Annotated in this window: 60 protein-coding genes and 2 tRNA genes (1 of these 62 running past the window's edge); 24 read left to right on the plus strand and 38 right to left on the minus strand. The window is 69.3% G+C overall.

The annotated features are described in order from the left end of the window. On the minus strand, nucleotides 1-1069 hold a 1069-nt coding region (locus tag QMG73_RS27805; RefSeq protein WP_281900491.1), incomplete at its 3' end, for a hypothetical protein. A 286-nt stretch (nucleotides 1070-1355) separates the two neighbouring features. Between QMG73_RS27805 and QMG73_RS27810 the strand changes: the two genes are divergently transcribed. Further along, nucleotides 1356-1751: a VOC family protein gene (locus QMG73_RS27810; protein WP_281900493.1), complete on the plus strand. Its 396-nt coding sequence runs from the start codon at nucleotides 1356-1358 to the stop codon at nucleotides 1749-1751. On the opposite strand, the gene QMG73_RS27815 is transcribed toward QMG73_RS27810, so the two are convergent. From QMG73_RS27815 to QMG73_RS27830, 4 genes are all read right to left on the minus strand, one after another. Then, nucleotides 1748-3613, minus strand: a complete 1866-nt coding sequence (locus QMG73_RS27815; RefSeq protein WP_281900495.1) for a CocE/NonD family hydrolase — start codon at nucleotides 3611-3613, stop codon at nucleotides 1748-1750. The genes QMG73_RS27810 and QMG73_RS27815 overlap by 4 nt on opposite strands. A gap of 117 nt (nucleotides 3614-3730) precedes the next feature. Next, nucleotides 3731-5131 (minus strand): hypothetical protein, encoded by a 1401-nt coding sequence (locus QMG73_RS27820; protein ID WP_281900496.1) that lies wholly within the window; start codon nucleotides 5129-5131, stop codon nucleotides 3731-3733. Next, the gene (locus QMG73_RS27825; protein ID WP_281900498.1) at nucleotides 5128-5892 is read right to left on the minus strand and encodes a sulfotransferase family protein; all 765 of its coding nucleotides are present in this window, start codon (nucleotides 5890-5892) and stop codon (nucleotides 5128-5130) included. The genes QMG73_RS27820 and QMG73_RS27825 overlap by 4 nt, the downstream gene beginning before the upstream one ends. Then, a complete protein-coding gene (locus QMG73_RS27830) occupies nucleotides 5885-6796 on the minus strand; it encodes a sulfotransferase family protein (RefSeq protein WP_281900500.1) in 912 nt (303 codons plus the stop codon). Before QMG73_RS27830 ends, QMG73_RS27825 begins: the two co-directional genes overlap by 8 nt. A gap of 15 nt (nucleotides 6797-6811) precedes the next feature. Here QMG73_RS27830 and QMG73_RS27835 point away from each other — a divergent pair, with 15 nt between their 5' ends. The 4 genes from QMG73_RS27835 to QMG73_RS27850 all read left to right on the plus strand — a co-directional run bounded on the left by QMG73_RS27835 (nucleotide 6812) and on the right by QMG73_RS27850 (nucleotide 11014). Next, on the plus strand, nucleotides 6812-8041 hold the full coding sequence (locus QMG73_RS27835; protein ID WP_281900502.1) for a glycosyltransferase: 1230 nt from the start codon (nucleotides 6812-6814) through the stop codon (nucleotides 8039-8041). Beyond that, nucleotides 8038-8925 carry a sulfotransferase family protein gene (locus QMG73_RS27840; protein WP_281900504.1) on the plus strand — a complete coding sequence of 296 codons (888 nt, stop codon included), beginning with the start codon at nucleotides 8038-8040 and terminating at the stop codon, nucleotides 8923-8925. The genes QMG73_RS27835 and QMG73_RS27840 overlap by 4 nt, the downstream gene beginning before the upstream one ends. 3 nt (nucleotides 8926-8928) lie before the next feature. Next, complete coding sequence (locus QMG73_RS27845; RefSeq protein WP_281900506.1) at nucleotides 8929-9837, plus strand: sulfotransferase family protein; 909 nt, start codon at nucleotides 8929-8931, stop codon at nucleotides 9835-9837. A gap of 172 nt (nucleotides 9838-10009) precedes the next feature. Beyond that, entirely contained in the window at nucleotides 10010-11014 is a 1005-nt protein-coding gene (locus QMG73_RS27850) for a sugar phosphate isomerase/epimerase family protein (RefSeq protein WP_281900508.1), read from the plus strand. A 234-nt stretch (nucleotides 11015-11248) separates the two neighbouring features. On the opposite strand, the gene QMG73_RS27855 is transcribed toward QMG73_RS27850, so the two are convergent. After that, nucleotides 11249-11662, minus strand: a complete 414-nt coding sequence (locus tag QMG73_RS27855; protein ID WP_281900510.1) for a hypothetical protein — start codon at nucleotides 11660-11662, stop codon at nucleotides 11249-11251. A gap of 156 nt (nucleotides 11663-11818) precedes the next feature. Next, on the minus strand, nucleotides 11819-12706 hold the full coding sequence (locus tag QMG73_RS27860; RefSeq protein ID WP_281900511.1) for a LysR family transcriptional regulator: 888 nt from the start codon (nucleotides 12704-12706) through the stop codon (nucleotides 11819-11821). A 167-nt stretch (nucleotides 12707-12873) separates the two neighbouring features. On the opposite strand from QMG73_RS27860, the gene QMG73_RS27865 reads away from it, so the two are divergent. Beyond that, nucleotides 12874-13737: an SDR family NAD(P)-dependent oxidoreductase gene (locus QMG73_RS27865; protein WP_281900512.1), complete on the plus strand. Its 864-nt coding sequence runs from the start codon at nucleotides 12874-12876 to the stop codon at nucleotides 13735-13737. Between the two features lie 760 nt (nucleotides 13738-14497). Here QMG73_RS27865 and QMG73_RS27870 read toward each other — a convergent pair. Both QMG73_RS27870 and QMG73_RS27875 read right to left on the minus strand, forming a co-directional pair. Beyond that, nucleotides 14498-14830, minus strand: a complete 333-nt coding sequence (locus QMG73_RS27870; protein ID WP_281900513.1) for a helix-turn-helix domain-containing protein — start codon at nucleotides 14828-14830, stop codon at nucleotides 14498-14500. Continuing rightward, a complete protein-coding gene (locus tag QMG73_RS27875; RefSeq protein WP_281900515.1) occupies nucleotides 14827-15198 on the minus strand; it encodes a type II toxin-antitoxin system RelE/ParE family toxin in 372 nt (123 codons plus the stop codon). The genes QMG73_RS27870 and QMG73_RS27875 overlap by 4 nt, the downstream gene beginning before the upstream one ends. 317 nt (nucleotides 15199-15515) lie before the next feature. Between QMG73_RS27875 and QMG73_RS27880 the strand changes: the two genes are divergently transcribed. Continuing rightward, nucleotides 15516-16016 carry a DUF6907 domain-containing protein gene (locus QMG73_RS27880; protein ID WP_281900517.1) on the plus strand — a complete coding sequence of 167 codons (501 nt, stop codon included), beginning with the start codon at nucleotides 15516-15518 and terminating at the stop codon, nucleotides 16014-16016. 29 nt (nucleotides 16017-16045) lie between these two features. Here QMG73_RS27880 and QMG73_RS27885 read toward each other — a convergent pair whose 3' ends face one another. Continuing rightward, nucleotides 16046-16222, minus strand: coding sequence for a hypothetical protein (locus tag QMG73_RS27885; RefSeq protein WP_281900519.1), 177 nt, complete (start codon nucleotides 16220-16222; stop codon nucleotides 16046-16048). A gap of 134 nt (nucleotides 16223-16356) precedes the next feature. Here QMG73_RS27885 and QMG73_RS27890 point away from each other — a divergent pair, with 134 nt between their 5' ends. Continuing rightward, on the plus strand, nucleotides 16357-16545 hold the full coding sequence (locus tag QMG73_RS27890; protein ID WP_281900521.1) for a hypothetical protein: 189 nt from the start codon (nucleotides 16357-16359) through the stop codon (nucleotides 16543-16545). A gap of 278 nt (nucleotides 16546-16823) precedes the next feature. Here QMG73_RS27890 and QMG73_RS27895 read toward each other — a convergent pair whose 3' ends face one another. From QMG73_RS27895 to QMG73_RS27965, 15 genes are all read right to left on the minus strand, one after another. Then, on the minus strand, nucleotides 16824-17054 hold the full coding sequence (locus QMG73_RS27895; protein WP_281900522.1) for a hypothetical protein: 231 nt from the start codon (nucleotides 17052-17054) through the stop codon (nucleotides 16824-16826). Next, nucleotides 17054-17710 (minus strand): hypothetical protein, encoded by a 657-nt coding sequence (locus tag QMG73_RS27900; protein ID WP_281900523.1) that lies wholly within the window; start codon nucleotides 17708-17710, stop codon nucleotides 17054-17056. Before QMG73_RS27900 ends, QMG73_RS27895 begins: the two co-directional genes overlap by 1 nt. Nucleotides 17711-17714: 4 nt before the next feature. Continuing rightward, the gene (locus QMG73_RS27905) at nucleotides 17715-18227 is read right to left on the minus strand and encodes a hypothetical protein (RefSeq protein ID WP_281900524.1); all 513 of its coding nucleotides are present in this window, start codon (nucleotides 18225-18227) and stop codon (nucleotides 17715-17717) included. Nucleotides 18228-18238: 11 nt separating this feature from the next. Then, nucleotides 18239-20341: a hypothetical protein gene (locus tag QMG73_RS27910; RefSeq protein WP_281900525.1), complete on the minus strand. Its 2103-nt coding sequence runs from the start codon at nucleotides 20339-20341 to the stop codon at nucleotides 18239-18241. Continuing rightward, the gene (locus QMG73_RS27915; protein WP_281900526.1) at nucleotides 20334-21413 is read right to left on the minus strand and encodes a hypothetical protein; all 1080 of its coding nucleotides are present in this window, start codon (nucleotides 21411-21413) and stop codon (nucleotides 20334-20336) included. The genes QMG73_RS27910 and QMG73_RS27915 overlap by 8 nt, the downstream gene beginning before the upstream one ends. Further along, nucleotides 21413-21823 carry an HK97 gp10 family phage protein gene (locus QMG73_RS27920; RefSeq protein WP_281900527.1) on the minus strand — a complete coding sequence of 137 codons (411 nt, stop codon included), beginning with the start codon at nucleotides 21821-21823 and terminating at the stop codon, nucleotides 21413-21415. The genes QMG73_RS27915 and QMG73_RS27920 overlap by 1 nt, the downstream gene beginning before the upstream one ends. A gap of 95 nt (nucleotides 21824-21918) precedes the next feature. Next, a complete protein-coding gene (locus QMG73_RS27925) occupies nucleotides 21919-22335 on the minus strand; it encodes a hypothetical protein (RefSeq protein ID WP_281900528.1) in 417 nt (138 codons plus the stop codon). Then, the gene (locus QMG73_RS27930; protein WP_281900530.1) at nucleotides 22332-22835 is read right to left on the minus strand and encodes a hypothetical protein; all 504 of its coding nucleotides are present in this window, start codon (nucleotides 22833-22835) and stop codon (nucleotides 22332-22334) included. The genes QMG73_RS27925 and QMG73_RS27930 overlap by 4 nt, the downstream gene beginning before the upstream one ends. A 9-nt stretch (nucleotides 22836-22844) precedes the next feature. Continuing rightward, nucleotides 22845-23246, minus strand: coding sequence for a hypothetical protein (locus QMG73_RS27935; RefSeq protein WP_281900532.1), 402 nt, complete (start codon nucleotides 23244-23246; stop codon nucleotides 22845-22847). Between the two features lies 1 nt (nucleotide 23247). Continuing rightward, nucleotides 23248-23658 (minus strand): hypothetical protein, encoded by a 411-nt coding sequence (locus QMG73_RS27940; RefSeq protein ID WP_281900534.1) that lies wholly within the window; start codon nucleotides 23656-23658, stop codon nucleotides 23248-23250. Then, nucleotides 23655-24269, minus strand: coding sequence for a head-tail connector protein (locus QMG73_RS27945; RefSeq protein ID WP_281900535.1), 615 nt, complete (start codon nucleotides 24267-24269; stop codon nucleotides 23655-23657). Before QMG73_RS27945 ends, QMG73_RS27940 begins: the two co-directional genes overlap by 4 nt. Nucleotides 24270-24280: 11 nt before the next feature. Next, complete coding sequence (locus QMG73_RS27950) at nucleotides 24281-24715, minus strand: hypothetical protein (RefSeq protein WP_281900536.1); 435 nt, start codon at nucleotides 24713-24715, stop codon at nucleotides 24281-24283. A 15-nt stretch (nucleotides 24716-24730) separates the two neighbouring features. Further along, a complete protein-coding gene (locus QMG73_RS27955; RefSeq protein WP_281900538.1) occupies nucleotides 24731-25927 on the minus strand; it encodes a phage major capsid protein in 1197 nt (398 codons plus the stop codon). After that, the gene (locus QMG73_RS27960; RefSeq protein WP_281900540.1) at nucleotides 25927-26616 is read right to left on the minus strand and encodes a head maturation protease, ClpP-related; all 690 of its coding nucleotides are present in this window, start codon (nucleotides 26614-26616) and stop codon (nucleotides 25927-25929) included. The genes QMG73_RS27955 and QMG73_RS27960 overlap by 1 nt, the downstream gene beginning before the upstream one ends. Next, nucleotides 26613-27854: a phage portal protein gene (locus QMG73_RS27965; protein WP_281900541.1), complete on the minus strand. Its 1242-nt coding sequence runs from the start codon at nucleotides 27852-27854 to the stop codon at nucleotides 26613-26615. The genes QMG73_RS27960 and QMG73_RS27965 overlap by 4 nt, the downstream gene beginning before the upstream one ends. A gap of 36 nt (nucleotides 27855-27890) precedes the next feature. Between QMG73_RS27965 and QMG73_RS27970 the strand changes: the two genes are divergently transcribed. Next, complete coding sequence (locus tag QMG73_RS27970; protein ID WP_281900543.1) at nucleotides 27891-28199, plus strand: terminase small subunit; 309 nt, start codon at nucleotides 27891-27893, stop codon at nucleotides 28197-28199. After that, nucleotides 28111-29697 (plus strand): terminase, encoded by a 1587-nt coding sequence (locus QMG73_RS27975; protein ID WP_281900544.1) that lies wholly within the window; start codon nucleotides 28111-28113, stop codon nucleotides 29695-29697. The genes QMG73_RS27970 and QMG73_RS27975 overlap by 89 nt, the downstream gene beginning before the upstream one ends. Before the next feature lie 372 nt (nucleotides 29698-30069). On the opposite strand, the gene QMG73_RS27980 is transcribed toward QMG73_RS27975, so the two are convergent. The 7 genes from QMG73_RS27980 to QMG73_RS28010 all read right to left on the minus strand — a co-directional run bounded on the left by QMG73_RS27980 (nucleotide 30070) and on the right by QMG73_RS28010 (nucleotide 34061). Beyond that, nucleotides 30070-30300 carry a hypothetical protein gene (locus QMG73_RS27980; RefSeq protein WP_281900546.1) on the minus strand — a complete coding sequence of 77 codons (231 nt, stop codon included), beginning with the start codon at nucleotides 30298-30300 and terminating at the stop codon, nucleotides 30070-30072. 148 nt (nucleotides 30301-30448) lie between these two features. Then, entirely contained in the window at nucleotides 30449-31849 is a 1401-nt protein-coding gene (locus QMG73_RS27985) for an AAA family ATPase (protein ID WP_281900548.1), read from the minus strand. Between the two features lie 5 nt (nucleotides 31850-31854). Beyond that, nucleotides 31855-32151, minus strand: coding sequence for a hypothetical protein (locus QMG73_RS27990; protein ID WP_281900549.1), 297 nt, complete (start codon nucleotides 32149-32151; stop codon nucleotides 31855-31857). After that, nucleotides 32148-32399, minus strand: a complete 252-nt coding sequence (locus QMG73_RS27995) for a hypothetical protein (RefSeq protein ID WP_281900550.1) — start codon at nucleotides 32397-32399, stop codon at nucleotides 32148-32150. Before QMG73_RS27995 ends, QMG73_RS27990 begins: the two co-directional genes overlap by 4 nt. A gap of 426 nt (nucleotides 32400-32825) precedes the next feature. Beyond that, on the minus strand, nucleotides 32826-33752 hold the full coding sequence (locus tag QMG73_RS28000) for a tyrosine-type recombinase/integrase (protein WP_281900552.1): 927 nt from the start codon (nucleotides 33750-33752) through the stop codon (nucleotides 32826-32828). Between the two features lie 77 nt (nucleotides 33753-33829). Continuing rightward, nucleotides 33830-33903 (minus strand) — tRNA-Ile (locus QMG73_RS28005). A gap of 85 nt (nucleotides 33904-33988) precedes the next feature. After that, nucleotides 33989-34061 (minus strand) — tRNA-Asn (locus QMG73_RS28010). A gap of 235 nt (nucleotides 34062-34296) precedes the next feature. On the opposite strand from QMG73_RS28010, the gene QMG73_RS28015 reads away from it, so the two are divergent. Further along, nucleotides 34297-34641 (plus strand): hypothetical protein, encoded by a 345-nt coding sequence (locus QMG73_RS28015; RefSeq protein WP_281900554.1) that lies wholly within the window; start codon nucleotides 34297-34299, stop codon nucleotides 34639-34641. A gap of 179 nt (nucleotides 34642-34820) precedes the next feature. Here QMG73_RS28015 and QMG73_RS28020 read toward each other — a convergent pair whose 3' ends face one another. Then, entirely contained in the window at nucleotides 34821-36446 is a 1626-nt protein-coding gene (locus QMG73_RS28020) for a DHA2 family efflux MFS transporter permease subunit (protein ID WP_281900556.1), read from the minus strand. Next, complete coding sequence (locus QMG73_RS28025; protein WP_281900558.1) at nucleotides 36443-37018, minus strand: PadR family transcriptional regulator; 576 nt, start codon at nucleotides 37016-37018, stop codon at nucleotides 36443-36445. The genes QMG73_RS28020 and QMG73_RS28025 overlap by 4 nt, the downstream gene beginning before the upstream one ends. A gap of 148 nt (nucleotides 37019-37166) precedes the next feature. Between QMG73_RS28025 and QMG73_RS28030 the strand changes: the two genes are divergently transcribed. Next, complete coding sequence (locus QMG73_RS28030) at nucleotides 37167-37613, plus strand: hypothetical protein (protein ID WP_281900560.1); 447 nt, start codon at nucleotides 37167-37169, stop codon at nucleotides 37611-37613. Here the strand turns inward: QMG73_RS28030 and QMG73_RS28035 are convergent. Together QMG73_RS28035 and QMG73_RS28040 are read right to left on the minus strand one after the other, a co-directional pair. Continuing rightward, the gene (locus QMG73_RS28035; protein WP_281900562.1) at nucleotides 37573-39159 is read right to left on the minus strand and encodes a family 43 glycosylhydrolase; all 1587 of its coding nucleotides are present in this window, start codon (nucleotides 39157-39159) and stop codon (nucleotides 37573-37575) included. The genes QMG73_RS28030 and QMG73_RS28035 overlap by 41 nt on opposite strands. A 58-nt stretch (nucleotides 39160-39217) precedes the next feature. Beyond that, on the minus strand, nucleotides 39218-39436 hold the full coding sequence (locus QMG73_RS28040) for a DUF397 domain-containing protein (protein ID WP_281900564.1): 219 nt from the start codon (nucleotides 39434-39436) through the stop codon (nucleotides 39218-39220). Between the two features lie 96 nt (nucleotides 39437-39532). Between QMG73_RS28040 and pepN the strand changes: the two genes are divergently transcribed. From pepN to QMG73_RS28090, 10 genes are all read left to right on the plus strand, one after another. Continuing rightward, a complete protein-coding gene (pepN, locus tag QMG73_RS28045; protein WP_281900566.1) occupies nucleotides 39533-42016 on the plus strand; it encodes an aminopeptidase N in 2484 nt (827 codons plus the stop codon). Between the two features lie 18 nt (nucleotides 42017-42034). Then, nucleotides 42035-42628 (plus strand): nicotinate-nucleotide adenylyltransferase, encoded by a 594-nt coding sequence (nadD, locus tag QMG73_RS28050; protein WP_281900568.1) that lies wholly within the window; start codon nucleotides 42035-42037, stop codon nucleotides 42626-42628. Between the two features lie 53 nt (nucleotides 42629-42681). Beyond that, nucleotides 42682-43065, plus strand: a complete 384-nt coding sequence (gene rsfS, locus QMG73_RS28055; protein WP_281900570.1) for a ribosome silencing factor — start codon at nucleotides 42682-42684, stop codon at nucleotides 43063-43065. Then, entirely contained in the window at nucleotides 43062-43691 is a 630-nt protein-coding gene (locus QMG73_RS28060; RefSeq protein ID WP_281900572.1) for a histidine phosphatase family protein, read from the plus strand. The genes rsfS and QMG73_RS28060 overlap by 4 nt, the downstream gene beginning before the upstream one ends. A 207-nt stretch (nucleotides 43692-43898) precedes the next feature. Beyond that, a complete protein-coding gene (locus QMG73_RS28065; RefSeq protein ID WP_281900574.1) occupies nucleotides 43899-44117 on the plus strand; it encodes a hypothetical protein in 219 nt (72 codons plus the stop codon). A gap of 226 nt (nucleotides 44118-44343) precedes the next feature. After that, nucleotides 44344-45192 (plus strand): DegV family protein, encoded by an 849-nt coding sequence (locus tag QMG73_RS28070; RefSeq protein ID WP_281900576.1) that lies wholly within the window; start codon nucleotides 44344-44346, stop codon nucleotides 45190-45192. 1245 nt (nucleotides 45193-46437) lie between these two features. Continuing rightward, nucleotides 46438-47268 carry a helix-hairpin-helix domain-containing protein gene (locus QMG73_RS28075; RefSeq protein WP_407676869.1) on the plus strand — a complete coding sequence of 277 codons (831 nt, stop codon included), beginning with the start codon at nucleotides 46438-46440 and terminating at the stop codon, nucleotides 47266-47268. Continuing rightward, a complete protein-coding gene (locus QMG73_RS28080; RefSeq protein ID WP_281900577.1) occupies nucleotides 47265-49766 on the plus strand; it encodes a ComEC/Rec2 family competence protein in 2502 nt (833 codons plus the stop codon). The genes QMG73_RS28075 and QMG73_RS28080 overlap by 4 nt, the downstream gene beginning before the upstream one ends. Nucleotides 49767-49857: 91 nt before the next feature. After that, nucleotides 49858-50853, plus strand: a complete 996-nt coding sequence (holA, locus tag QMG73_RS28085) for a DNA polymerase III subunit delta (protein WP_281900578.1) — start codon at nucleotides 49858-49860, stop codon at nucleotides 50851-50853. After that, complete coding sequence (locus QMG73_RS28090; RefSeq protein WP_281900579.1) at nucleotides 50850-51356, plus strand: hypothetical protein; 507 nt, start codon at nucleotides 50850-50852, stop codon at nucleotides 51354-51356. Before holA ends, QMG73_RS28090 begins: the two co-directional genes overlap by 4 nt. A 92-nt stretch (nucleotides 51357-51448) precedes the next feature. On the opposite strand, the gene rpsT is transcribed toward QMG73_RS28090, so the two are convergent. Continuing rightward, nucleotides 51449-51715 carry a 30S ribosomal protein S20 gene (gene rpsT, locus QMG73_RS28095; RefSeq protein WP_281900580.1) on the minus strand — a complete coding sequence of 89 codons (267 nt, stop codon included), beginning with the start codon at nucleotides 51713-51715 and terminating at the stop codon, nucleotides 51449-51451. A gap of 525 nt (nucleotides 51716-52240) precedes the next feature. Then, nucleotides 52241-53227, minus strand: coding sequence for a phosphotransferase (locus tag QMG73_RS28100; protein WP_281900581.1), 987 nt, complete (start codon nucleotides 53225-53227; stop codon nucleotides 52241-52243). A gap of 123 nt (nucleotides 53228-53350) precedes the next feature. On the opposite strand from QMG73_RS28100, the gene QMG73_RS28105 reads away from it, so the two are divergent. Further along, nucleotides 53351-53875: a DUF4240 domain-containing protein gene (locus tag QMG73_RS28105; protein ID WP_281900583.1), complete on the plus strand. Its 525-nt coding sequence runs from the start codon at nucleotides 53351-53353 to the stop codon at nucleotides 53873-53875. Between the two features lie 62 nt (nucleotides 53876-53937). Next, nucleotides 53938-54242 carry the 5' end (the start) of a translation elongation factor 4 gene (lepA, locus tag QMG73_RS28110; RefSeq protein ID WP_281900585.1) on the plus strand. The gene runs 1567 nt beyond the window's last position, so 305 of the gene's 1872 nt are visible here — the first part of the coding sequence; its start codon is at nucleotides 53938-53940; its stop codon lies beyond the right edge, outside the window.

Here is a 54242-nt window from a genome sequence, read left to right on the forward strand (position 1 = left end):
CCCGGATCTCGATGACATCCGGCCGGTCCGAACCACCATTGTCCTCAGTGGCCACGAAGAACGCCGGCGCCGGCTCCGGATCCGGAGCGACCTGGGTACTGTTCAGGATCCGGCAACCGGTGTGGAAGTGACCACGCACCAGATCCTGATCGTTCAGCTCCGAACGCAGCGCGTAGTAGCCACCCTGACCAGCCGGCAGGAAGCTGTCCCGGATCAGGTTCCGCGTCGACACCCGGATCGTGAACGGCTGGTTCACCCGCACGTTGTTCGGGGCTGACGTGATCAGCAGCGTCGGGTTGTCCGCGGCGTTGGCGACCTCACCCATCTCGGTCACCACACACCGCTGACCGTTCTGGAAACCGTCGTGGATCTGCAGGTTGCTGCCTTCGCGGCAGGTGTTCGGCTCCTTGTTCAGCGGCGGCGGCGCGGTCTGGTTGCCTCCGCCGTTGTTGCCACCGTTGTTGTTTCCGTTGCCGCCGTTGTTGTTCCCGCCGTTGTTTCCGCCGTTGTTGTTTCCGTTCCCGGCGCTCAACGTGCAGTTGGCGAGCCCGTTCAGGTTGTTCGGCCGGTCGCCGACCCGGTCGATCGCGATCGCGATCCGGTCGATGGCGGCCGTGCGCTTGCTGGCCAGGGGCCCGAGGATCGCGTTCTGGACGAAGTTCGGGCCACCCTGTCCCTGGCTGGTCGCGAGCCGCTGGTTGGCCTCGGCGATCTGGGTCTCCAGCAGCGCCAGGTTGCGGTCGACCTCCGCGCGGGCGGCGGCGGGCACGTTCTGCAGCTTGTCGGCGACCGACGGGCAGGTGATTGTCTGCGTCGTCGCCGCGTTGACCTGTGCGGTGCCGCAGAACTGGCCGTCACCCCAGTAGTTGCGGACGGTGCGTCCATTCTGGCGGCTGGTGGTCACGCTCTGACCGTTCGGAGCCGCGCCGCCGGGGGCGGTGACACAGCCACGGGACGAAGCCTGCTTCCGCTCGCCGGCGGCGTTGGACACCTGCGTGACAGCGATGATGCCGCCGAACACCGCGAGGGTGGCGACCACGCCGAGGAGTCGCTTTCGATTTCCGGTCATGCGTGTCCCTTTTTCTCTGTTCCGAGATCGAGTGACCTCACTAAAAAGGAACGCGGTATTGGGTGTCAAGTCGCAAATAATGATTTAAGCTTTCCCGGCTTTTCCTAAAGCAAATTTATGCTGGCGTATTCATCGCCGGGTGATCAGCCGAACGGATGATCTCAAGGGTTCATCGATGCGCTGTGACCTGCGTCTCCGTGGACCGGCCGGGCTGGCGCTTGGTTCCGGGCAGCCTACGCCATCAACCTCAAAAAAATTGCTTTGAGAGCCATGAGAGATTGAGGTCATGGCATCGAGAGTGCGATGGATCGACTTTGACTGTACCGATCCGTATCTGGTGGCGAACTTCTGGGCGGAGGCGACTGGCCTGCGCCACCATCCGGACAACAAACCGGACGACGAGGAGTGTGCCCTGCTCTCCGGAGCGGACATCATCGAGGGCGGCATGCTCTTCCAACGGGTACCGGAAGGCAAGGTCGCGAAGAACAGGGTGCACCTGGACCTGCAGCCGACCGACCGGACCCGCGACGAGGAAGTCGAGCGGCTGCTCGGTCTGGGCGCCACGCTAGTGGCCGACCACCGCAACCCGGACGGCACGGGGTGGGCGCTGATGGCCGACCCCGAAGGCAACGAGTTCTGCGTCGAACGCAGCGTGGAAGAGCACGCTCTCGCCGCCGGCTAGAGCCCTGCTGCGTGGGCGGCCGCGGTGCCGCCCACGATCGGCAGGACGATCCGGCTGCTCTTCAGCGCGACCTCGATGGTGGCGCGGGTCTGGTCGACCTGACTGGAGTACTGCGGATAGCTGCCCACGATGACGACGCCGATCCGGTGTCCCGGCTGGAAGACGTAATCCTCCGGCAGCAACGGGAAGTCGAAGTTGTATCGCTCACCCGGCACCAGCGGCGTAGGCGTTCGCAACGACTGGCGGTTCTGCGCGTCCATGATGCCCTTCGTGACAAGCTCCACGTCAGCCGTGTGTACGCGTTTCTGCGTCTGCCGGTAACAGGCGTTGTCGGTGGCGCTGTCTTCGCCCCAGCAGTCCTCGGTCGTCAGCGTCAGGATGCCTTCGCCGCTGGCCCGGTGGTTGACCCGTTCCGCCGTGCCGTAGTCGACCAGGATCGCGCCCAGGTTGGTGTCGACCTGGTCGGCGGCCGCGCGCACCTTCACCACCGCTGTGCCGGACACGTGCAGGGGAGCGGTGAGCGGTGCCGACAGGTACGCGAGACGGTTGGGCTGCACCGTTTCCGGGTTGAGAATCATGGTGTTCTGTGTCTGCGTTGGACTGTCCTGGAAGGACTGAGTGACGGAGTCTGCCGCGGGCACCAGGCCCAGCCCGTCAGGCCGCAGCCACACCTCGGTGCCGACCGTGCCCGGCACCGGCCAGTCGGCGTGCGTCTCCCACACGTCGGCGGCGCGCTCGATGTCGACCCGCGGCTCGTCCACGATGCCGTTGGCTACGCCGTGCAGCCAGTAGTCCATCCACCGGTGCAGGGTCGCGACCCACTCGGCGCGGCGGAAGTCGAACGGGTCGACGTGGCCGGTCTGTGTCAGCCACAGCTTGCGGGGCACGTCGTACCGCGCCAACTCGTACCAGAACTTGCTGAAGTGGTCCGGCCGCACGTTGTCGTCATTGAGCCCGTGTACCAGAAACACGCTCGCCGTGATGTTGCCGACCTTCTTCACGTAGCTGCGCTCGTTCCAGAAGGCGGTGTAGTCGCCGTGCTCGTCACCGTCGTTCGCGGCGAGCGCGTCGCGGACCGGTTTGCAGTAGTCCCGCCGCTCCGGGTTCGTCACCACGTTTGCGAGGAACGACGGATAGTTGTTTCCACGGGTCACCACGCCGTTGCTGCGGGTGTAGTCGTAATACTCCGTTGGGCCGCTGATCGGCACGACCGTGGTCAGCCCTCGCACACCCGTCACGGCCGTCGCCATGGCCAGCGAGCCGTCGTACGACTTGCCGACCATGCCGGACTTGCCGTTGTGCCAGTCCGCGGTGACCTGCTGACCGGCGGCGTTGCGGGCGATGGCCCGGCCGCCCAACCAGTTGATGGCCTGCTTGGCGCTGAGGTTGTCCTGGTTGGCGTTGGTCGTCGGGCAGCCCGTGGAGTTGTTCGTGCCCACCATGTCGAGCAGGATGACCGCGTATCCGCGCGGCACGAAATAGTTGTCGTAGAAGAGCGGCCACCTGTCGAGCAGGCCGTCGCCGTCGAGGTCGGCCTTGCACTCGCCGTCATTGCCCCGGCAGAGGGTCGAGTAGTACGGGCTGGCGTCCATGATGACGGGCACCTTGAGCCCGTCGAGAGTGGCGCGTGGGCGGATCACGTCGAACGCGATGATGTCGCGCAGCCCATCGGCGTCACTGTCGAATGTGGAGTCGATGAAGAGGCGCTCCCGGATCGCGTCGGCGTATCCGAAGACGGGCTGCGTGACACCGTCTTCGATCACGATCGTGGGCGCCTCGCGTGCCTGCGCTGGGGCGGCCGCCCCCAACGCCGCGACGATAGCGACCGGAAGGACACCGAGACCGACCCAGAATCGCCCCATGGGCGGCACTCTATGGACGCCGTACCGGCCAGGCAACGGACAGTTGTCGAAACATCGCCTCCCGTAACTCCGACACGCGACTCGCCGTAGCCGAGGTTAGGCCGTGCGGGGAGGGTGTCAGTTTGAGCGGGCGCTGGCGAGGATCGCGGCGGGGTCCTTCGCGGCGCGGAGGAGGACAGGCGTGGCGGTGACTTTGAGGTCGCCGGTCGACGGTGGCTTGCCGACCTCCGCGCCGCTCACTCCCGAGCCGCCGGGCACGGTCACCGGGGCACCGTCGCTCCACACCACCAGCGTGCTCTCCCCACCCCGACGAAACGCCACCCCGCGCAGCCCCTTGTCGCTCACCGGCTGGGCGACCGCACCCTGGGCAGCCGTCGCCAGTTCAGCCATCATGCGGCCGGCGACGCGCTCGGTGCCGTTCGGGTCCAGCAGGCCGTAACGCACCTCGCTGCCCTGGCGATTGTTCGGGTTGTACGCGAGCGGCAGCCAGATCACCTCGCGCACGCCGGCCGCCGCGAGTTGGGTCACCGCCTTCACCATCTCGCCGGCCCGCGCGTCGTCATCGTCGGTGGGCGTCCGCCAGAACTGGCCGACCTCCCACGCTTCGATCGGGGTGCCAGCGGGGTTTTCGGCCGCCAGGTAGCCCATGAGGTCGGGTACGGCGGTCCAGTGCTCGTAGAAGTGCACCTGGCGCACATTGACCACCTTGCGGTCGAGCAGCGCCTCGGTGGCGGCCAGGAAGTCGAGACTGCGCACGTTTTCGGCCACCGACATGGCGGCGGTCGCGTCGGCGGGGATCTTCTGGCCGCGGGTGCCGATCCGGCGCTGGAAGTACCGCTGGTACGCCTGTTTGGCCTGGTCCTGCTGGCCGGCCTTGAGCAGCCGGTCGGCGATGCCCATGCCGTAGGCGACGCTGCTGATCCCGGAGTCGACCACGAGCGCCTTCGGGTCGGCGGCGCGGATCGCCTCAGCGGCCGTCTCGACCAGCTTCGTGTAGTCGGCTGAGCTCCCTGCCCAGTAGCTCGGCGCGTTGACCTCGTTTTCGATGGCGTACTCGCGCACACCGTACGGCTGGTAGCGGCGCACGACCGCGTCGACGAAACCCTTGTAGACAGCCAGGTCGCGGGGCATCGCCGACTCGGTCTTGTTGGCCTGGCCCCGGGTGTACTGCGCGGTGCCGCCGGTCGCCCAGCACACCCCCACCCGGATCTTCAGGTGCAGGGTGATGCCGAGGTCACGGGTGCGAGTGGCCACCTGATCGACAGCCGCCCAGTCGCGCTGACCCTGCTGTTTCTCGATGTCGCACCAGGTCAGCTCGTGATAGGTGGCCGAGCCGGCGAGCTTGCGCAGATAGGGCTGGAAGGCGTCGTACCGGTTCCAGTCCCAGTGTGCCCCGAATGGCGTGACACCGGTGGGAGCCGGCGACGTGGTGGGCAGCGGGGTCGGTGCCGGTTTCGGCGCGGGCGACGTGCAGGCCGCCAGAAACAGCACCGCCGCGACAGCGAGGAGGCGCTTCATCGGTAGCCCAACTCACGCAGCGTCCGCCGGGAGAACACCCACACCAGCAGCCGGAGGAAGGGGTCCAGCTCCCGCCGGTACGTGCCCACCCGCGAGCCGTAGATCTGCGCGTCGGTGCGCGCCGCGGCCCGACGCCGGTCGGCCTCGGTGGTGTATTTCTGGGCGACGTCATGCTGCTTGTCGCTGTACTCCAGCACTTCCGGCTCCCATGGTTCGCCCAGGAACTCGAACAGTCCACGCAGTGATTTTTCCGGCTCGCGCACCGCGTCTTCGTACCGCAGCTCGTGGTATCGCTCGGGCGCGAGCGCGCGGCCGGCGGCTCGGGCGGTGTGAATGTACCGGGGCCACTTCACCACGCACTTCACCGCAGACCAGTAGCCGAATCGCTTGCGATGCGACACAACCACGTCGCGACCGTCCCGGATCACGTGGACGATCTGCGCGTCGGGGAAGACCTCGGTGACGAACGGGATCGCGAGGGCGTACAGGGGAGTCTTGTCGGCCCAGCGCGCCTTGCCGCGTCCGCTCGCGTAATCAGAGTGAATCCCGCCGAAGAAGTCCGCGATCCGTCGCAGCCAGTCTTCGCGCTCGAAGCCAAAGCGGGCCAGGCGCTCCCAGTCCCGCCCGACGATGCGTTCCATGTCGGTGAGGAAGCGGGTCTCGGGCCCGCAGCTGATCCGCGAGTGCGAATCGAGCACCAGGCGCAGCATCGTGGTGCCGGAGCGCTGGCACCCGACCAGGAAGATGGGCGCGTCAGCCATGGTGTGCCACCAACTGATCGGTCAGTCCGTCGCAGAGCGTGCGGATCCGGGGGTCGATGTCGAGGGGGCGGCGGCGCGGCGCGCGGCGCTCGACGTGCGCGCAGAGCCGCGGGTCGTACCGCAGCCCCAGGAAGTCGCACAGCCTCCGGGTCGCGGCCTCCGGGTCGTCCACCAGGGCGTCGTACGACGACAGCAGCACGTCGGCACGCCGGTCGAGGCCGAGGCTGAAGAAGAGGCGGTTCCGCACGTACCAGAAGAGGGCGGCCGCGGTGTGCGGTGTCATCCGGTCGTAGTCGAAGTCGCCGATCAGGGCCCGCGCCTCGCCGTCGAGCCGCTGCCCCTGCCACTCGTCACCGATGGTGCCGTCCGCGATGCCCCGCAGCGCGCGCAGGTTGGAGTCGCCGAACTTGGCCACCTCGGAGCGTGCCCGGTCGTCCACGTCGCGCCAGACCCACACCGCGCGCCCCGGCGCCGGGCCCGGCAGGGCGAGCAACTCGTCGATCCGGTGGCTCTCGCACAGCGGCTTGACCAGCACATACGCGTGCCGGCTGGCGCCGATGACGGCTGTCAGCGTCTCGTCGGAGCGCAGCTGGAAGCGGTAGAACACCCGCCGGTCGTTTTCGTTGCGCACCTCGAACTCGGGTGCCGCGTCGAAGCCACGCATCAGCATGTTGGTACCCGAGCGTTGCAGGCCGACGACGTACACCGGCCTGGCCTGACCTGGTGAGACGCCATGGGTGCGCCGCCAGCGGCGCTTGGCGAGCGCGGTGCCGGCGCGTTCGACCGGATTGAGGCGGTCTTCCTCGACCAGGCGGCGCAGCCCCTCGGTGCGCATCCACCTCAGGTGCCGGGCGATCCGGCGGGCGGTGTACGCGACCGCCGTGGGCTGCGGAGAAGGGGGCACGCGAAGGATACTCGCATGACGGTAGCCTCTCGGTCGATGCGCGTGCTGCATGTCAACAAGTTCCTGTACCGGCGAGGCGGTGCCGAAGGCTACCTGCTCGACCTCGCCGAGCTTCAGCGTGCGCACGGTGACGAGGTGGCGTTCTTCGGCATGACGCACCCCGAAAACGACACTCCCCAGCGGTACGGCGAGCACTTCCCGGCGTACGTCGAGCTGGAGCCGGCTCCCCGCGGACCCCTTCGGCGCGCGGCGGCCGTGGGGCGGATGGTGTATTCGCCCGCGAGCCGGCGCGGCCTCGCCCGCGTGATATCGGATTTCAAGCCCGACGTCGTCCATATGCACAACATCTACCACCAGTTGTCGCCCTCGGTCCTGGGCGCGGTGCGAGCGGCGGGCGTGCGGTGCGTGCTGACCCTCCACGACTACAAGCTGGCCTGCCCGAGCTATCAGCTTCTCGACGGGCACACGATCTGCGACGCGTGTGTCACACACGGTCCCTGGCAGGCTGCGCGCCGGCGCTGCAAAGACGGCTCGCTCGGCGCGAGCGCGGTGCTGAGCCTCGAGTCATGGGCGCACCGCACCACTCGCGCGTACGGGGGCGTCGATGCCTTCGTGAGCCCCAGCCGGTTCCTCGCTGGCATCATGCGCCGGGCCGGTGTGTTTCCCGAGCGGATGCGGGTGGTCAATCACTTCGTCGACACGGCGGCCGTGCCACCGGCCGACCGGCCGGGCAGCGGTGTCGTCTACGCGGGGCGGCTCGCACGTGAAAAGGGCGTGGACACACTCATCAACGCCGCCGCCGATGGCGGCTTTCGCGTCGACATCGCCGGCGACGGCCCGGCCAGGTCCGCGCTTGAGGCGCTCGCCGCCGAGCGCGCTCCGGACCGGGTACGGTTCCACGGCCGGCTCGCCAAGCCGGCACTGCACGCCCTGTTGCGTGACTCAGCGGTCGCCGCGGTGCCGTCGCGCTGGCACGAAAACCAACCCATGGCGGTACTGGAAGCCTTCGCCTGCGGGCTGCCGGTGGTGACCACCGACCTGGGCGGCCTGCCCGAGATGGTGGAGCCCGGTGCCGATGGCGCCATCGTGCCCGCCGACGACCCGGCCGCGCTCGCGGGCGCGCTGGGGGAGTTGCTGGCCGACCCGGAGCGCGCCCACGAGATGGGTCGGGCCGGCCGCGCGAAGGTGGTCCGTGACTTCGCACCCGAGACCCATCTCGCCCGTCTACGCGAGGTCTACACATGAACCGGGTCCTGTATATCGCGGGCAGTGGCCGTAGTGGGTCCACATTGGTCACCAATCTGCTGGGGCAGCTCGACGGCGTATTGGCGGCCGGCGAGCTGCGGTACCTGTGGCAGCGCGGCGCGGTTGAGAACCGTCCCTGCGGTTGTGGTCAACCGTTCGGTGACTGTCCAATGTGGGCGACCGTGATGAAAGAGGTCGACGCCGACCCGGCCGGCATCGCGGCGGGACTGCGCCAGCGGCTGCGGATGCGGCGGCTGCCCGCCCTCCTGTGGCGCCGCCGAGTGCGAAGTCACCCCGACGACGCGGCGCTTGCGGCGCTCTACGAGGCGGTCGGCGGGAAACTCGTCGTGGACTCTTCGAAGCTGCCGCCGTACGGTGCCCTGGTGGCCGGACTGCCGGGCGTCGATCTGCGGGTGCTGCATCTGGTGCGCGACCCGCGTGCCACCGCGTTCTCGTGGCGCCGCCGCCGCGGGCTCGACGGCGAGGGCGACGCGCAGCTGATGAGCCGCCCACCGGTCGCCAAGGCGGCACTGTTGTGGCTGGTCTGGAACGCGTCCACCGTGCTGCTCTGGCGCCGCTCCCGGCGATACCTTCACGTCCGGTACGAAGACCTGGTGGCCGACCCGGCGGCGACCGTGCGGCGGATCGCGGCGTTCGCCGGCGTCTCCGGCGATCTGCCGTTCACCGGCCCGGGCACGGTGCGGCTCGCGCCGACCCACTCGGTTGCCGGCAACCCATCGCGGCACCGCTCCGGCGAGGTGCGCGTGGCCCCCGACACCGAATGGGTACGCGGGCTCTCCGGCGCGGCATTCGCCCTGGTCACCCTGATCACCGCGCCCCTGCTGCGGCGCTTCGGCTACTCGTTCCGCCGTCGAGAGGTCTGAAACGTGCTGTCGGTCGTCGTGGGCACCGGGCGTTGCGGCTCCACCCTCGTGCAGGAGGTGCTGGCGCGCCATCCCTCCGTGGGCTTCATTTCCGGCGTCGACGACAAACTGCCCAAGCTCAACCTCGCCGGACGGTTCAACGGCACGCTGTACCGGCGGCTCGGGCCCCGCCCCTCCGGCATGACCTCGCTGCGCCACAGCCGCCGCCTGCTCGAACGCGGTCGGTTGCGCGTGGCGCCGTCCGAGGCGTACCACCTGCTCGACCGGCACGTCTTCGCCGGCTTCTCCAAGCCGAGCCGTGACCTGCTCGGCGGCGACCTGACACCGTTCGTCAAGCGCCGGATGCGCGAGTTCTTCGACGATCGCATCCGCAGGCAGGGTTGCGGCGTGCTCCTGCAACACCTCACCGGCTGGCCGCGTACCGGGTTCCTGCAGGCCGCGTACCCGGATCTCAAGGTGATCAACGTGGTGCGCGACGGCCGCGCGGTGGCCAACTCATGGCTTCAAATGGGTTGGTGGGATGGCTGGCGCGGCCCTGACAACTGGCTGTACGGGCCGCTGCCTCCCGCGCTGCGCGAGGAGTGGGAGGAGTCCGGCCGGTCGTTTCCCGTGCTCGCCGCGCTGGGCTGGAAGATGCTGATGGAGTCGTACGCCCAGGCCCGCGCCGCGCATCCGGCCGAGCAGTGGCTGGACGTCCGGTACGAGGACCTCGTGCGCGCGCCGAACGAGCAGACCGCCCGCATGCTCGCGTTTCTTGGGCTGGAGTGGACGCCGCGGTTCGAGGCCGGCTTCGCGCGGCACCGCTTCCACGCCGAGCGTGGCGCCGCGTACCGGCACGAGCTCACCGACGCACAGGTCACCGCGATCCAAGGGGTTCTCGACAAGCCACTGCGCGAGTGGGGTTACGAGTAGCGGGCGAGCGGCTTAGAGTTGGGGCTGGCGTTACCCGGGCGTGGCTGGCGACCGGGCGGGAGGCGCAACCCGCTCGGGCCTGACAGACGCCTGCGGTCCGGGCAGCGCGCATTTGTGAGCATCGGCGTCCCTCGCGCCACCTCCGCACGCACCGGTTTCGAGGAGAGGGACGATGGCGCGTCCGATCACGCTGTTCACCGGCCAGTGGGCCGACCTGCCGTTCGAAGAGATGTGCCGGCTCGCCTCCGAGTGGGGCTACGACGGGCTGGAGATCGCCTGCTGGGGCGACCACTTCGAGGTCGACAAGGCGCTCGCCGACGACGGATACGTCGACCGGAAGAGGGAGACTCTCGCCAAGTACAACCTGCAGGTCTTCGCGATCTCCAACCACCTTGTGGGGCAGGCCGTCTGCGACCACCCGATCGACGAGCGCCACCAGGGCATCCTGCCGGCACGGATCTGGGGTGATGGGTCGCCGGAAGGTGTACGCCAACGCGCCGCCGCCGAAATGGCCGACACCGCGCGGGCGGCGGCCAAGCTCGGCGTCCGTACGGTTGTGGGCTTCACCGGATCGTCAATCTGGCACACGCTGGCGATGTTCCCGCCGGCGCCGCCGTCGATGATCGAGCGCGGCTACGCCGACTTCGCCGAGCGCTGGAACCCGATCCTCGACGTGTTCGACGAGGTCGGCGTGCGGTTCGCCCACGAGGTGCACCCCAGCGAGATCGCGTACGACTACTGGACGACGGTGCGCACGCTGGACGCGATCGGCAGGCGCCCCGCGTTCGGGCTGAACTGGGACCCGTCCCACTTCGTCTGGCAGGATCTCGATCCGGTCAACTTCATCCTCGACTTCGCCGACCGCATCTATCACGTCGACTGCAAGGACGCGAAGGTCCGCACGGGTGATGGCCGGCGCGGGCGGCTGTCGTCGCACCTGGCATGGGCGGATCTGCGGCGCGGCTGGGACTTCGTGTCCACGGGCCACGGAGACGTGCCGTGGGAAGACTGCTTCCGCGCGCTCAACGCGATCGGGTACGACGGGCCGATCTCCATCGAGTGGGAGGATGCGGGGATGGATCGGCTGGTCGGAGCCCCGGAGGCGCTGGAGTTCGTCCGCCGGTTGGCCTTCGACGCCCCCGCGGCGGCTTTCGACGCAGCGTTCTCCTCCTCCTAAGCCCACCGGGCCGCGCGTTGCGCCCGGCTTCCGTCGATCAAGGGCAAAGGCACGTGGTTCGATCTCTTTTCCGCGTGTATTCGCCCTTGATCGATGCGAATGCCCTTGATCGACGCGACGTGGCACGGCGTGGCACGGCCGCGACCGGGCGGACCGGTCGCGGCCGTGCGGGGAATCAGGGCACGGCGGGGTCGGGGTGCTCTTCCAGGAAGCGATCCGCCGCGTCCTGGGCGATCAGGGATTTGTCCGCCAGCCACGCGACCGCATGGCAGGCGGCCCGGTTGTCACGGAAGGCGTTCCACGCCGAAGCAGATGAGGGTACTCATCGTGCAGTTCGGCCTTGAACCGGCGGAACGCTCCGCGGCCGTCGAGCGCCCGCCCGAGCCGGCGCGCCGCCCGCTCAGCGCTGACCAACGCGGCGAAGTCGGCCATGTCCCGGTACCAGACACGCGACGGAAGCGGGTCGATCTCGATCAGACCCTGCTCTTCGAAGTCGTCGGTCGTGTCGTCGTCGAAGCCGTCATAGCCGGTCCCGAGCAGGAGCTCACCTGTCTCCCGGTTGATCATGTGTCGGTACTCGCCGAACGAATTCTGGTCCGACAACGCCATCGCCAGGTCGTCGAGATCCAACTTGTCGATCTCCAGCATCAGCCAACCCTATCCATAGCCGGCGGCGGTGCCGGGCCGGCGATCTGGTTGTGTAGTCGCGGAGGGTGAGGCCGCGGGAGCAACGGGCAAGGACCGCGGCGGGCATCGCGGTAGCTCAAATCCCGATCCTGTATAGGCGTTCGCTGACTTCGGTTGTTAGATGTGTCGGGGTCCGGTGTCGTGGGCGGCCTGGACGAAGGCGCGGATGGCTGCGGTTTCGCCGGTGGTCTTCCAGACGAGTGCCCATTCGGTTGGGGGTGCGTCGTGGATGGGCAGGTAGACGACGCCGGGGTGGGTGTAGTAGCGCAGCACGTGGGCGTTGAGCGGAGCGACGCATTTGCCGGCGGCGACATGGGTGAGTATTTCGTGGAAGGTGTGCAGGCGAGGGCCGCGTTGGATCGGTCGCCCGCTGGGTGTGTGGGCGGGCAGCATGGCCTCCATCCAGTACTCGGATACAGGGCCGGGGTCGAGGCAGATTTGGCCGGCGAGGTCTTCCAGGGAGACGGTTTTACGCTCGGCGAGCGGGTGGTGGGTGGCCACGGCGAGGACCCGTCCTTCGGAGAGCACATCGGGGCCTTGCGTGAGGTCCGGTTCCCTGACCGGTCGCCATAGCAGCACGAGGTCAGCCTGGTCGGTGCGCAGCGAGCCGAACGGATCGCTGAAGTGGACTTCGCGGATCTGTAAATCGCAGTCGGGATGACGGCGCTGGAACAGGTCGATGAGGTCACGGATCTCGTGGCCGACCGCACCCATCACACCGAGGCGGAGGATGCCGGTCATACCTTGGGCGGCGGCGCTGGCACGGGCGAGTCCGGCCTGGATGGCGTCGTAGCCGACGCGAAGGTCATCGCGCAGGCGTTCACCGATCGGGGTGAGGGCGACGGCGCGAGTGGTGCGCTGGAACAGCCGCGCGCCGATGCGCCGCTCCTGCACCTTGACCGCCTGGCTGACCCGGGCCTGAGAGACGTGCAGCCGCTCGGCGGTGCGACCGAAGTGCAGTTCCTCGGCCAGGGTCAGGAAGATCTCGATGTCGCGCAGTTCCATTGTCGTCCTGTCTCCGGCGCGCAAATAACCGTCACATTATGAATCCTTCCAGACTCGGTCCTTGATCCAAATAGTGGCCCGGCCCGAGGCTGGGATCACTTCCCGATCGCGGTCGGATCGCCGCCATCTCGTGTTCACCAGCCACCACCAACGAACGGAGCAACATCATGAGCAAGGTCTGGTTCATCACCGGTTCGTCGCGCGGCCTGGGCCGCAACTTCGTCGAGGCCGCTCTGGCCCGCGGCGACAAGGTCGCCGCGACCGCCCGCAGCACCGCAAGCTTCGACGACCTGGTCACCACGTACGGCGATGCGGTACTTCCGCTCGCGATGGACGTGACCGACAAGACCGCCGTATTCGCCAGCGTGCGACGGGCCACGGAGCACTTCGGCCGCCTCGATGTCATCGTCAACAACGCCGGCTACGCCCAGATCGGCGCGATCGAGGAGCTGTCCGAGCAGGAGCTGCGCGACCAGTTCGAGACCAACGTCTTCGGCGCCGTCTGGGTGATTCAGGCGGCGCTGCCCCACCTGCGAGAGCAAGGCTCGGGCCACTTCATCCAGCTGTCGTCGGTCGCCGGCTTGATCGCGATGCCGCTCGGTGGCGCGTACCACATCTCCAAGTGGGGCGTGGAAGCGTTGAATGAGACCCTCGCCCGCGAGGTCGCCGAGTTCGGCATCAAGGTGACCGTGATCGAGCCCGCCGGCTTCGCCACCAGGAAGGGCAAGAACCCGAACCCGCTCGACAACGGCCACATGGCCCAGCTCAACCCGGCATACGACGGTCTGCGCCAGCGCCTGGGCCAGATGGCGGGCAGCAAGCCCGCCGGTGACCCGGTCGCCGCGGCCCAGACACTGCTCAAGATTGTCGACTCGCAGGAGCCGCCGCTGCGGGTGCTCTTCGGCCAAGGCTTCCACGAAATGATCGAGCAGGTCTACGCCGAGCGGCTCAAGACCTGGGCCGACGGGCAAGACCTCTCGGTCGAGGCGCACGGCAACCTCGACCAAGCGACCACGAATCCGCAGCCCTGACGGCAGCTTTCGCCAGCGTGCCCGACGGCCGGCTTGTCGGACCGGCCGTCGGGAGCCCTGACCTGTGCCGTACCCACCGCTTGTCACATCCATGCGGTCCGCTGTCGAGCGGTCGACAATGCGCCGGCCGTTGCACCGATCGCGACAGCGACGCAGGACCGCGTAGAACGACTCCAGGATCTCGGCGTCGGGCCGGCCAACGTGGTATCCACCGAGGACTGGACGCACGTGCTTGTCCAGCTTGCGGACATAGGCGCTTCGGGTGCTCGGTTCCAGCTCAGCATCCGCTAGCCACCGGTCAAGAAGCTGATTCAGCGTCGCGCGCGTCCTCGGATTCCGTCGCTCGTCAACCTGGCTGAGGAGGCGCATGAGCGCCCTCTGCGCATCGCGTTCGGCACCCGGCCCGGCGGAGATCGTCTCGGTCAGGTCGTGCCGGCGTCCAGTAATTGGATCGGTGCCGGCGTAGACCTTCACCCGCAGCGACCCGCTCGGCAGAACTTCGATGCGGCCACGTTGCCGGCCCGTGGCACGGGATTTCGGTGCCATGGTGGACACCGTAACTGGCCACGAACCGAGCCACGCTGTAGTACAAAGATCAGCGATCAAGGCTCTGACCTGTGTGGGCCCGACGCAGCAGAATGCGAAATCGGTCCTGGTGGTGGCAGGGATCCGTTGCCGGTACGAACTGTCCGGTCACGGGCGTCGGGCTGATTGGCCGGGCCTTTGCGTGTCGGCGTAGGGCCGGGCGCGGGGGGCTGTTTCACGCCACGTTGAGCTGGATGTTTCCGATTCGCGCGACGATGTCGAGGTGTCCGCCGAGCCCGACGACGTAGGCGCGCAGCGTGTCGAGCCCGACGGCGTCGCCGTTTTCGATCTGGCTGATCCGTGCCTGGGACAGCCCGGTCGCCTCAGCCAGCTGGACCTGGGTCAGCCCCAGCTGCTGGCGGATCTCGGCCAGCTGGGCGCCGCTGACGGCGGCTAGCATCTGTTCGCGCATCTGCTGACGCCGGGCTACACGCTCGTTGTTGTCCCAGGTCGGGTCGACGGCGCGGGCCTTGGCCTTGACGTCGCGCCAGTTCGCGGGCTCGGTCATGACTGCTCCTCTGCTTTCAAGGCGGCCAGGTGCTCGGCGAAACGGGCATCGGCCAGCGGGATCGCCGAGTGGTACCAGGTCTGCCATCGTCCCGACTTGTCGCCGGCGACGAGGAACATGGCCTCCCTCGCCGGATCGAAGGCGAAGATCATCCTAACTTCGGTCGAGCCCGCGGAGCCGGGTCGTAGCTCCTTCATGTTGTGGTAGGTGCTGCCCTTCAACCGATCCACCAGCGGGCGTCCGAGGGCCGGCCCTTGCTCGGCGAGCACGTCGATCGCCTCCGCCACCAGGTCCGCGGTCGTCGGGTCGGTTCGGCAGAGGTCAAGGAACCATGCCTCGACCTCCGGATGGAGCCGCACTTCCCACATCACCGCAGTATAAGCAGAACTTATATTGGGCGGAAGTCGCGGGTCCGGTAGGTCCATGGAATCGGGATCTGGGCGAGGCTCGCAGGCACATGATGAACGGTGGCGCAACAGCAGGCGCGTAACAGGCGTGGTGGGGCGGGCGGGACTCGAACCCGCGACCGAGGGATTATGAGCACTTTCCCTCTGAGCGCTGTGCTGGGCAGGGAATACGCAGATCAACAACGAGCGTGGGTTGGACAGTCCCTCACTGTCCAGACGCCCCCCGGTCGGTGCCGGTAACACCTCCCGGGGGACTTGATCGCCCCAGGAGGCGACCCATGGAGAAGGTATCGAACCTCGGCCAGTCCGAGCGTGCCCGGCAGGACGACCTCGTCGAGGCGGCGGTGCGGGCCCTGATCAGCGGGCACGGCCTGAAGCTCGACCGAGGCCAGGTCGATCAGCTGCTGTCGATGTGGGCCCACGTCGACGAGCTGACCGCCGAAAGCCGTGAGCGGGTCCTGGGCGTGTTCGGCGGGCCGCGGCTGACCACCGACATCCCGTGCCCGGACTGGTGTGTGCGTGACCACGGCAAGGTGTACGAGGACTACACCCGCGAGTGCGTATCGGAGACAGCGTTCGTGCCGACGACGAACAACGACGGCCAGGCCGACGACGGGGCGCTGTACGTCGAGGCGTACCAGGCGATCGACCTGGAGTCGCAGACGGTGCGGCCCAAGCTGGTGTCGGTCGGTGACACGTGGGTGACGCCGTCGACGGCACGGCGGCTGGCGGATCTGATCGTGCGGGCGGCGGATGTGGCGGAGGGCCACACGTCCTGACTGGAAAGATTTACCACTTCGCGGCCCGGTCAGCCCTCGCGGCGGCCGGGCCGCTTCGTGTCCGGGTCGGAGTCGGCCAGGAACTCCTCCAGCGCGGCCATGACGAGGCCGGAGATGGGCATCCGGTGTCGGCGCGCGTACTTCTCAGCGCGTTCCCACAGCTCCAGGTCGTCATCCCGGACGTACACGGACACCTGCTTACCCATCCCTAGATCAGTATCCCTGTACACACCTGTACAGATCCGAGGATGCGCGATACGGTCGGCAACTAGGCGTACCCGGTCGGTGATCACCTCCCCTGGTATCCCGGCCGGGTGCTGCCCTCGACGAGGGGGACGCGATGGACGAGACGCTGGTCGAGCTACTGCTAGACCTGATGAACGCCAGCTTCGAGCAGGGCCGCGCCGTCGAGCGCAACGACCCGGACGCGGCGCGCCGGCACCAGCGCAGCAGCATGTACGCGTTCCAGAACGTCCTCGAAGCCGCCAAGGTGGGGAAGTTCTCCCCACCTGCCGAGCCGGGGAGCTGAGTAGGGCAGTGGCCCACGCAGGTGAGTGAGTTCCACTCACCTAGCGGGCGTTGGGTACCCGCCACGTCGTCGAGCACGGGCCAGGCTCAGACTCAGGTCGTCCGAGACCTCCGCCAGGTGAACACAAATGACTCACCTGCGACGGTCACCGGAGCGGACGGCAAGTCGTACGCCGCGTCCCGCCCACAGGCATCAAGGTTTCGGACCCCGAAAGGTTGCCGCCGGTCGTGACCGGCGCGGATGGCTGGCCTTGCGGATCTTCTCCATGGTGTGCTCCTTCAGCGGGTGAGGATGACGTACGCGAGGGACGCCACGGCGATGAGCACCGACACGGCCGGCAGCGGCCAGCGGGCGCGTTCCAGCACCCGGATGCGTGCCTCGTGGTCGGCGGACGCCTTGGACACGCCGTCGTGCTGGTCGACAAGGCGGGCGACGTCGCGCTCCAGGGCAACGAGCTTGTCGTAGATCTGCTGGAGCCCGATCATGACGACCGGGCCCTGGTCGGGCATCACGTCGCGTCGAGCGAGCCGTACACCTTGCGGAGCACGCGCTCGAGCTGCTCGTCGGTGATGACCACGGTGCCGGGCGCCGGGAGGTCGGCCAGGCGCTGCTCGACGGCGTCGAGGCGCTCCAGCACGATCCGGGCCTTCTCGTCGTGGACGGCGTCCATGTACTGGAGCACGGTGCCCTTGGCCTGTGGCTGCTTGGTGACCGGGTTGGTGTGCTTGTGCGCCCAGACAGCAGCGGCGATCTCGTCGGCGGTGGGCATCGGGTCAACCTCCCAGGGTGTGGTGCTGTTCTCGTGGGACTCGCGGCTGTTCCAGTGCACGTGCTGCGTGTGTGGGTTGGCGCCGGTGTAGGGCTCGCGGCGCCAGCCGTTAGAACGGGTTGCGATCTGCCGGTTGTGGATCCAGTACCGGGACGCGGGGTGCGCCTCGAAGGTGTCCTTGAGCGCCTCGATCGCGGCCGCGTCATCGGCGGTGCGGAGGTTGACGTCCATGTCCCACGCGTCGACGCTGCCGTCGGCGTCCGGGTTGTGGTCGGACGCGGTGGCCTGGTGCGCCTCGTCGCCGATCGTGCCGTCGGATGCCTTGTCCCGCAACGGATACGCGGCGTTGACCGCCTCCCGGAAGCGGGTGAGCGCCGGATTCAGGTACCAGGCCATGCCTCTACACCTCCGCGATCCACAGCGAGGAGCCCTTGCGCATCACCGTGTTGACGCCGCCGGTGTTGGTGTTCTGCGCCCACTGGAGTTGCAGGGTGCCGCCGGAGCCGCCGACGAACAGGGTGAAGCTCGCGATGGCGCACAGGACACCGGTGCCCGCGCCGACGCCGATGGTCGCCGAGTTGGTGCCGGCCGCGACGGTTTCGCCGCCGTAGTCGACGCTCGTGCCGGCACCCGAGGACACCGACGTGGGGATGCGCAACTGCCCCCAGGTGAAATCGGAGCTGGGGAAGGTGAGCCGGAACTTCATGTCCGCGGCGGTGCCGGCGGACACGTTGTAGTACAGGCGCATCTCGCCGATGTAGGTGATGGACGCGGCGACGGCGATCGACAGATGGTCGTCGTTCTGCAGGGTGTCGTTGCCGACGGACTCGTCGGCGGTCTTGACCCTGCGCAGTCCCACGGCCCGGTTGAGGGCGTCGGCGGTCAGCACCTGCCCGGCGGTGAACTGGGGCATGACGGGACCTCCTACAGGGCCAGGACGCGGGGGTCGGCGAGCCGGATGGATTCCCCGGCCGCGTGGGCTTTGACGACACCGTTGACGGACCGGGTGACGGTCACGTCCTGCGGTGTGCTGGCGTCGTTGTTGACGGTCACGGTGACGACCTCGCCGGCGACCCGCAGGTCATACGGTTCGGCGGTGGTCGACCACAGGGCGGTGCCGGTGACGTCGAGGCTCCACGCCGTGGATGTGGTGTCCTCGGCGGTGGCCAGGTCGGAGCCACCAGTGTCCAACCTGGACTCGTCGAGGACGAACACGTTGTACGGGCTGGCCGGCACGCAGTTGAAGGTGATGGTCCGCCGGTGCGATCCGATTGTCTCGGTGTAGCCGAGCACCATCAGCGACACCAGGTCGGCTTCGAGGTTGTCGATGGTGATCAGGTCGCCGATGTTGACCGCGTCGGTGTCCGCCTCCAAGGCGGGGGCGGCGTCGAGGTCGACGGTCACCTGCGGGTAGCGGATGTCGGGTGTGGTGCCCAGGTGCAGCCGCCAGCCGGCGATGTCGGGCAGCACCGTGTCGGAGGCGGTGTTCACGTCGTACTGGGTGTCGTAGCGGCCAACACCGTCCGGGTCGTCGGCCGGGTCGTTGACGTTCAGCGGGCCGGTTTCTTGGACCGCGCGGGCGCTGGAACCGTTGCTGCGCTTCACCGTCACGTCGTTGCGGACGTGTTGGTCGTCGATGTCCGGGTCGATCGGCGGGGCGATCTGCCCGGCGTCGAAGTCCAGTTCCAGCACCGGGGTTTGGTTGTAGAGGGCGGTGCGGGTGCAGTAGGTGATGCCCACACCGCCGCGGGTCTCGAACAGGATGCCGCCGTCGGCGCGTTCGCACTCGGTGAGTAGCTCGGTGAGGGTACCGACCGGTTGCGGACCCATGGGCGTGCTGTCGCCCGCCGTGCCGACGAGGGTGAACGCGACGTCTTCCTCTTCGCACAGCCGGTCGGCGCGGCCGGCGGCGGTCTCCTTAATCCAGCCGGTGAACGCCTGCTCCAGGCCGTCGACGGTGGCGGAGCTGTTGCCGATGATGATGTGCCCGATGCTGGTGTCCGCCAGGCCCGCGCCCGGGCCTATGTAGACCTCGTCGGCGGCGCCGACGGTCTGCACGGTGAACGTTCCGGAGCCGATGCCGGGAACCTCGGTGCCGTCGGACTGGAGGTAGTGGGTGGCGACCTCGTAGTCGACGTCGGCGCCGTCCTGGGTGACTTCGAACCCGAGCATCGCTATCTGGCCGTCGATGGCGAAGCCGAACGCGCCGGAGTCTTCCACCACAGCGAACGTGGAGTCCAGGCCCTGAAGCTTGAGGGTGCCGTTGAACGCGCTGCCGTAGATGAGCCGCCACAGCCGGATGGTGCCGGTGCCGGGGGCGGTGTAGAGGTCGGCGAGCACCTGATCGCTGCCCAGCCCGGCGGCGGGGAAGGACGCGAACATCCGGAACTTGAGGGTGCCGGTGCCGGCCGCCGCCGGGCATCGGCCGTGGAGCACCGCGGTGGGCGCGGATCCCATGTCGATGCACGGGGCGGAGCCGGGGAAGACGTCCGACGAGCCGAGCTGTGGGCTGCCGCCGACGATCCGCATCGGCCCGTGCGAGGCCAGGCCGGCGGCGAGCTCGGTAGCGCCGGAGCTGTCCTCACCTGACCAGTAGGCGACGATGCCGGTGTTGGTCTGCCGGATCACCTCCCGGAACGCCGGCGACCGTAGCGGGGACGCGCCTTGGCCGAGGCGGCGCAGCACACCGGAGGCGGTGACCTCGGTCCAGGCGTCGCCCTTGATGGCCCGTCGTGGCTTCCACGACGAGACTTCGCCGACGAAGCGGCCGCTGCCGCCGCCGCTGGTGGAGATCCAGATCGGTGTGTTCCGGCCGATCTTCCCGTACAGGCTGGACGACGGGTTGCGGGGGTTGAACATGCCGTCCCGGTTGTCGAACGTCAGCGTCGCCGTCGACGGGGTCGGCTCTGGCTGCTCGTCGCCGCGACCGCGGCCGATCTCGATCGGGTCGCGGGTGTACACCCGGTCGCTGTGGTCGTTCCACACCCCGTCGTAGAACAGCTCGACGACGACGTCCTGCTTAGCCACGAGCGGCCACCACCCGACCGTCGCGCACCGACAGCTGCAGCGCGTTGGTGCGGATCAGCTCCAGGATCAGCTCGGCGAGCTTGCGCATGGCGGTGGTGCCGCCCGGGCCGGCCTCCACGAGCAGGGCCATCGACCCGCCGCCGCCGGATGGGATGACCCGCTCGCCGGAGCGCAGCAGGGCCAGGAACTCGCCGCCCATCGCGCCGGAGGCGGTGCCGCCGGTGTGGAACTTGGGGATGTTCGGCACGCTGATACCGCGCCCGCCGATGCCCGGTACCCACGACGGGACCGTCCACGACAGCCGGCCGACGGTGTTGTTCCAGGCGTCGGCGACGAAGTTGAACGCGGCACGGAACGGCGCGGTGATGATGCCGAACAGGCCAGTGAAAGCGGACTTGATCCGCCCCGGTAGCGCCTTCAGCACCGACCAAATCTTGCCGTACACAGTGGACACAATCGTCCACCATGCCCAGAAGCCTTTCTTCACCCACTCGATCGCAAAGCCGACCGCGGCGGTCATGCCTTTCCAGATCGTCTGGAACCACGTCGTCTTCGTAGCGATGAGCACGATGATCGCGATCAGGGCGATGACGGCGAGGATGATCAGGATGATCGGGTTGGCGGACATGGCCAGGTTCAGCAGCCACTGCGCGCCGGCCCACACCTTCGACCCCAGCGCGGCGACCTTCTGCGCCGCCGCGGTGGCGAGCGTGGCGACCTTCGTCGTCTTCAGCCAGGCGACCGCGGACTTCATCGACGGGATGAGGAAGTTGTAGAACCCGGACGCGAGGTCGCCGATGCCGAAGCCGAGCAGCAGCAGCGACTCGAACCCGATGTCCCCCGAGGTGGCCATCTTGAGGCCCTGGAAGCCGTCCTGCAGACCGGTCAGCGTGTCGCGGAACCCCATGGCTTTGGTGTCCACGTTGTCGGCTGCCTCGCCGGCCCGGTCGAAGCCGTCGGACGCGGCGCCGACCTCGCGTTCCATGTCGCGGGCGGACGCGCCGACCCGGTCGAACGTGTCCTCCAGCTTCGCCGAGTCGCCAGCGAAGGTCAGCTTCACCTCGTTGGCCATCAGGTCACCTCGAATCCGGCCTGCTCGGCAACACCGATCAGCGCGCCCTCAAGCGCCGACTGGAGGGCGTCACGCTTCACGACGAGCGCCTTCCACAGGAAGCGGCCCTCCTTGTAGAAGGGACGCTGCGCTGGCCGGTTGCCGGGCCCCTTGCCGCCGAAGTCGAGCCACGGGTAGTACGGGGCGCGCCGGCCGCCGCCGGAGACCCGGGCCTCGGTGCGGGTGGACTTGGCCTTGATGGTGCCTGCGGCCCGCCCAGAGCGCCGTGGGACGCGCGGGCGGGCGTAGTCGATGACGAGGCCGGTGGCGTCGTTGAACGCGATCCGCAGCGCCTTAGGCAGGTCGGAGTCGAGCTTGCGCAGGTTCCGCTGGAACTCGGCCAAGCCCTCGATCTTGATTGGCTCGGCCATGTCCTCACCCCTTCGCCTTCAGCCGTTCCATCTCCTCGCGCTGCGCCTTCCGCGCGTAGTACACGCTCCAGCGAACGAATTCGCCGTTGTCCATGTCAGCCCTCAGTCGGGCGACCGTCATCCCCAGCTTCTGGGCCAGAAACATCTCGAAACTCGGCCTCCGGGTCGGCTTCCAGGTCCCGGTACGCCTCCTTCGCCGAGGTCGGCAGCATCCCGGACAGGCGCTGGATCGCTTCGGTCACCGGCTCCAGCTCGCCCGCGGCGGAAGCGTTCTGCCACCGGCCGACCTCGGCCTCGGTGAGCGTCGGTTCCACCATCGCGGCGGCGATCATCTTGCGTTCCAGCACGAGCGCGCGCGGCCCGTCGACGTCGCCGGCCAGGTCGGTCGCCTTGCGCACCAGAAGCACCTCGGCGCGCGACAGCGCCCGCACCCGCACGGCACCGACGCCCGGGATGTCGACGTCGGCCTCGGCCAGGCGTGGCCTGAACAGCTGCTCCTTGTCCACGCTCATGCGGACGCTCCAATCACGATGACGTCGTAGGTGACCGACGTCGAGCCGGCCGAGTTGGTGAACGTGAGCAGGTCACCAGTGGAGCCGGTGACCGCGTATGCGGTGGCGTCTGGTGCGACCGCGAGGAACAGCCCGCCGGGCCGGACGGCGATGCCATCGCCGGCAGCCAGGAACAGCGGCACGCCGTTGGACGCCGGACGCGTGACGTTGACGTTGTTGGTGTTGCCCGTCGCCGCGTACACGACCAGCGCCTTGAGGCGGGCGAACGTCTGCGTCGCCCCGAGCGCGTTGGTGAGGCTCCCAGCGAAGTCGAGATCCTCGGTCGCGGACGCGGTCAGGGTGCGCCGGTCGTGCCAGAGCATGTCCGCCTGGTTGGCGCTGGTGCCGGTGGCCAGTTCGATGTTCTTCAGGTAGTTGAGCGTGTCGTCCGGTGTGGACAGGTCCAGCGCGTTCGTGAGAGCCGCGAGCAGCGACAGGCTCAGCCGGGTCGTCAGTGCCATGTCGTGCCCCTAAGCCTGGTTGGTGGAGGTGACGGCGTCGGACAGTTGCAGCTTCACGGACCACGTCACGTAGTCCGCGACCGGCGCCGTTTCGACGTACTCCTCGACGAGCACGCTGACCGAGTCCTGCGGCAGGCCGGATCCGGTGCCCTCCGGCCGGCGGATCAGCGTCACGACGGTGCCGACGAGGGGCTCGATGATGTCGCGCGGCCCGGCGGCGGTGTTGTCGTAGATGCCGCCCATCGACGCCTCGCCGTCGCCGAGACCACCGCCGTACACGTGGTCGTCCTTGCCGTACGTGGTCAGGTCGTGCTTGTCCGCCTTGCGGGTCAGCTCGGAGGTGTTGCAGAACGCCGACAGGTCGTTACCGGCCAGCGAGATGAACGTGTCCTTGGCGTGGACGAAAGCCATGTCAGGCGCTCCCTTTCCCTGCGATGTCCAATGTGAACAGTGCGGCGAGATAGTCGTCGCCGCCCCGGGTCAGCACGTCGAACGTCACCTCGGTGACGACTAGCCGGTCGAACGCGTTGTAGACGCCGGATTCCAAGACGTGCTTCACCGATGCGGAGCCGGAGCCGTCCGCGTACTGCGACACGAGGTCACGCGTCTGCCGGTCGTTGGGCTTGCCGACCGCCACGACCACGCCGAGGTCGGTGATGCGGTCCATGCCCCTGCCGTACGTTGCGTCGAAGGTGTACGCCGACGGGTAGGCGATCCACGCGGCCGGGGGCGCCAGTCTGTCCGGCGGGTACGCGGACACCCGCAACCCGTCGATCGTGCCGAGGCGCGCCGCGACCTGGTCCATGACGTCACCGAGGTTCATGCCGCGGCCCACCAACGCCGGTACGGGTTGAGCACCACCGCGACGTCCGGGTCGACGCGGGCGAGTAGCCGCATCTCCGACCCGTCATCCGGCGACCCGGCGATCCCGTACGGGGACTGGCGGCGGGCGAAAATCCGCGACGCCTGCAACAGGGTTGCCTGTTTCACCGCAGAAGGCACCGCAGACCACCCCCAGAGCGCCGTCACGGCCACCTCGTCACGGGCCCCGGTCGGTTGCTGCGCCGAGTTGAGCAGAACCACCATCTGCGTCCACGGTCGGCCCTTCGCTGCCGCATTACGTGGTTCCAGGGCGTACTCGTCGATGGTGCCGACCGTCACGCCGTCCTCGTCCTGCACGATCGCAGCGAAGTTGGTCGTCGACATCAGGTCGTCGAACACGACGACCCAGCGGCAGATCCGCCGATCCCACTGCCCCGTGTAGAACCGTTGCTCGGCCGCTGCGACGACGCCGAACTGTCGGCCACAGTGGGTGTCGACCGCGCGGGAGGCGGCCGTGATGGCAAGGGCGACCTGCGCGTCATCGTCGGTGTCGCTGATGCGCAGAAACGCCTTCAGCTCCGCCGACGTCACGTAGTCAGGTGCCCATGCCATCCCGGCCTACCTCAGACGTTGCTCGGGACGGCGAGCACGGTCGCGTGGCACACGAACGTGTCCGTGGCACCGCCGGAGGTGACCCGCAACCGCAGCCACGGCCGGCCAGGCTGGATCTGCACCGCGGCGACCGTGCGGTCATCGCCGGTGCCGGCCGCCAGCGCGCCGGTGACGAACGAGGTGACCGCGGCCGCCGGGGTGCCGATGGAGCCCGACGAGTCCGGCGCATCCTGGATCACCCACGTGAGGCTGTCGGTCGTGCCCGCCGTCGACGCGGACAGCACCACCAGGATCCGGTCGCCCGGGTCGTAGTTCGCGGCCGCGGCCAGGTTGATGTCGTCCGGCGTGCCGAAGTCGAACGAGGTCGTGGTGGCGGTGGAGATGGTGACCTTCGCCGAGCCGAGCAGCTCCGCAGCGGCCATGTCCCACCGAACAGTCGAACTCATGAATGGCTCCCTATCTCAGGCGGCGCTGGCGTTGCGGAGGATCTTGTACGAGGACCGGTTCTGGACGTTGCCGTCCGCGCGCTCCCACGCGGTGTACTCGACCTGACCGTTCGCGGCCCGCGAGTACGGGTTGACGACCACGACCAGGTTCGACACCCGGCGGATCACGTACGACTCGCGGAAGTCGCCGTACGCCATGATGTGCGTGTCCGCCGAGGTGGAGATGGCCGGCACAGCCTCGTCGATGACCACCGGCTTGCCCAGCAGCAGACGCTCGGGGCGGCCGGAGATGCCCTCCGTGCTGGACTGGATGATCGGACGGCCGTTGCCGTCGACGATGAGCCGAAGCACCGACCAGGTGCTCTTGCGCATCAGCCAGCGGGCGTTCGGGTCGTACTCCTCGTCGAGCAGGTCCTGGAACTCGACCAGGTCCTCGTAGTCGGGAGCGTCGTCGGTGTCGAGGTCCCGGTCGGCGGTCAGGCTCGCCGCGAGAATGCCCTTCGGCTGGCCCACACCCGTGCCGGTCACCCAGTGGGAAGCCTGCTTGCGGGCGATCCGGGTACCCAGCGCGCGGGCCACCAGGCCGGCGATGTCGAACGCGGAGTCCTGGAGCAGCTCGACCGGCACGCGCAGCGGCAGGTTGGTACCAGCGCCGGCGCTGGTGTACTTGTACGCACCCAGGGCGACGGTGCCGAACACGAGGTCGGCGCCGGACGCGACCGCCGCGTTCTCGGCGGTGATGTCGCCCTCGTTGGCGGTGTCGTCCAGCGACGGGTACTCGATCGGGTTGCCGTTGCCGGTGTCGAAGGTGTCCACAACAGACGCGAACCCACCGAACGCCTTGCGGACCTCGACGAGCTTCTGGCGGAAGCCGGGCGGGACGGTGTAGCCACCGGCCGCCGACGTGCCCTCGCCCTGCTCGTTGGTCACCCGCAGCCCGGAGATGTCCGCGTTGGGAACGCCGGTGCGCAGGTAGGAGTTGAACGCCGCGTCCAGGGTGTCCGGCTGCCGGTTCGGGATGAACGCCGGCCCGCCGTTGACCGGGGTGTTGTAGGCGTTGTTCCGGGCCCGCAACTCGTTCGACTTGCGGACGTTCTCCAGCTCCTTCTCCAGCGCCTCGTACTCGGTCACCTCGGCGTCGGTGAACGACCGGCCGTCGGCGGCGTCCACGATCGCCTGAAGGGCGGCCAGGATCTCCTCGATGGTTCGCACTACGCCCCCCTCAGGGCTACGCGGGCACGCGCCCGGATGAGTTGCGAACGCCGGTCTTCCGGCGCCGCGGCCTTGCTGTCGTTGGCGACCCGGTCGGCCAGGCCGGCCTTGACCGCCTCCGCCGACCCGTACCAGGTGGTCCGCTCCATCGCCGCGGCCCAGTGCGCGGCCGGCTTGCCGGTGCGGTCGGCGTAGATGCCGGCGATCGTGGCGTCGAGCTCGTCGAGCAGGTCGGCCATCTCCCGCATGTCGCGCTTGTTGCCCAGCACGATCCCCGACGCGTCGTGGATCATCATCTTGGCCGGCTTCTCGATGACGATCTCGTCGCCGGCCATGGCCAGGAACGATGCCGCCGACGCGGCAACGCTGTCCACGTAGGACACAACATCGCTGGGATGGTTGAGCAACGCCGCGTGCATGGCGATGGCGTCGAACACGGACCCGCCGCCGGAGTTGAGGTGCAGGTCGATCCCGCCGTCGCCGATGCCGTCCAGCTCCTTGGCGAACGATGCGGCGGTGATGCCGTCGTCGAACCAGTCGCCGCCGATGTAGCCGTACACGCGGACGGTGGTACGGCCTGACGCGGCCGCCTCGACCCGCAGCGAGCCCGGCTCGGAGTGGAAAGATTTACCACTCGCGAGCTGCCGGCCGCGGTCAGCCAGCGCGACGAGGCGGGACAGGTCCCTCACGCCGGAACCTCCTCGCGCTCAGGTGGATCACTTTGAGACACCTCGGGCTCGGGCTCCGGGGCGGGCATCAGTTCGTCGCCGCCCTCGACCGGCGGCATGTTCCGGATCGCGCGCGCCTCGTTGACGGTGAGGATCGGCTTGCCGCCGGTCTGCTTGAGCAGCAGCTCGATCTCCTGCTCCGGCGTCGGCCGCTCCAGGCCGGCGAAGTCGAACTCGACGAACCGCGGGGCCGGCAGCAGCCGGGACAGGCGCTCCTCGATCCGCTTCGCCCAGTGGCCGAGCGTGAACCGGGCCAGACCCCGGTACTGGATCTCCACGCCGGTGCCCCACGTCGACACCGCCGACGGGTCCATGAGCAGCGTGGCCGGCACGCCGAACCAGCGGGCGATCTCCTGGATGGAAAATGCGCGGGACTCCAGGAACTGGGCGTCCTTCGCGGTCATCGTCCAGGGCGTGAACTTCAGCTTCCGGTTGATGACCGGGATGCCGCCCGCGTTCTCCCAGCCGGAGACCTTCTGCTCGATCTCCGCCTTGATCTGCTTGACCTCGTCGGGCTCGACGTCCTCGTCGGGGGTGACCATGCCGGCGATGAGCGCGCCGTTGGACAGCTGCCGCGCCGCGGCCCGGTCGCCGGCGATGGCGGTGCCGAGGCTGTTGCGCGCGACCGTGATCGGGGACAGGCCGCGGAGCCCGTCGGTGCACAGCGCGGGGATGTGCGTCATCGTGCGGGCGTCGAACTCCTCGACCTGGCCCACGTTCACGCCGGTCTGCCGGTACGCCTTGAACAGCTTCCCGCCGGGCCGGTCGGGTGCCTCGTCGATGGACACGCACAGCGGGTGGATCGGCTCCAGCGCGAGCAACTGGCCGGCGCCGCCGTAGATGTGCTTCAGGAACGCGTTGCCGTGCAGCAGCAGGTGCAGCATCACGGTCTCTTTCCACTCGTACGGAGTGGGACCGAACTGCCCGCCGGGGTTGTCCAGGAACGACGTCATCCGCTGCCGCTGGCCGTCGCCGGTGTCCCGGATCGACCGCATCGGCAGCGTGCCCATCGTGCCGGCGATCAGGGCCACCGCCCGGTAGACCGCCGACAGCCCGAGGGCGGAACCTTCGCCGACGTCGACGCCGGCGAAGTTCGGCGTGCCGAGGCTGAACAGCTCGACGAGCGCCGGGTCAGAGATCGAGATCAGGTTCTGGGCAGGCGTCGACTCCCGCCGTCGCCATGGCCACCTGATCTTCATGCACCGGATGGTACGCCCACCGGTCATACTTCCGGTATGACCAGCAGGACGACACCCGGTATGGAGACATCCGTGCGGGCGTCGCTGCCGACAACTGTCGGCAAGGACCAGGCCGCAGCCGAGTTGGCGCTCACCTACGCACGCGCGATCGACGCCGGCGGCGACCTGACCAGGCTCGGCCCGCAGCTGCTCACCGCCCTTGAGGCGCTGATGCTCACGCCCAGGGCCCGGGCCGCGGCACTGAAGGTGGTGGGCGGTGACAGCAGCACCCCAGCAGCAGCACCAGCCGCACCAGCTCCCGGCAACCCGCTTGACGAGCTACGCCAGCGACGGACCGCTCGGTAGCACCCTGCCGCGGCTGGCCACGCCGCCGCTGGTGACCGGCCCGCCCGGCGGCTGCGAGTGCGGGTGCGCGCTCACCCCGGCGACCAGCTACGGCTTCGACGTCATCGACTTCGCCCGCGACGTCGTCGATCTGCCCCTCGACCCCTGGGAGGAGCTGGCCGTCATCCACGGCGGCGAGCTGCTGCCCGACGGCCGCCCCCGCTTCCGCGTCCTGCTCATCCTGGTCGCGAGACAAAACGGCAAAACCACGCTGGCGAAGGTGCTGGTCCTGTACTGGATGTTCGTCGAGATCGTCGGCGCCGTCCTCAACACCAGCACCGACCGCAGCTACGCCAAGAGGTTCTGGGTCGCCTGCTGCGAGCTGGCGAAGAGCAACCGCTGGCTGGCCGAGCACCTCGGCCCGGACGCCATCCGCAAGACCATCTCCGAGGAGTCGCTGACGACCCTCGACGGCGCCGAGCTCACGTTCGCGGCCAACAACGGGCGCGCCGGCCGGTCCATGACTCTCGCCCGGTGGCTGTGCGACGAGCTGCGCGAACACCTCTCGTTCGACACGTGGGACAGCGCGACCAACGCCCAGAACGCCGTGCCGCACGCCCAGACCGTGTGCATCTCCAACCAGGGCAGCGACCTGTCCGTTGTCCTCGACAGCATCCGCGACAGCGCCTTGCAGTTCATCGAGACCGGCGTCGGCGACCGCCGCGTCGGCCTGCTGGAGTGGTCCGCCCCCGACGGCGCCGACCCGACCGACCTCGAGGCCCTGGCCGCCGCCAACCCCAACCTCGGCCGCCGCCTCGACCCCGACGCGCTCCTCGGCGCGGCGATGCGGGCCAAGCGCGCCGGCGGCATCGAGCTGGCCGGCTTCCGCACCGAGGTGCTGTGTCAGCGGGTGCGGCTGCTCGACCCGGCCATCGACCCGGACGCCTGGGCGGCCCTGGGCGTCGACGAGCCGGTCGACCTGGCCGAGCACCGCCAGCAGGTCGCGCTGTGCTTCGACGTCAGCCTCGACAGCCTCCACGCCACGCTCGTGGCGGCCGCGGTCGTCGACGGCCTCGTCTGGGTGGACGCGGTCGCCGCATGGGAAGGCCCGAACTGCACCAAGCTGCTGCGCACCGAGCTGCCCGACATCGTCAAGCGGGTCAAGCCGCGCGCCGTCGGCTGGTTCCCCACCGGCCCGGCCGCCGCCGTCGCCGCCGACCTCGCCGACCGGGGACACCGCGGCTGGCCACCCCGCCGGGTCGTCGTCGAAGAGATCCGCGGCGAGGTCACCCAGGTCACCATGGGTCTCGCCGAGCAGGTCCAGGCCCGCCAGCTACGCCACTCCCGCGACCAGCTGCTCACCGCGCACATCGGCGGCGCACAGCGGCTCTGGAGAGGCGACGCGTGGGTGTTCACCCGCCGCGGCGCCGGGCAGATCGACGGCGCGTACGCGGTCGCCGGCGCGGTGCACCTCGCCCGCACGCTGCCGCCCGCCCCGCCGCCGCTGACGGTGGCCTGACCGCGAAGAAAAAATCCAGGGCGGCGGGTGTCCCTGGCCCCCGGGTTGCCGAACTTTCCGAGACCCGCCCGCGCGGTGGGCGATTTCGCCAACGGGCTTGGCGATTTCACCAGCGTGAGCGTGGTTGTGGTGGTGGGCTGTGCCTCGTTGGATCCCCGACGTGTAGGTTGCAGGGCTCGCACGCTGCTGCGAGGTAGCGGGGGTCATCCCCGTACGCCTTGCCCCTGGTGTGGTGTACGCAGGTGGCGGTGGTGGTGCACACCCCTGGGATCTGGAGTGTGCACCTGCCCTTGTTCTCCATGGCGTTGGAGGCGAGCACCTTGGCGCGTAGCTTGCGCCATCGTCTGGTGCTGCCCTTGCGCCAGCTGCGGCTCATGGTTCCTCGTACCAGCTGTCCTCGTGCCCGTCCTGCTGGGCTTGCCTGAGGCGGTCGTCTGCGCGGGCGATCTTCTCGGCGTGGCGTTGTCGTAGCCCTGCGTCCCTGCGGGCCTGGTGGCCGTCGTGGAACGCCTTGCGGGCGGCCTTGCGGCGCAGGGTGGCTTCTACGGCGGCGTGGAGTCGCTCGCGCCACTCGTCCTCTCCGTACGGCTGCGGGTCGCTCATCGCGTCCCGCCCAACGCACTGACCGCCCGCCCGTACCGCGATCTGTGTGCGCAGTGCAGTGCGTCATATATACGCACTGACGCACTGACGCACTGGCACACGGGGGTGTGTTGACGCACTGGCAACGCACACCAACGCACTGACGCACTCATAGGCCAGCCGCCTTGTCCAGACACCAGGAACAGGTGTCGTAGCCGGCGGTGACCATGTCCGGGGGCAACACCGTTCCGCACCCGGTCACACACGTGGGGCGCTCGCCGAACGCGTCGATTTCCGTCTCACCGGGCGTGCCGGTCAGCTCCGCGAGCTTCGCGTAGCCGGCCGGGGTGAGCGTGTGGAGCTTCGCGCGGCGCCCGCCGTCCTTGGTGACCGCGTACGCCCGGTCGACCGCTTCCGCGAGTGCGTCGCGGGCCGACTTCTGCGTGATGGTGCGGTCCTTGGTGACCGCCTGCTCGACGACGCGTCCGGACGCCCCGGTGTGGTCCCGGATGTACTCCAGCACGGCGGTCAGCGCCTCCAGGGCGGCCGTTTCGCGCCTGGAGCCCTCCGCGTACACCAGGCGCTTACGGGCGTCGTCGTAGACGAGCTGGCCCTCCCGGACGTCGACGTCGCGACCGAACGCGCTAAAGAACCGACGTGCGGCGGGCTCGGCGTCGGCCAACGGGTTGTCGTCGTCCTTCTTGCGCAGCAGGCGCCACTCGGCGTCGGGCCAGTCCCGCAGCCGGGACGCGCCGCGCGAGCGTTCGGCGGCGTGGCCCATGTGGTGCACCAGCAGCACCTCGTCGACGCCGGCGGCGGCCGCGGTGGCGGTGAGCGCGTCCAGGAACCGACCGACCTCGCGGTTCTCGTTCTCGGAGAAGCCCAGCGACGACAGGATCGGGCCGAGGCAGTCGACGATCCACACCCGGGCCTCGGCGGCGCGGAGCTTCTCCACCCAAGATGCGCGGATGACGTCGTCGAGCAGGTCGAACGTCGACGCCAACCCGCGCATGGGCACGAGGTGGATGCGGTCGGCGTTGCGGATCTCCTGGCGGCGTAGCCAGTCGCGCAGCTTGACACGCGGCATCTCGAAGTCGCACAGCACGATCGACCCGTCGGTCACCGGCTCGACGTCGAACACGCCGAGGAACCGGTCGCCGTCGGCGAGGCTGCGCAACACGTTCCCGACCGTGGTGGTCTTGCCGGCCTTGTACTGGGCGGCCAGCACGATGTTCCCCTGGCGTGGCCACAGCCCGTCGAAGCGCCACAGCGGGGTGTCGTCGACCTCGGCGAGGAAGTCGGGCAGCGCCACCAGGTCGGGGACGTTGATGTCGCCGGCCAGCTCGGCAGCGCGGCGTTTCTTGGCCTCCTCGCGGGCCAGCAGGCGCACGTACTCGTCGTCGGTGGCCGACGCCAGGCGCTCACGTCGGCGTGCGCGGCGTACCTGCTCGCGGGCCTCGGCCTCCTGCCGTTCCCACGCGGCGTGTTCCTCGGTGCCCTCGTCGAACGGGTTGCGGGCGTCGCCTGGCGCGTCGACGTCGGACCAGTCGATCGGGTCCGGCTCGTGCACGGCGGTCAACCGCGCCGGTCCGTCCGCACGAGCCAGCGGATGACGCTCGCGAAGTCGGGCAGGTCGGTGCCGACGGCGGCGTTGATGTCGCGGGTCATCTGCTCCGTGGCCTCGCGGTAGCCGTCCCGCTTGCCGTCGGCGTACGCGCACGCGGCCTCGTGCTCGGTCTGCTCGTGCACCGCGAGCGGCCACCGGAATACCGGCTCCAGGTCGATGCCGACCTGGTGTGCCGGGCACCGGTTGTCGGGTGTGCAGCTGGCGGGCGGTGTGCCGGGCACGCACCCGTGCGGGTGGCCGGTCATACCGCGCCCGCCTTGCGTGCGGCGCGGGCCTTGGCACTCTTGCGGGCGAGGTTGATGAAGTACGCCTTGCGGGCGTGTTCGGCGCGCTGGGCGCGCTCGGCGGGGGAGAGCTTCCCGTCGGGGTCGACGAGCTTCTCGAAGCGGTCGAGGAACGCCTTGCGGGCGGCGGCGGTCGCGGCGGGGCGGTCGTCGCAGCCGGCCCACTTGATGTGGGCGGCGTACTGGCCGACCAGGGACGCATCGGACACTGGCTCACCTTTCGGTTAGCCGTCCGAGCCCCTGGAACGACGGGCGCGTATTACCGCCGATCCGGGCATTGCCTCCCGGGTTGGCGTTGCCAACTGGCAACGCACAGCGTTAATGTGCGCGGTGAGCGAGGGGTGCTGGTAACACCCCTGTGCTCATGCCGTCGTGCCTTTGTGCGAAGGGCGCGGACGGTGGAACTACAGCCTTGTAGTCCCGCGAACGGGACAGCGGTTAAGCTATACCGCTGTCCCGTTCTGCGTACAGTCCTCTGGTGGACGAGTCGTGGGACATTCTCACAGTCCACTGTGACCAGTGGTTCACTCTGCGCCCATAGTGCCTGGTGAGACTATGTGACTGGCAGCACACCCTGTGGTCTAAGTCACAGATCGTTGTTACTCAGTGTTAAACCTGGCGTAGAGACGTACGTGTCACAAGCGGTCACCGCGCGCTGCTCGGCGGTGTGCAGCACGGGCCCGTTCGTCGGCGGCGCTGGCCGCGTAACGGCCGACCATCTGCCGGGACTTCCAGCCCGCGAGCCTCATCAGGTCCGTCTCCTGACCGCCGGAGCGCAACCAGTCGTTGGCGAACGAGTGCCGGAAGCGGTGCGGGTGGACGTCGGCGACGCCGGCCTCATCCCCGCGGCGCTCCAGCATCTGGGCGAGGCCGCTCGGTGTCATCGCGCCGCGCCGGCCGAGCCACAGCGCATCGGTGGTGGCGGCCTTCGGGTGCTTGGCCCGGGCGCGCAGGTAGCGGCGGAGCGCGTCGGCGGTCTTGGCGCCGAACGGGATGTCCCGCCCGCGGCGTCCCTTGCCCAGCACCCGGATGACGTCCTGGTCGAAGTCGACGTCCGTCACCTTCGGCATGGACACCTCGCCGAGCCGCGGTCCGGCCTCGATCAGCACGCGCAGGATCGCGGTGTCGCGCCGGTGCTCGAAGTCGGTGCCCTTCGCGGCCGCGAGCAGCCGGCCCAGCTCGTCCTCGGTGAAGACGGGTACCGGCTGTTCGGGCACGGCCGGCGGTGACATCCGCTCCATGGGTGAGCGGGTGATCTCGCCGTCGTCGACGAGCCACTTCCAGAACTGCTGGAGCGACCGGTAGTGCTTGGCGGTGGTGGCGGCGCTGAGCCGGTCGACCATGTCGGCCAGGAACGCCTCGATGTGCTCGCGCGTGATGGTGTTGATGTCCGTCGGCATGCCCTGGGCGACGAGGAAGTCGGCGAGGTTCTGTCCACACCGCAAGTAGCTGGCGATGGTCTGGTCCGACCGGTTCTTGGCCTTGAGGTGTCTGCGCCAGTCGGGCAGCAGCGTCCGGAGATCGTTCAGATCGTCGGTGAAGGTAGTGGTTTTGCCCTCCATGAGGGCGTACAGTACCTCACTGTACGAGCGTTGTGCAGATCTGCGAATGCCCGGGTCTTGGCCGTTTTCGCTGGTAGTGGGGCGGGCGGGACTCGAACCCGCGACCGAGGGATTATGAGTCCCCTGCTCTAACCGGCTGAGCTACCGCCCCGCGCTGACCGCCGGGATCGTATCCCGCTGTCGCGAGCCTCGGCCACCACCGGTTGGTTGCGTGGCGGGTGGGTCAGGAAGGGAAGCTCCCCCATTTGGACTCGAACCAAAAACCTGCCGGTTAACAGCCGGCTGCTCTGCCAATTGAGCTATGGGGGATCGCGCGCTGCCGTGCGACTGCACAAGAGTACAGGACACCCCCCGCCTCGTGGCGACAGGGTTATGGGGGACACGCCGGCACCAATTCGGGACATTCCTCCACTGCGGGCCCGAAGGTGCATGGCTGCGAGGCAGGATGGGTAGGTACTCCGAGACAGACCACGCAGGCGCGACATGATTTCGCCTCCGGGGTAGCCCTGGGGCGCAACACCGCGTCCGGTAGGAAGGAGCCGCCATGCGCGGAAAGCTGTGGTTCATCGGCGGGCTGGCTGCGGGCTTCGTCCTAGGCGCCCGCGCGGGCCGGGAGAAGTACGAAGAGCTGGTTCGCAATGCCCGCAAGATGTGGGATCACCCGACCGTGCAGGAGGCGGCCGGCGTCGCTCAGGCGCAGGCCAACCGCTTGTATGAGGAGGGTAAGGACAAGCTTGCCCACACCAAGGTGGGCGAGAAGCTCGCGAGCGGTACGACGCGCGACACCGGTGCGCTGACGTCCGAGGAGAAGATGGCCGGCACCGGAGCGACGACGACAACGTCGTCGGGTCGGTCGACGGGTCCGAACACGAACGCCAGCACGCTCTGAGCGTCACCCCCTGAGGGCCGGCCGCCATGTGGCGCCGGCCCTCACGGCGTTCGCCGATCAAGGGCAAGTCGATCGATCAAGGGCAAATGCACGCGGAAAGAGATCGAACCACGTGCATTCGCCCTTGATCGACGGAAGAGGGGGCCGCGCGGCGCCCCCGCAAAGCGGGGGCGCGGGGGCTAAGCGGGGGTGGTGGCGGGTTCGGCTGGTTGCTTGGTGGGCTCGGGGCGGGTTGGGCGCATTACCAGCAAGCAGGAGACCGCCGCCACCGCCAGCACCACAAGCGGCAGGATCAGGGTTACCTTCATCGCGTTCGTGAAGCCTTCGTGGAAGGTCTGCTCGGCGGCCGCTGTGATCGCCTGCCGTGCCTGGTCGGGCAGCCCGGGCGGGAGCGACACGCCGGACTGGCCGGCGCCGACATGAAGGCTGCCGGTGCTCGCGTCGCTGAAGCCGGCGACGAATCGATCGCGGAACTCCGGCGGTACCGCTTGCGCGTTGGCCTCGGCCGCCACGCGCAGTTTGGTGGCGAGCTGAGCCTGTAGCAGTGCGCCGACGGCGGCCGAGCCGATCACGCCGCCCAGCTGGCGGCTGGTGTTGATCAGGCCGGAGGCGGCGCCGGCGTAGCGGGGCGGGACGTCGCGCATCGCGATGGTCTGCAGGGGCGCGAAGGTGAGGCCGAGGCCGACACCGGCCACGAGCAGGCCAGGCAGCAGGCTCCACTGCCCGGAGTCGACGTGCGCGAGCCACACGACGATGCCCATGCCGGTGGCCCACAGGGTGAGGCCGGCGACGAGCAGCCACTTGCCGCCGAGGCGGTCGCGGTCGGTGATGCGGCCGGCGAACGGCGCGATCACCATCGAGACCAGGGAGACCGGCGCGACGGCGAGGCCGGCCTGCAGGGCGCTCAGACCGAGGACCGACTGTAGGAAGATCACGAGCGGCAGGAACAGGCCGAGCATCCCGAAGGCGATCGCGCCGCTCACCCAGTTCATCAGCGAGAAGTTGCGGTCCGCGAAGAGGGAGAACGGTACGAGGGGCTCCTTGTCGCGGATCAGGTACTGGTGCCAGAAGAAGATGGCCAGCACGAGTACTCCGGCACCGATGACCATCGGGATGGTGACCGGCCCCCAGACGTCGCCCCAGTGGTGCGGCTCGCCCTCGATCAGGCCGTACGTGACGAGGAAGAGCCCTGCCGTGGCGAGCACGGTGCCGCCCCAGTCGAGCCGGTGTCGCCGGTTGAGCTTGAGGTTGGGCATCACGAACACCGCCAGCGCGATGGTGAGCACGCCGACCGGTACGTTGACGAAGAAGACCCATTCCCAGCCCCAGTTGGTGACCAGGTACCCGCCGAGGGTGGGACCGGCGGCGGTGGCGACGCCCGCGACCGCGCCCCAGACGCCGAACGCCGCGCCGCGCTTCTCCGGCGGGAAGATGACCGTGATCACCGAGAGCGTCTGCGGGGTGAGTAGCGCGCCACCGACGCCCTGCACGATCCGGGCGACGATGAGCTGGCTAGGGCTGTTCGCGAAGCCGCAGGCCGCCGACGCCAGCGTGAAGACGGCCAGGCCCATGATGAACAGCTGCTTGGGGCCGAAGATGTCGCCGAGGCGCCCGGCCGAGATGAGCAGCACCGCGTACACGAGCACGTACGCGTTGATGATCCAAAGAATCTGGTCGAGCGACGCGTCCAGGCTGGCGCTCATGTCGGGTACCGCGATGTTCACGATCGTGGTGTCCAACAAGATCATGAAGAAGCCGAGGCACAGCGTGGCGAGCACGAGCCACGGGTTCTGCCGTGCTTTCATCGGATTTCCTCCGTTTTCATGGCGCCCCATGGCAGGGTGCCGCTCTGTATGTCGTCGATCAGCCCGCGTATCCAGGCCAGCTCGGCCTGGCGCATGGCCTGCGCGTACTCGACCTCGATGAGGCCGACCCGGGATATGCCGCGCTTGGCGACGCCCGCCAGCACCTCGGCGTACCCGGCGATCTCCACCTCCAACCGCACGCAGCGGCGCGCGAGCATCTCGACGGCCTCGCCGCCCTCGACCGTGTGCAGCATCTCCAGGGCGGCGGCGAAGGCCGGGTACTCCTGCCGGGGCTCGCGGACGAGCTCGCGGAGGGCGGCGTGGAACTCGTCGCGACCGGTTTCGGTGATCGCGTACACGGTGCGCTCGGGGCGCCGGCCGGCCCGGGCGGTCTCGATCGGCTCGATCAGCTCGGCCCGGTGCAGCCGCTCGACGGTGTGGTAGAGCGAGCCTGCGCGCACCTTGACGACGTGGTCGATGTACCGGTCGCGGATCGTCTGCTGGATCTCGTACGGATGCATGGGCTGCTCATGCAGCAGCTCCAGTACCACCAGCGCTAGTGTCGTCAACATCGGCATGGAATAGTCCTCCCCGTATACTCCATCTGGACTATACGCCACGGAGTAGAGAAAGCGAGTCTCCGAGCTGGCCCCCTGGTTGCTGGCTCCTCCGGACCGGGGGGTCGGCGTGATCCCCTTCGTGGGCAACGAAGGAGGAGCCGTGCCGATACAGCAGTTCGCCATCGTGGTCGCCGACTCGTCAGCCGTCCCTGTCCAGGTCGAGCGCGACGCGCCGAGCCTCGCCGAGGCCGTCCCGCCAGCCGTGCACGACCTCGAAGCCAAGGGGCACCGCCCGGCCCGCGTCGACGCCGGCGACTGGGTGACGCTCGCCGACATCGGCGCTCGGGTCGGCCGCTCGCGCGAAAACGTACGGCTGTGGGCCATCGGCCGGTACGGGCCGGGTGGCTTCCCGCCGCCGCTCAACCCGGGGTGCGACACCACCTTCTACAGCTGGGCGGAGGTGTCGGTCTGGCTGCGCGAGCGGATGGGCTTCGACGTGCCCGACGACGAGCCGGTGCTCGCCGCGATGAATCTCGCCCTTCAACTGCGCCGGCTCGCGCCGCGCCTCACTCGCATGGATCTGGTCCGCACCCTCCTCGACCCGTGAGCGCGCCGCCGGTCATCCGGGTGTCGAACTTGAGAGACCGGCCGGTCTCGGCGGTCCAGGCCGCGGTTCCCTTGCGATACGCGGCGCTTCCGGAGCGGTACGGCGTCGCGTCGTTGAAGGCGAAGCCGTAACAGCCGCGCTTCGACGAGGTCCGGGCGAGGATGGCGTACCGGTCACCGGCGAGCACCACCACCCCTGGCCGCACGGTGATCGAGCGCGCCGACCAGCCGATCCGGTCACGCGGCACGGTGATCGTGCGCAGTGGCGCCCCGACCGGCTGGAGCCGGGCGTCGACGCGCACCACCTCGAGCACCAGGTCCTGATCCGGCCAGCCGGATTGGAAGGTCGTCAGCGAGGCCCCGCTCAGGCTGCCGGTGCGCGAGGGCGTGAAGCTCTGCAGGCGACTCCAGGACGCGCCGATGTCGCAATGGGTGCGAAAGCCGTCCCGGCCGGCGGTCTGGTCGACGTCGGACGGCACGACCGGTTCGCCCGGTGATCCGGCGGCCAGCGTGAGGCGTGCGGTGGCGACGCAGGAGATCGGCCGGATGGCGCCGTCAGCGGCGAACGACAGCGGTGCCCAGAAGTAGTTCGCGAGAGCCTGGTTGGGGCGGCGCGAGTTCCACAGGTCCGCGCCGTACAGGTACGCGGTGCCCGAGGTGGTCGGTATCGGCGCGACCAAGGCGGGCTGGCCCTGGCAGGAGTTGGCGCTGATGGTCGTCGTGGCCGACCACGGTCCGAGCGGGCTGCTCGCGGTCCGGAACTCGGTGCGGGCCGCGCAGTACGGGCAGGTGTTGCCGTAGACGAGGTAGTAGGCGGCACCCCGGCGAAACAGCGACGGACCCTCCGAGCGGATCGCGCCGACGTCGGCCGCCTTCCCGGTACCGGTGGTGTATGTGTCGTCCAGCCGCTCCACGACCTGCGCGTGCCGGCGGCTGATGTCGGTGTACGCGATGTAGCCGCTGCCGTCCGCGTCGACGAAGAGGTCAAAGTCGCCATTGTTGAAGCCCGGCCCGGTGCCCATGTGCCGCAGCGTCGGCTCGGCCTCCTCCTCGAACGGCCCGGCCGGGTGGCGCGAGGTGAAGACGTGATAGCCGCTGCGATTGTCGTATCCGTTGATCCAGAGCACATACCGGTCGGTGCGCGCGTTGTAGACGACGTGCGGCCGGTAGCAGCCGAACGTGGGCGGCGCGCACCGGCGCTGCCACGCGGCGGTCGACGCGTCGAAGAGTGGACCCCGGTCGGTCCAGTGCACGAGATCCGGTGAGCTGTACACCTTGAACCCGCAGAACGGCGTGCCCCTCACCCGCAACCCGTACCCGCAGTCGTAGCTGGTCCCGTACAGGTAGTACCGGTCGCCGAAGAGCGCGAGGTCGCCGTCGTGTGCGTCGACCGCGTGCCCTTCGACATCGAACCGGGTGAGCTGGTTGCCGCCGCGGTCGAAGTTGACGATCGTGGTCTGATGGCGAGCGGCGGCTGCCGGCGCGGGCACGGCGGCCACCAGGGTGAACGCCGCCAGAAGCGCGCCGGCCGCGCCCCGAATGTCCATATTGGCGAAATTAGGTGAGCATCGCCTCAGGAGCCGGCCAACACGCCGTCAGGCGCGGTCAGTCGACGTCGAACTCGCCATCCTGCGCGCCACCCACGAACGCGTCCCACTCGTCCTTGGTGAACACGAGCACCGGTCCGGTGGGCTCAGCGGAGTTGCGCAGGCCGATCAGCTCGTCGACGAACGCGACCTCGACCGCGCTCTCCGAGTCGTCGCCCTTGGCCCGCTGCCACACCGCTCGGGACAGGTCAAAGTCACCCTTGGGGTGCTGGGCCATCGCTTGCTCCTTCACGCAAGAGTGTGTCTTCGCGGCACAGGCTATACCTCTGGTGAGCAGACAGTGGGACCCCGGCCGATCGGGCAGTATGAGCGGATGCGCAGCCTCACCCGTGCCGAAGCCGCCGAGCGGGCTGACCTGCTCAGCGTCGACTCGTACGAGATAGATCTGGACCTGACACGGGATGGTGGATTCCGATCGACCACCACGATCCGCTTCCGGGCCTCGCGGCCGGACGCCGGTACGTTCGTCGAAATCAAACCCACCACGCTGATCGCGGCCACGCTGAACGGTGCGCCGCTCGCACCGGCCATCGTGGACGGCAACAGGCTGCCACTGCCGGCGCTCGCCGCGCGCAACGCGCTCACCGTCGAGGCGGAGATGGCGTACTCCAACACGGGTGAAGGACTGCACCGCTTCGTCGATCCCGCGGATGGCGAGACCTACCTGTACGCGATGTCGTTTCTGGACCAGGCACAGCGTATCTTCGCGTGCTTCGACCAGCCGGACCTCAAGGCACCCGTCACCCTTTCGGTGACCGCGCCGCCCGGCTGGCTCGTGGCCGCCAACGGTGCGGTGGCCACGATGGACGGTGGCCGCCACACGTTCGTCACGACGCGGCCGCTCGCCACATACTTCGTGAGCCTGATCGCCGGTCCGTACCACGCCCGGTACGACGAGCACGACGGCATCCCGATCGGCCTGTACTGCCGGCGGTCGCTGGCCGCGCACCTCGACAAGGAGGCCGCTGAGCTGTTCACGGTCACGCGGCAGTGCCTGGACCGGTTTCATGAGCTGTTCGGCGTGCGGTACCCCTTTGGCCGGTACGACCAGGCGTTCGTGCCGGAGTTCAACGCGGGCGCGATGGAAAATCCGGGCCTCGTGGCGCTGCGGGACGATTTCGTCTTCCGGTCGGCGGTCACCGAAGGGCAACGCGAGCAGCGCGCGGTGACCATAGCGCACGAGATGGCGCACATGTGGTTCGGCGACCTCGTGACCATGCGGTGGTGGGACGACCTGTGGCTCAACGAGTCGTTCGCCGAGTACCTGGGCGTGCGGGTGACCGCCGAGGCGACCCGGTTCGGCGGGGCGTGGACCACGTTCGCGATGCGTCGCAAGTCCACCGGGTACATCGCCGACCAGCGGCCCTCCACGCACCCGGTCGCGCCCGAACACGTGCCCGATACGGCGCACGCGCTGCTCAACTTCGACGGCATCTCGTACGCCAAGGGTGCTTCCGTGCTCCGCCAACTCGTCGCGTGGCTGGGCGACGAACCGGTACTGGCGGGGCTGCGGGCGCACTTCGAGGCTCACCGGTTCGGTAACGCGACGCTGGCCGACCTGCTCGCCGCGTTGACGAAGGCGAGCGGGCGCGACCTTACCGACTGGGCGGACGCGTGGCTGCGCACCGCACAGGTGAACACCTTGCGGCTGGCACCGGTCATCGTGGACGGTCGCTATGAGACTGTCCACGTCGTCCAGTCGGCGCCGCCGTCGCATCCCGCGCTGCGGCCGCACCGGGTGGGCATCGGGCTGTACGACGCGGGGGCGCTCCGGCAGCGCGTCGACGTCGACGTCGCTGGTGCGAGTACGGCCGTGCCGGCGCTCGCGGGCGTGCCGGCCGCAGACCTGTTGCTGCTCAACGACGGCGACCTGACGTTCGCCAAGGTGCGCCTCGACGCCGGCTCGGCGGCCGCGCTGCCCCGGGTGCTGCCCGTGCTCACCGACCCGCTCGCTCGCGCGCTGCTGTGGGCGGCCACTGTGGACGCGGTACGCGACAACGAACTGCCGGTGGCGGACCTCGTGGCGCTTCTCGTCACCGCGTTACCGGCGGAGACCGAGGCGGTCGTCGTGGCAGACGTGCTGAAGATGAGCCGGGACCTGCTCGACCGCTACTTCGACGCGGGACAGCGAGCGGCGGCGCTCGAACACGTGGCGCAGACCTGCGGCCGGTTGCTGAGCACCGCGGCACCGGGCGGGTCGCTCCAACTCGCCGCGGCGCGGGGCTGGATCGGTGCCACCTTCGACACGGCGGGGCTCGCCGGCTGGCTGGACGCCGCCGGGGTGCCCGACGGGCTGATCGTCGATGCCGACCTGCGCTGGGCGATCCGGTACAGGCAGGCGGTACTGGGCGCGATCGGCGCGGCGGAGATCGAGGCGGAGCTGGCCACCGACCGCAGTGCCATGGGACAGGAGTGGGCGGCGCGTTGCGTGGCCGCGAGGCCGGACCCCAACACAAAGGCCGAAGCCTGGCGGCTGGTGATCTCCGACACCACCCGATCGAACCGCATCGTCGGCGCGTACGCCGAAGGCTTCTGGCAACCGGAGCAGGCTGACCTGACAGAGTCCTATGTGGAGCGGTACTTCTCGGAAATGCCGGCCGCCGCGCGCCGGCGTACCGCATGGGTCGCTGAAACCGTCGCGGCGCTGGCCTATCCCCGTTACGCCGTGGCGGCAGCCACCCGGGAAGCGGCCGCGGCGCTGCTGGCCCGCGACGACCTGGAGCCCAGCGTGCGCCGGGCCGTGACGGACGCGGACGACGGGTTGCGCCGTGCCCTCGCGGCGCGGTCGCCCGCGTGATCGAATTACGATTCCGGCATGACGGACGATGTGCGGCGGATCGGAATCATGGGTGGCACGTTCGACCCGATCCACCACGGTCACCTGGTGGCGGCGAGCGAGGTGGCCAACCGGTATGGACTGGACGAGGTCGTGTTCGTGCCCACTGGCGAGCCGTGGCAGAAGGGCGACGTTCCCGTCAGCCCGCGGGAAGACCGCTATCTGATGACGGTCATCGCGACCGCGTCGAACCCACAGTTCCACGTGAGCCGCGTCGACATCGACCGGGCAGGACCGACCTACACCGTCGACACGCTGCGCGACCTGCGCGCGCAGTACGGGCCGAAGGCGCAGCTCTTCTTCATCACCGGCGCGGACGCGCTGGGCAAGCTGCTGTCGTGGAAAGACACCGACCAGATGTTCGAGATGGCGCATTTCGTCGGGGTCACCCGTCCGGGTTTCGCGCTGTCCGACGATCACCTACCCGCTGACGTGGTGAGCCTCGTGCAGGTGCCCGCGATGGCGATTTCGTCGACCGACTGCCGCGAACGCGTCGCCGCCGGCAAGCCGGTCTGGTACCTCGTGCCGGATGGTGTGGTGCAGTACATCGCCAAGCGACGCCTTTACCGGTAATTTGTCCGTTTTAACGCTCGGCGATGGCTGCGTGGGTGTGAGAGGCTAGTCGGGTGACTGCATCCGAGCGCGCCCGAGAGTTGGCGCTTGCCGCCGCCCAGGCCGCCGCCGACAAGAAGGCGCAAGACATCGTCATCATCGACGTGGGTGACCAACTGGTCATCACCGACGCCTTCGTGCTGGCCTCCGCGCCCAATGAGCGACAGGTGCAGGCCATCGTCGACGCGATCGAGGAGCGGCTGGCCAGCCTGCCCGAAAAGGCCAAGCCCGTGCGGCGCGAAGGCGAGCGGGCCGGCCGGTGGGTGCTTCTCGACTACGTCGACGTCGTGGTGCACGTCCAGCACAGCGAGGAGCGGGAGTTCTACGCGCTCGACCGGCTGTGGAAGGACTGCCCGACGATCCCGTTCGTGGATCGCGCCCTGGTCGAAGCCGAATGACCCGTCTCATCGTCTGGCGACACGGCAACACCGATTGGAACGCTTCCAACCGCGTACAGGGACAGACCGACACCCCACTGAACGACCTCGGCCGCGAGCAGGCCGCCGCCGCCGCGCCCCTGCTCGCGGCGCTGCACCCCGACGCGATCGTCGCGAGCGACCTGCGGCGCGCGGCCGACACCGCGGCGACGCTCGCGGCGCTCACCGGGCTGCCGATCCGCACCGACCCCCGCCTGCGCGAACGGTCCTACGGCAAGTGGCAGGGCCTGACCACGGAAGAGGTCTCTTCGCTCCATCCCGAGGAGTACCGTCGCTGGCGGGCCGGCGAACGCGAGGTCGGATGCGGCGTGGAGACCCTCGACGACCTGGGCAAACGGGTCGGTCAGGCGCTCCAGGAAGCGGCCGACTCGGCGCCCGGAGGCACGGTCGTCGTGGCGACCCACGGCGGCGCGGCCCGGCAGGGCTGCGGTTTCCTGCTCGGCTGGTCGCCCGAGGTCCTGCGCTCGGTCGGCCCGTTGCAGAACTGCCACTGGACCGAGCTGGGGCACGACCAGGTCCGCGGATGGTGGCTGCGTTCGCACAACGCCGGGCTTTCCGGCAACCGGCCGACGCCGTCGCCCGTCTGACTTGATATGGGTACCCGTTCGGCTCTACTTCTTCTGACGTTGGTGCTAGCGGGGTGCGGTTCGTCGTCGCCTTCCTCCGCGCCGTCGTCGTCGCCTTCGTCGTCGTCGGCTTCGCCTTCTTCGGCCGCACCAACTACGCCGGCTCCCGTTTTGTCCTCGCCACCCGCTTCGTCACCGCCTGCTTCGTCGCCGCCTGCCACGGGTGGGATGACGCTCACCGGGCGGGTCGTGGAAGGTGTGGAGAGTGGCTGCAAGCTGCTGAGCAGCGGTGGGGTCAACTACCTGCTGCTGCCATCGGGCGACGTCAGCGATGCCGACATCCCGGTCGGCGCCCAGGTCACGGTCCGCGGCCGTCCCCAGCCAGACGTGATGACAACCTGCCAGCAGGGCACCCCTTTCACGGTGACCGAGGTCCTGTCCCGCTGACCCCGTTCCGCCCGACTCGCCCGCGCCCGTGCCCGCGGCTCGCGCGCCGCGCTCCGGGCGCGCGGGCCGCGCCGCCCCCGCCGTCCCGTCGATCAAGGGCGAATGCACGTGCTTTGATCTCTTTTCCGCGTGCATTTGCCCTTGATCCACGCAATGTTCCTTGATCGGCACTCACCGCGCGTTCCCCGAACATCGCATTCCGGCCCTGATCCGCTACGGTGCCGGCATGCCCGTCGCGGTCGTCACCGATTCCACCGCGTACCTGCCGCCCACCCTCGCCGAGGCGCGCGGCATCACCGTCGTGCCCCTCACCGTCGTGATCAACGAAGCCGTCGGCCTGGAGGGCATCGACGCCGGCCGCGGCGATGTCGCCCACGCCCTCACCGAACGCCGCGTCAGCATGACCACATCCCGCCCCGCCCCTGAGCAGTTCGCCTCGGTCTACCGCAAGCTGCTGGACGACGGCGCCACCGGCATCCTCTCCATACACATCTCCGCCGCACTGTCCGGCACCCTCGAATCGGCCACCCTCGCCGCGGCCGAGGTCGGAGGGCCGATCGAGGTGGTCGACGCCCGATCCACGGGCATGGGCCTCGGCTTCCCGGCGCTCGCGGCCGCCGAGACCTCCGCGCGAGACGCCGACCTGGCAGCTGTACGCCAAGCGGCGCGCGCCGCGATCGACCGCACCGACACACTGTTCTACGTCGACACGCTGGAGTTCCTGAGGCGCGGCGGCCGCATCGGGGCGGCATCGGCGCTGCTCGGCACAGCCTTGTCCGTGAAGCCGATCCTGCACGTCGTCGACGGGGCGATCGTGGTACGCGACAAGGTACGCACCGCCAGCCGTGGCGTGGCCCGCCTGCTAGACCTCGCCGTCGAGGCGGCTGCGGAGTCCGATGTAGACGTCGGCGTGCACCACTTCGGCGCGCCCGAGCGGGCCGATCAACTGGTCGACGCGCTGGAGCAGCGCCTGGGCGCCCGCCTCCACGAGCGCTACGTGACCGAGGTGGGCGCCGTGGTGGCCACCCACGTAGGCCCCGGCCTCCTCTGCGTAGTAACCCACCGCCACCCATAACCCCCTCCGGCCACCATCCCCGCAACGCCTCCCCGACCCCGCCGCTCGCGCCGCGTGCGCTTCCTCGCGCCGCGCCCTGCGCGCGGAGGGCGCCTGCGCGCGCGGAGCGCGTCCCCCTGTTCGCCGATCAAGGGCGAATGCACGTGGTTGGATCTCTTTTCCGCGTGCGTTCGCCCTTGATCCATGCGAATGCCCTTGATCGGCGCCGTTCAGCCCGGCGGTCCGGCGTCGTGTCAAGGCCGGAAGCTACGCGCTCCCGCCGCCGGGGTTCGCGCTCTTGATCCGAAGCGCCTTGGACACAACGAGCGGACGGCGCGCACTGCGCGGCGGCCGAGCCGAACTTGCCGAGTTGGAGCGCTATTTCAGCGCTACCTCGGCACGATCTCGCCAGGCCGAGCGATGCCGCTCCACGGCGCCGTGGCCTTGAGGTGGCTTGATTGGCGGCCCTGGCGGAACGCGCCGCGTCATAGCAGATGAAGGCTTGATCGGGGCGTTTTCCACAGGGGCCCCGGTTGTCCACAGACGAGGAAATGTTCGGAGCGGCGGGCTGGGCGAGGGCCATAGCTTCTGTCTGTGCGCGATACGTCGAGGGACGACGAGGTGGCGGTGCGGCAGCGACTGGCACGGCTGCGGCGCGAGCCGATGGGGCCTAAGGCTCGCGACGTCACACCGCCATCATCGCGCGCGGCGGCCGCCGTGCCTGCCCTCCCAGACGCGACGTGGGTCGGGTCTTCGCTCGGCACGGCGGCCGTTCCCTCCTCCGAGCAGGCGGCTGACGTCACCGGCGAAGCGTGGAGGTTCGCGGTGCCACCAGACGTCGGTGACCTCACCGCTCCGCACCTTCAAGCGACCACCACTGGTCTGCCTTCAGGAGCCCTCGGCCCGGCAAGGGAGGGCGGTGGGGTGTGGGATGAGGCGCCATCGGTCAGGAGCGTGCCGGCAGGCGATACGTGGGAGACGTCGCCGGCAGGAGCCCTTGGCGAGCTGGATAGAGCGATGCCGGCGTCCGGATCAGCTTGGGCAGTTGGTGAGGAGCCTCAGACGATGGCAGCGGTTCCCATGCCTCGGGTGGCCGCTCGACGTTCTCAGCCCGTCTCCCGTTCAGCTCAACCTCATACGGCCGCGGCCCGTTCGCGCGACGACATGGCGAGCGTGGCAGCGGTTGATGGCGTGCCGCCTCCGTCGGGCCTAGGAGCGCACCCTTGGGAACCGTCGTCCTCACGAGGCCTGGGCGGCGGGGCCTGGATGGGTGACCCGGCGGGGGCGGCACCTTCGCCAGATTCGCCTCCAAGAGTGCCGAGGCGAGCGGGCTGGGATCGTGTCGACGATGCCGCCCGTTGGCGGCCATCGCAGGACGAGCCTGACGAGCGGCCCAGTCGCTTCGGCGGTGCGAGTCCGTTCGATCCGGGGCGCCGCGGCGTCAAGGCGCTTGCGGTCGTGGGCCTGGTAGTGGTGCTGGTGGCTGCTGTGATCGCATGGCGGGCCAGGCCGAGGCCGCAGCCGGTCGCGACGGAGGCGGTGGCGGGCACGTCGGCCGAGCCGGGCGGCGCGGCAGAGGGAGGAGGCGCGGCCGGGCCGGGAGGAGGCCCGGCGGGGCCCGATAGCGCGGCTGGTTCAGGCGGTCCAGCGGTCAGCGGTGCGGTTGGTGCCAGTCCTGGCGAGGTCGTGGTCGCCGTCGCGGGCAAGGTTCGCAGGCCAGGTCTGGTGCGGCTGCCTGCGGGAGCCCGCGTGGCCGACGCCCTGGAGGCGGCAGGAGGAGTCCTGCCTGGCACAGACGTCGCACTGCTCAACCTTGCGCGCAAGATCACCGATGGCGAACTGATCCTCGTCGGTGTCACCGCGCCACCGGCGCAACCAGGCGGTGCCGGGCCCACGCAGAGCGGCGGGAAGGTCAACCTCAACACCGCGACTCTGGCGGAGTTGGACGCTCTGCCCGGAGTCGGGCCGGTGCTGGCACAGCACATCCTCGACCACCGTGATCAGCACGGCGGCTTCCGGTCGGTGAGCGAACTTCGGCAGGTCAATGGCATCGGCGATGCGCGATATGAGCAGCTCAAAGACTTGGTTACGGTATGAGGCCGCCCGATCTCCGGCTCGCTGGCTTGGCGGCGGCCACCTGGCTGTCCGCTCTCGGCGCGCTCTACACCTCGGCACGCACGTCGGCCATGGTGGGCGCGTGCGCGGCCATCGCAGCGACGATCGTCTCGGTGGCGATGCTGCGCCGTCCGGTCGGGCCGGGCTGGGCGCGCCGGATAGGCACACCGAGCCGATGGGCTTGGCTGCGACCGCCGGGCACGCTGACCTGGCGGTCATGGCTCCGCTGGCCGGCCATGGCATGGCGGCGGGGCTGGTCTGGGGAGCGAGACGTGCTCGGCTGGCAGGGCCGCGAGCGTTGGGGGTATCGGCACGGGTGGACGGTCATCGGGGTGCTCATCGGTGTGGTTTGCGGTAGCGCGGCGACCAGTGCGCGCCTCATAGCGCGGGATGCCGGCCCACTTGCCGCGCTGGTGCGCGACCAGGCCACCGTAGAGGCCGACCTCATCGTTCGTGACGATCCCCGCCGCGTCGGTGGCGACTCGGGGCGCCCACCGTTGTACGCGGTGTCCGCCGACATGCTGACCGTGCGCCCTCTTGACGGTCCAGGCCAGACGCTGCGGGTCTCAGCGCGCGTCCTGGTGCTGGCGACCGATCCGGCTTGGCGACCGCTCCTGCCGGGTCAGCGGGTGACCACAAAGGGCCGGCTCATGCCGGCGCGGGGTGGTGACCTGCGCGCCGGTGTCCTGTCGGCGCGGGGTGCGCCAACCCTCCAGGGCACCACGTCGTGGGCGCAGCGCGCTGCTGGGCGCCTTCGTGCCGGCTTGCAACAGGCCTGCGTTCCGTTGCCTGACGAGCCGGGTGGGCTCCTGCCCGGTCTCGTTGTCGGCGACATCAGCCGGCTTGATCCGGCGGTGGTCGACGATTTCCGCACTACCGGCATGACTCACCTTGTGGCGGTCAGCGGCTCCAACGTGGCGATCGTGATCGGGGCGGTGTTGCTGGCGGCCCGGTGGGCGCGGGCCCGGCCGTGGCTCGCGGCCGGCGCGTGTGGGCTCGCGCTGGCCGGGTTCGTCATCCTGGCCAGGCCGTCGCCGAGTGTCGTCCGGGCCGCGGCGATGGGGGCGGTTGGCCTCTTGGCCTTGGCGACCGGCCGACCACGGGCGGCGCTGCCGGCGCTGGCGACCGCTGTCACTGTGCTCGTCGTGGTCGATCCTGAACTGGCGGGCGACGCCGGGTTCGCGTTGTCTGTTCTCGCGACCGGTGGGTTGCTGCTGCTTGCACCGCGCTGGCGTGACGGGCTCCGGCGGCGGGGTGTGCCGGCTGGCGTGGCCGAGGCGGTGGTGATCCCCGCGTCGGCACAGGTCGCCTGCGCACCGGTCGTTGCTGGCCTCTCGGGTGGCGTGAGCCTCGTGGCGCTTCCGGCCAATCTGCTGGCGGTCCCCGCGATCGCGCCAGCCACCCTGCTGGGCATCGCGGCGGCCGTGGTATCGCCGGTCTGGCCAGCGGGTGCCGAGTTCGCCGCGTGGCTGGGCGGCTGGCCGGCGTGGTGGCTGGTGTTGGTGGCCCGCTACGGAGCGAGGGTGCCGGCGGGGAGCGTGCCCTGGCCCGCTGGCGTGTGGGGTGCGTTGCTGCTCGCGGCGCTGACGGTCGCGTTTCTCCTCGCGGCGCGGCGGCGGCTCGTCCGGCGGCTTGCGGCTGTCGTGGCGGCTGCGGTGGCGGTTGGTGCGTTGCCGGTGCGGTTGGCGGCGTCGGGATGGCCGCCGGCGCGCATGGTGGTCGCGGTGTGCGCCGTCGGGCAGGGCGACGCCGTCGTGTTGCCAGTCGCATCTGGGCAAGCCATCGTGGTCGACGCCGGCCCTGATCCGCCGGCGGTCGACCATTGCCTGCGGCGGCTGGGGGTACGGACCGTGCCGTTGCTCGTGGTGACGCACTTCCATCTCGATCACGTTGGCGGCATCGAGGGCGTCGTGCGTGGTCGAGCCGTCGGGGCGGTGGTCACCACGGCATGGCATGAGCCCGAATTCGGCCGCGCGCTGGTGATGAGGTCCGCGAGCGCACGCCGGATACCGGTGGTGGCCGCGCATCCCGGGTGGGCACGCATGATCGGCCAGTTGGAGGTGCGGGCTATCGGGCCGCCGTTACCGATGCGCGGGACGCGGTCCGACGCCAACAACAACTCGCTGGTGCTCACGGTGCGCCGAGAAGGTATACGAATTCTGCTCACCGGCGACGCGGAGGTGGAGGAGCAGCAGGCGCTTCTCGAACGGATGGGCTCCGCGAGCGTTCGAGCCGACATCTTGAAAGTCGCCCATCATGGGAGCTCTTTTCAAGAGCCAGCCTTTCTCGACGCAGTCGATCCGGCGGTGGCGCTCGTTCCGGTGGGTGGCGGCAACCGGTACGGGCATCCGGCGGGCGCCGTCCTCGCACGGCTCAGCCGCGGTGGTGCACGTGTACTGCGGACCGATGTGGACGGTGATGTCGCCGTGGTCGAGACCGACCGTGGACTGGCGGTCGTCACTCGAAAGGTGACCGAGTGAAATGTCTGCTTTATCGAAAGGCGATCCTCCCAATGCCCGAAGGGGTGAGAGACCGTGATCCGGCAACGATCCGTCGTGCAAATATGGCTCCGTGACCTCCACAGCCTCGCCCCCCATCGTGCTCGTCTCCGGCGACGAGGAGCTTCTGGTCACGCGGGCGGTCGCCCAAGCCATCGAGGCCGCACGCGCGGCCGATCCCGGCGCAGACGTTCGCGAGTACGAGGCGGGCGCGCTCAGCCCCGGTGAGGTTGCCGAGATGGTGAGCCCTTCACTGTTCGGCGGGCGCCGGCTGTTGGTCGTTCGCAACGGGCAGGATGCCAAGAAAGACCTGGCCGCCGCGCTGCTGGCGTACGCCAAGAACCCCGACCCCGACGTGACGCTGGTGGTGACCCACCCCGGCGCGGCGAAGGGCAAGGCGTTCGCCGATGGGCTTCGCGCGGCCGGTGCGACCGTCGTGCCGGCGGCCAAGCTGAAGGGCCAGCGCGAGCGGGTGAGCTTCGTTCGTGACGAGATCCGCCGAAACGGCGGCAAGTGCACCGACGACGCCGCTGAGGCGCTGCTCGCCGCCGTTGGCAACGATCTACGCGAGCTGGCAGCCGCGTGCTCGCAGCTGATCGCCGACACCGACGGCCGTATCGGCGCCGACACGGTGGCCCGCTACTACCGTGGTCGCGCGGAGGTGAGCGGCTTCACCGTCGCGGATGCCGCGATGGTGGGAGACGTGCCCGGTGCGCTGGAGGCATTGCGGTGGGCCCTGCACGTCGGCGTCGACCCGGTGCCGATCGCCGACGCACTCGCTGACGGGGTACGCACTGTGGCGCGGGTCGCTTCGGCCGGGCGTGGCAACGCCTACCAGCTCGCGAGCAGCCTGGGTATGCCCGCGTGGAAGATCGAGCGGGCACAGCGTCAGAGCCGGGGTTGGAGCCCTGAGGGCTTGGTCGACGCCATGCGTGCTGCCGCCGAGTGCAACGCCGAGGTGAAGGGCGGCTCCGACGACCGCGGATACGCGTTGGAGCGGGCCATCTTCGCGGTGGCCGCCGCACGTCAGGGTGCCGGTGCCGGGCAGCGGGGGAGTGGCGCCCGATGAGCCGCGAGGTCAGGACACAGCAGGAGGCCCTTGCGCCCGAGGCGGTGGACTATCGGCCGCTCTACGCGCGCGTACTCGGACTGCGCCACCTTCATCCCAGCGGTCTGATGTGCTTCCTGTTTCTGGAGGGCGCGGCCGTGTTCGGGGTGCTGCTGGCGCTGACCGAGCTTGTGAGCTGGTGGGCGATCGTGATCCTGCCAGTGTCGATCGCTGTCATGGTGAAGATCAACGACCTGGTGGCGGGGGCGGTCGCCCGGTCGGCGCAGCGGGTCGGCGAGCTGGAGCGGGAGCGGCAGGCGAGCGTAGCCGTCGGCCGGGCAGCCGTCATCGCCCGGCACCGGGCGGTCGAGCAGAGCGCCACATCGGTCGAGGACAGCACCACATCTACGGGAGCGTGGAGCGCGCCACCGCCCGCGCCCAACGCGCAGCCGACCGAGATGGATCAAGCCGACGTGTACGAGCTCCGGGCGCGCCAGTCCGCGACCCGCCGCTACGACGACTGACGGGTCCAGTGTCACGGCTGCCGTGCCGTTGACAGCACAACGGGCGCCGCGCGAGCCGAACCGGCTCGGGCAGCGCCCGCGCGAAGGCCTCGTCAGGCGGCGAGCGAACCCAGCCGCTTGGCGATCGCCGACTTGCGGTTGGCGGCCTGGTTCTTGTGGATCACGCCCTTGCTGACGGCCTTGTCCAGCTTGCGGGAGGCGTCACGCATCAGCGTGGCGGCGGCTTCGGTGTTGCCCGCCTCGGTCGCCTCGTTGAACTTGCGGATGGCGGTCTTCAGCGACGACTTGACCGACTTGTTACGCAACCGGCGCTTCTCGTTCTGCCGGTTGCGCTTGATCTGGGACTTGATGTTCGCCACGCGACAGCCTCGTCCTACTAGCTCGGGTTGATTGCTTCGGGGCGCAGGCGACGGCTACGCGTCGCCACGCGCGAAGAGCCAGGCTACCAGCACCCATGCCCCAGAACCAAAACGCCCACCGCCGATCAAGGCCATTCGCCGGGATCAAGGGCGAACGCACATGGAAGGAGATCGAACCACGTGCATTCGTCTTGACGAAAGAGGCCGGCTGGGGGCGTGTGCGGTCTCCGCGATCAAGGGCAATCGCATGGATCAAGGGCAAATGCACGCGGAAAGAGATCCAACCACGTGCGTTTGTCCTTGATCGGCGGAAGCGGCGTGGCGACACGCCGTGCTGGGCTGGCCTGGGGGCGGGCGTGCGCGAAGAAGAGATCCAACCACGTGCGTTCGCCCTTGATCGACGGGAAGGGGCCGCGAGGAGCGGGAAGGGGCCGTGAGGAGCGGGAAGGGGGCCGCGAGGAGCGGGAAGAGGGCCGCGAGGAGCGGGAAGGGCGCGGAAGGACGGGGCCGAAGGGGAGGTAAGGGTTAGGACCAGGTTTGGCGGGCGGCTAGCCAGGCTAGGGCGGTTTCGGCGCTCCAGCGTTGGTGGCCGCGTACATGAGGCGAGGCTGTGCTTGGGCCGGCCTCGGCCGAGGTCAGCCAGTATCCGGACATGGCCGCCAGTGTCGCGTCCAGCGCACCGGCCGGGGCGTCGCGGGCGGTCGGGTGGTTGGCGAAGAGTGCGTCGGCGTCGAGGCCGCTGGCGTACGCGCTGATCAGCAGGCCGGCCGTGTCGAACCAGGCCGGGCCGTAGCAGACCCACGTCCAGTCGCAGAGCCACGCGGCACCGGCGGGGTCGATCAGGATGTTGTCGAGGCGCAGGTCACAGTGGGTGACGCCGGTGCTGGCAGACATCGCGGGCAGCGCCGACTCCAACGCTACCAACTCGTCGAGCCGCTTCCCGACCCACGCCGGAGCCGTCGGCGGCATGGGCTCGGCGCCGCTGGCGATCTCGCGCCACCAGGATAGGTCACCGCTCGCGAGCCCGGAGAGAGGCGGCAGGCCGACGGCTTCGAGCTCGGCGGGCGGCTGGCGGAGCGCTTCGGCGGCGACCGCCCAGGCGGACAGGGCGGCGTCCAGGTCGGCGGGCTGCCAGGGGAGCGACGGCATCCGGCCGTCGATCGCGTCCAGGCAGATCACGTAGTGCCCGGCCGCGGTCAGTGTCCACCGCGGGCGGGCCGCGGGCACGGATGAGGGGAGGGCGGCGGTGATGGCGACCTCGCGGACGTACCAGTCGGTGAGGTGGCGCTGGTCACGCAGCGAGGCCGCCTTGACGAAGACCCGCTCGCCGCTGGCGGTGTCGAGCACGGCGGCGAAGCCCCGGGTGAAACCGCCGCCCGCGGTGGCGGCCCAGGTCACGGGCGAGCCGAGTTTGGCGCTGATCGCGGCGCGCAGGTCGGCGGGAAGGTCGGCCCAGTCTGGCCGTACCGCGGTGGCGTTGTAGGGCACGGCGGGCAACGGGCGCGCGGACATACGCCAATCTTGCCTAAAGACCCCACCCGTTTCCTCCAAGGAAGCAGAGCAAGAGGAAGCAGAGCAGGCGCACCGCAGGTCGTGGACCTACGATGTCGTACCGGTCTGGCACAGTCCGTGGTCATGAACACCGATGAGTTCTGGAAGCTGGTCGACGAGGCGCGAGCCGAGGGCGGCGGCGCCAACGCTGTGGCCGGTCGGGCGGCCGCCGTGCTCGAGACCCGCGACCCGGCCGAGATCGTGGGGTGTGACCAGCACATACGGCGGGTGCTGGGCGCCTCCTACCGGGTCGACCTCTGGGGCGCGGCCTACCTGATCAATGGTGGCTGTTCAGCCGAGGGCTTCGACGCGTTCCGCGGCTGGCTGATGACGCAGGGGCGCCAGGCATACGCCAAGGCGGTCTCCGACCCCGACTCGCTGGCCGAGCTGCCGGCGGTGCGCAGGGCGGCGGCGACCGGTGAGGAGTTCGAGTGTGAGGCGATGCTCGACGTCGCCCGCGTGGCCCATCACAAGGCGACGGGTGTCGAGCTGCCCAAAGTAACGCCCCGGCAGCCGGAGCTCAACGACTTCTGGGATTTCGACGATGAGGACCAGGTGCGCCGGCACCTTCCAAAGCTGGCAGAGCTGTTCCAAGAGCCACCCGAGTAGCGACCCGCGCCGGCATGGGAGCATAGGAGCCGTCCCTTACAGCGTGACCAGAACGGACGACTGTGCCACCGGTGACCGCGAACAGCCCCGGCGCGACCGACCCCGGACGTATCCGGAACTTCTGCATCATCGCCCACATCGACCATGGCAAGTCGACCCTGGCCGATCGGATGCTGCAGCTCACCGGCGTGGTCGACGCGCGACAGATGCGCGCTCAGTACCTCGACCGGATGGATATCGAGCGTGAGCGCGGCATCACGATCAAGAGTCAGGCCGTGCGCATGCCGTGGACGGTGCGCGAGGGTGACCAGGTCGGTGACCAGGCCGTTCTCAACATGATCGACACGCCGGGCCACGTCGACTTCAC

Origin of the sequence: Phytohabitans aurantiacus, from assembly GCF_027923225.1 — a bacterium.
GTDB lineage: Bacteria > Actinomycetota > Actinomycetes > Mycobacteriales > Micromonosporaceae > Phytohabitans > Phytohabitans aurantiacus.

Bases quoted from the DNA above. Each gene is read 5' to 3' on its own strand.
- QMG73_RS27810 (WP_281900493.1), top strand. From the start codon at position 1,356: ATGGCATCGAGAGTGCGATGGATCGACTTTGACTGTACCGATCCGTAT.
- QMG73_RS27815 (WP_281900495.1), bottom strand. From the start codon at position 3,613: ATGGGGCGATTCTGGGTCGGTCTCGGTGTCCTTCCGGTCGCTATCGTC.
- QMG73_RS27820 (WP_281900496.1), bottom strand. From the start codon at position 5,131: ATGAAGCGCCTCCTCGCTGTCGCGGCGGTGCTGTTTCTGGCGGCCTGC.
- QMG73_RS27825 (WP_281900498.1), bottom strand. From the start codon at position 5,892: ATGGCTGACGCGCCCATCTTCCTGGTCGGGTGCCAGCGCTCCGGCACC.
- QMG73_RS27835 (WP_281900502.1), top strand. From the start codon at position 6,812: ATGACGGTAGCCTCTCGGTCGATGCGCGTGCTGCATGTCAACAAGTTC.
- QMG73_RS27840 (WP_281900504.1), top strand. From the start codon at position 8,038: ATGAACCGGGTCCTGTATATCGCGGGCAGTGGCCGTAGTGGGTCCACA.
- QMG73_RS27850 (WP_281900508.1), top strand. From the start codon at position 10,010: ATGGCGCGTCCGATCACGCTGTTCACCGGCCAGTGGGCCGACCTGCCG.
- QMG73_RS27855 (WP_281900510.1), bottom strand. From the start codon at position 11,662: ATGCTGGAGATCGACAAGTTGGATCTCGACGACCTGGCGATGGCGTTG.
- QMG73_RS27860 (WP_281900511.1), bottom strand. From the start codon at position 12,706: ATGGAACTGCGCGACATCGAGATCTTCCTGACCCTGGCCGAGGAACTG.
- QMG73_RS27865 (WP_281900512.1), top strand. From the start codon at position 12,874: ATGAGCAAGGTCTGGTTCATCACCGGTTCGTCGCGCGGCCTGGGCCGC.
- QMG73_RS27870 (WP_281900513.1), bottom strand. From the start codon at position 14,830: ATGACCGAGCCCGCGAACTGGCGCGACGTCAAGGCCAAGGCCCGCGCC.
- QMG73_RS27875 (WP_281900515.1), bottom strand. From the start codon at position 15,198: ATGTGGGAAGTGCGGCTCCATCCGGAGGTCGAGGCATGGTTCCTTGAC.
- QMG73_RS27880 (WP_281900517.1), top strand. From the start codon at position 15,516: ATGGAGAAGGTATCGAACCTCGGCCAGTCCGAGCGTGCCCGGCAGGAC.
- QMG73_RS27885 (WP_281900519.1), bottom strand. From the start codon at position 16,222: ATGGGTAAGCAGGTGTCCGTGTACGTCCGGGATGACGACCTGGAGCTG.
- QMG73_RS27890 (WP_281900521.1), top strand. From the start codon at position 16,357: ATGGACGAGACGCTGGTCGAGCTACTGCTAGACCTGATGAACGCCAGC.
- QMG73_RS27895 (WP_281900522.1), bottom strand. From the start codon at position 17,054: ATGCCCGACCAGGGCCCGGTCGTCATGATCGGGCTCCAGCAGATCTAC.
- QMG73_RS27900 (WP_281900523.1), bottom strand. From the start codon at position 17,710: ATGGCCTGGTACCTGAATCCGGCGCTCACCCGCTTCCGGGAGGCGGTC.
- QMG73_RS27905 (WP_281900524.1), bottom strand. From the start codon at position 18,227: ATGCCCCAGTTCACCGCCGGGCAGGTGCTGACCGCCGACGCCCTCAAC.
- QMG73_RS27915 (WP_281900526.1), bottom strand. From the start codon at position 21,413: ATGGCCAACGAGGTGAAGCTGACCTTCGCTGGCGACTCGGCGAAGCTG.
- QMG73_RS27920 (WP_281900527.1), bottom strand. From the start codon at position 21,823: ATGGCCGAGCCAATCAAGATCGAGGGCTTGGCCGAGTTCCAGCGGAAC.
- QMG73_RS27925 (WP_281900528.1), bottom strand. From the start codon at position 22,335: ATGAGCGTGGACAAGGAGCAGCTGTTCAGGCCACGCCTGGCCGAGGCC.
- QMG73_RS27930 (WP_281900530.1), bottom strand. From the start codon at position 22,835: ATGGCACTGACGACCCGGCTGAGCCTGTCGCTGCTCGCGGCTCTCACG.
- QMG73_RS27935 (WP_281900532.1), bottom strand. From the start codon at position 23,246: ATGGCTTTCGTCCACGCCAAGGACACGTTCATCTCGCTGGCCGGTAAC.
- QMG73_RS27940 (WP_281900534.1), bottom strand. From the start codon at position 23,658: ATGAACCTCGGTGACGTCATGGACCAGGTCGCGGCGCGCCTCGGCACG.
- QMG73_RS27945 (WP_281900535.1), bottom strand. From the start codon at position 24,269: ATGGCATGGGCACCTGACTACGTGACGTCGGCGGAGCTGAAGGCGTTT.
- QMG73_RS27950 (WP_281900536.1), bottom strand. From the start codon at position 24,715: ATGAGTTCGACTGTTCGGTGGGACATGGCCGCTGCGGAGCTGCTCGGC.
- QMG73_RS27965 (WP_281900541.1), bottom strand. From the start codon at position 27,854: ATGAAGATCAGGTGGCCATGGCGACGGCGGGAGTCGACGCCTGCCCAG.
- QMG73_RS27970 (WP_281900543.1), top strand. From the start codon at position 27,891: ATGACCAGCAGGACGACACCCGGTATGGAGACATCCGTGCGGGCGTCG.
- QMG73_RS27980 (WP_281900546.1), bottom strand. From the start codon at position 30,300: ATGAGCGACCCGCAGCCGTACGGAGAGGACGAGTGGCGCGAGCGACTC.
- QMG73_RS27990 (WP_281900549.1), bottom strand. From the start codon at position 32,151: ATGACCGGCCACCCGCACGGGTGCGTGCCCGGCACACCGCCCGCCAGC.
- QMG73_RS28000 (WP_281900552.1), bottom strand. From the start codon at position 33,752: ATGGAGGGCAAAACCACTACCTTCACCGACGATCTGAACGATCTCCGG.
- QMG73_RS28015 (WP_281900554.1), top strand. From the start codon at position 34,297: ATGCGCGGAAAGCTGTGGTTCATCGGCGGGCTGGCTGCGGGCTTCGTC.
- QMG73_RS28020 (WP_281900556.1), bottom strand. From the start codon at position 36,446: ATGAAAGCACGGCAGAACCCGTGGCTCGTGCTCGCCACGCTGTGCCTC.
- QMG73_RS28025 (WP_281900558.1), bottom strand. From the start codon at position 37,018: ATGTTGACGACACTAGCGCTGGTGGTACTGGAGCTGCTGCATGAGCAG.
- QMG73_RS28035 (WP_281900562.1), bottom strand. From the start codon at position 39,159: ATGGACATTCGGGGCGCGGCCGGCGCGCTTCTGGCGGCGTTCACCCTG.
- QMG73_RS28040 (WP_281900564.1), bottom strand. From the start codon at position 39,436: ATGGCCCAGCACCCCAAGGGTGACTTTGACCTGTCCCGAGCGGTGTGG.
- pepN (WP_281900566.1), top strand. From the start codon at position 39,533: ATGCGCAGCCTCACCCGTGCCGAAGCCGCCGAGCGGGCTGACCTGCTC.
- nadD (WP_281900568.1), top strand. From the start codon at position 42,035: ATGACGGACGATGTGCGGCGGATCGGAATCATGGGTGGCACGTTCGAC.
- QMG73_RS28060 (WP_281900572.1), top strand. From the start codon at position 43,062: ATGACCCGTCTCATCGTCTGGCGACACGGCAACACCGATTGGAACGCT.
- QMG73_RS28065 (WP_281900574.1), top strand. From the start codon at position 43,899: ATGACGCTCACCGGGCGGGTCGTGGAAGGTGTGGAGAGTGGCTGCAAG.
- QMG73_RS28070 (WP_281900576.1), top strand. From the start codon at position 44,344: ATGCCCGTCGCGGTCGTCACCGATTCCACCGCGTACCTGCCGCCCACC.
- QMG73_RS28075 (WP_407676869.1), top strand. From the start codon at position 46,438: ATGGGTGACCCGGCGGGGGCGGCACCTTCGCCAGATTCGCCTCCAAGA.
- QMG73_RS28080 (WP_281900577.1), top strand. From the start codon at position 47,265: ATGAGGCCGCCCGATCTCCGGCTCGCTGGCTTGGCGGCGGCCACCTGG.
- QMG73_RS28090 (WP_281900579.1), top strand. From the start codon at position 50,850: ATGAGCCGCGAGGTCAGGACACAGCAGGAGGCCCTTGCGCCCGAGGCG.
- QMG73_RS28100 (WP_281900581.1), bottom strand. From the start codon at position 53,227: ATGTCCGCGCGCCCGTTGCCCGCCGTGCCCTACAACGCCACCGCGGTA.
- QMG73_RS28105 (WP_281900583.1), top strand. From the start codon at position 53,351: ATGAACACCGATGAGTTCTGGAAGCTGGTCGACGAGGCGCGAGCCGAG.